This window comes from Micromonospora chokoriensis (assembly GCF_000718555.1).
Classification (GTDB): domain Bacteria; phylum Actinomycetota; class Actinomycetes; order Mycobacteriales; family Micromonosporaceae; genus Micromonospora; species Micromonospora chokoriensis_B.
Window position 1 is genome coordinate 226,238 of the sequence record NZ_JOAN01000011.1, and the last position, 57,055, is coordinate 283,292.

Sequence of the window (57,055 nt, forward strand, 5' to 3'; positions counted from 1 at the left end):
GGTGGGAGTTCTGGGCGTACCTGAACGGACCGGTCGAGCAGAAGCCGTGCAGCGACGCCGACCTGGCCACCGCCGCGCAGCTCAGCGCCGCGACCGCGGAGACCACCGCGGCCGTACGCCAGATCCTGACCACCCTCGACCAGGTGGACGCGGACGGGCAGCACCGGGTGGTGTTCCAGGACTACACGAACCCGCTGCCGCTGGACCTGAACCAGCAGTTCCACGAGGAGGACAGCCGCGACGACACCCGGGACAAGTTCCGTGACCTGGGCGCCGAGCGTTACGCCGCTGGTTGCCCGATCCACCGGGCGAGCCTGGCGCCGGGGCACCGCTTCTCCCAGGGCCTCGGCGGCATCGTGAAGTCCACCCGGGACACTCTGGCCGCCGAGTTCCCCGCTGACGACCTGGTCTACCTGAACGTGCAGCAGGCGTTCAACGGGGCCCGGCTCTGTGAGCAGACGAGCAGCCCGAGCGGCGCGCTGGCCACGCCGATCCGGCTCCAGGACGGCGCGACCGGCACCTTCGTCACCAGCCTCTCCGGCAAGGACAAGATCGCCATCCAGCGGATCGCCAACACCTGCGTGAGCTACTTCCAGACCTGCCAGGAGTCGTGGCACCCGAACGCCACCGGGCACCAGGTGCTCGGTGCGTGCCTGAGCGGCGCGGCCTCCACCAGCGCCCGATCAGTGGCCTGCGTCCGCGCCGGCAACGGGACGATCTCGGTCTCCTGACCGCCGCGTCCTTCGGAGGCCCCGCCACTCGGCGGGGCCTCCGTCGCGAACCGACCGCCGGCCGCTACCCGCCGGTCGGCTCACTCGTCCTGGTCCAGCGGCACCAGCTCGCCGTCGCGCTCCACCTGGATCTCCGCGTGATCCTTACGGGGTGCGACCTCGGCCGTGTTCCGATGTGGGTCGTTGTCGGGGTGCATGAGCACCGCGTCTGTTTTGGGGGTCTTCTCCCGGCTCTCGTCCGGCTGCGACATCGCGTTCCCCTCTCGTCGGCGTTGCTTGCGGATCTACCCGCCACCGGGCGAACGACTCCTGCCGAGGCGATGCCGGCCCACCGGCACCACTGATGTCAGGTAGCTCCCCGGCACAGCACGTAGCTCCCCACCCCGGCGCGGGTCGGCCCGTCCGGGGCGGGGTTAGCCGCCCGACCGGCGGGTAAGCCGCAGCGCCCGACACGGCGGAAGGGGATCACATGTCCGAACGGCATACCGCACTGCGCTCGATGCACGACCTGGGCCTGGCGGCCTGGTTTGGCGGCTCCCTCATGGGTGCCTTCGGCGTCAACGGCGCAGCGGCGAAAATCAGCGACTCGACCCAGCGGCTTCCGGTCGCCTCGGCCGGGTGGTCCAAGTGGACCCCGGTCAACGCGGCCGCGATCGGCGCCCATCTGGCCGGCGCTGTCGGCGAGTTGGTGACCGAGAGCCCACGGGTGGCGGCCCAGTCCGGCGTCGGCCGGGCCAGCGCCATCAAGACCGCGTTGACGATCGGCGCGCTGGCGGTGACCGGCTACAGCCGGTTGATCGGCATGCGGTTGGAGAAGGCGGGCGGCCCATCGGTGAGCGGTGCCACCGAGCCGAACCACCAGACCCCAGCCAGCGTGGCCGCGTCGCAACGGCAGATGAAGCTGCTCCAGTGGGCCATTCCGGCGCTGACCGGGACCCTTGTCGTGGTCACCGCGTACATGGGTGAGCAGCAGAAGCCCGGCCAGGTCTTCCGAGGAATACTCGGGCGAGCCGGCGGGGCGAAGGGCGCCTCGAAGGGCGTGATCAAGATGGCGGGAATGAGCAACGGCAAGCGGCCGATGGCGATGGCCGGACGCTGAACGTCGGGCCGGCCGGCGCCCCGCCGCCACCTCGACGGCGGGGCGCCGGTCGGCCACGGACGGCACATCGTCCGCCGGTAGCGGCGGACCGACGAGCGGGGTGGCCATGACGGCGCACAAGGGACGCAGCGGCGACAACGACCGGCTGGAGCCGGAGGCGGTGAAGCCGTGGGGCACCGGTGACGGCTTCGACGCCGACGCGCCCTGGGGCACGGATGAGGACTCACCGATGGACGAGGGCAGCGAGGAGACCGCGGTGCCCCAGGGACAGCGTGGAGATCGGCGCGCGGGCGCCCCCGCGGGCCCGTCGAACCCGGCCGGACGCCACGGCTTCGGCTCGGTCGAGCCGACCCGTACGACGATGGCCGGACCGGGTGCCCCACCCGACCCCGCCCCGAGCGGCCGGACCTTCCCCGACGACGCGGACATCGGCGAATCGACCCAGGACGCATTGCGCAGCCGGGGACGGCGTTCCTGAGCCGGCCGCACAGGCGCGACGATCAGCCGGTCGATCCGACGGCGTGATCGGCGAGCATCGTCTCGGCGAGCAACTGCGCCAGCCGGTTGGCGTCGCGTTGCGCCTGCCCGGCGCAGCAGTTGTTGAACAGCACATGCAGATCGTCGGTGCGACCGGCGAAGTCGGCCAGCAGGCCGGCCCAGTGTCGAAGCTCGTCCTCGGCGTACGCGTACCGGAACTTGTCCTGCTTGTCTCCGTCGCCCCAGGCGTCGCTGTGGCCATGGAACCGGATGATCGCCGGCTCTGCCGTGCTGGTCAGGATCGGTGGCACCGACGACGGATGCCCCTGCGGCATGTCGACGCAGACCAGGGACAAATCGTGGGCGCGCAGCAGATCCTGAGTGTCCGCCGCGGCGGCGTCGTCGAACCAGGAGCGGTGTCGCACCTCCACGGCGACCCGCCACGGCCGGCCGCGCTGCGCCAGCTCGACGATCCGGTGTTCGGCTGCGGGGCTGCGCACCAGCCAGGGCGGGAACTGCAGCAGCACCACACCCAGCTTGCCGGCCGCCGCGATCGGGTCGAGCGCCGCGCGGAACCGGGCCCACAGCTCGTCGTACGCCCGCTCGGGCAGGTCGCGGCGGCGGATCCGGCTCGGGCCGGTGGCCGGACGCAGGTCCCGGGGTAGCGCGGCGACCGGCGTCGGATGGCCGGTGAAGAGGCTGAACGCCTTGACGTCGAAGGTGAAGTCGTCAGGTGTGGCGTCCACCCAGCCCTGCGTGATCTCTGGTGTCGGAATGGCGTAGTAGGACGTGTCCACCTCGACCAGCGGGAACCGGCTGGCGTAGAAGCCCAGTCGACGGGCCGGGGTGCTGGCCGAGCGCGGGTACCACCCGGCGCGCAGCAGCGACTGGTCCGCCCAGGACGACGTGCCCACCTTCATCACACCCATGTCATTCAGTGGACCGCCACGGGCCCGGATCGGCAACCGCTGGCGGGCTTCCACGGCCCCCGTGTCGAGCCGCGATTGTGTCGGTGGCTGGTCCTAGGTTGGCAGGTGGACATCTACGAAGGGCTTCCAAATGACCAGCACCGAGCAGCTCACCGGCGAGCGGGCCGACCTGTTGCAGACACTTACCAAGCACCGTGGCTTCCTGCTGCACACGGTCGACGGCCTCACCGACGAGCAGGCGGCCACCCGCTCCACCGCCAGCGAGCTCTGCCTCGGCGGCCTCATCAAGCACGTGACCGGCGTCGAGCACCGCTGGATGCTCTTCGCCGTGGGCGGCGCCGAGGCGATGGAGCGCGAGGAGGTCGACTGGGTCGGTCAGTTCCGGATGGCGCCGGACGAGACCCTAGCCGGGCTGGTCGAGCGCTTCCAGGAGGTGGCCGCCCAGACCGACGAGCTGATCGCCACCCTCGACCTGGACTCGGCGCACCCGCTGCCGCAGGCGCCCTGGTTCGAGCCGGGGGCGAGTTGGACGGTCCGTCGGGTGCTGCTGCACCTGATCGCCGAGACGTCCCAGCACGCCGGGCACGCCGACATCCTGCGGGAGTCGATCGACGGCGCCAAGACCATGGGCTGACCCCGGCGGTCCGCATCGCCGACCCCGCCGCCGCGGATCTCAGCGGAGGCGGGGTCGGTGCTGGCCTTCGGTGCTCCGGTCCCTCGCGTAGGCGTCGGAGTGGCCCCACCGGCCCGGGATGTCCAGCAGTTCCAACCGACCGAACCCCTCGGGCACGGCCGGGTTCACCAGCAGGTTGTCGCCGATGGGTCGCAGCCCCAGCGTGGTGCCCAGCAGCATCAGCAGCGCTCCCGACGACCACGACTGCGGGCGGCCGCCCGATGCCAACTTGACGGGATACTTCGTGAGGCTGCGCTCGTAGCCGGCGATCACCTCGGGCACCGCCCCACCGAGCGTCTGCGCCATGTCGAAGATGCCGCCGGCGATCCGTGCCGCTGGCACGTCGAGGCGATAGTGGCGCAGCCCGGCGGCGATCAGCGCGTTGTCCGAGGGCCACACCGCGCCCAGGTGCAGGCCCACCGGGTTGTACGTGCGCTGCCCGGTGGCGAAGGTGCGTACCCCCCAACCGTTGAACAGTCGCGGCCCGACCAGGTGCTCGGCGACCGCCTCCGCGCGGTCGTCCGTGACGATCCCGCTCCACAGCAGGTGCCCGATGTTGGAGGAGAGCGCATCGACCGGCTCGCCGTACGGGTCGAGCGCCAACGCGTAGTAGTCCTGCTGCGGCAGCCAGAAGTCCCGGTTGAAGCGGTCCTTCAGCGCTGCGGCTTCCCGCTCCAACCGGTCGGCGTACGCGGGGTCGCCCCAGAACTCCCGGGCCAGCCGCGCGCCGCGCCGCTTCGCGTCGTACGCGTAGCCCTGCAACTCGCAGGTCGCGCGGGGGAAGGCGGGTTGTCGGCCGTGGGCGTTGACGATGCCGTCCGGAGAGTCCTTCCAACCCTGGTTGATCGTGCCGTCGCGCTCGTTGCGCCGCTGGTAGCGCAGGTAGCCGTCCCCGGTCAGGTCGCCGTAGTCGTCGATCCAGTCCAACGCCATCCGGGCCGGGTGGCGCAGCTCGCGGACCAGGTCGGCGTCACCGGACCAGCGTTCGTACTCGTCGAGCAGGACGACGAAGAGCGGGGTGGTGTCCGCTGCCCCGTAGTACAGCGCGCTCGACCGGTCGCCGAACGCCCCCGTCTCGCCGTAGCGCAGCTGAGCGAGGATCTTGCCCGGCTCCTCGTCCAGCGCGTCGTCGAGCTGGCCGCCCTGCATGAGCGCGAGCATCCGCAGCGTCGCGGGGGTCAGCTCGGGCGTGAACGCCATCGTCTGGAGGCAGGTGATGATGCCGTTGCGGCCGCACAGCCCCATCGCCCACGGCAGACCACCGATCGGCACCCGCTCGCGGTACGACAACGGCTTGTACCGCAGTGCCGCCAGGTCGGCGAGGCTGCCCCGGTAGGTCTCCTCCAGCCCGTTGCGTTCGGCCACCAACCGCGGCGCCCGGTCCAGCCACTCCGACAGGTCCTCACGCATCCCCGTCCGCACGGCCTGCTGGTGCGACTGAAGGTCCTCGCGCAGGTCCCGGCCCTCCTCGCCACCGATGGTCAGGCTGACGTGCAGGTCGGTCTCCCACTTGCCCTCGGGTGCGATCCGGATCCGGAACGTCATTCCCCCCTCGTCGACCTCGGCGGGGACGGTGCTGCGCACGGTGGTCTCGCGGATGAACCGCTCCCGCTGGTAGCGCAGCACGAGCCGCTGGCTCGCCGAGTCGGCGGAGATCTGGACGGCCCGCTGCCGGAGGTGCCCGACCTCGATGATGTCGGTGAAGTCGCTGGCCATCTCCATGCGGACGGTGAACTCGGCATGCTGCGACGAGTGGTTGAGCACGGTGATCTTCTCGTGGAAGCAGTCGTGCACCGAGCGGTGCCTGATGATCGACACATCGGCGTCGACGTAGTGGCTCGCGGCGCCGGGCACCAGGAAGAACCGGGTCTCGAAGTACGTCATGTCGTCGCGGGAGAGCGCGTTGATCCGTTCACCGTCGATCCTGAGCACCCAGTGGGACAGAAACCGGGTGTCGTACGCGAAGAGGCCGACCGGTGTCTGCGGATCGACCTCGATGTCGCCCTGGGCGTCGCTGATCGCGAACACGTTGCCCGCGATGACGTGCACCAGTTCCTGCCTCACGGCTGCTCATCACGCAGCGGCGTCGCGGCCCGGCCGACCAGCGCGGCCCGGCCCAGCTCACGCGGATGACGTGCGCCGCGCGGCCCGGAGAAGATCCGCCGCAGCAGCATCAGCAGTTGCATGTTGCCCTGCACGGTCAGCTCGTTGCGCAGCAGGCCGGCGCCCGGATGCAACTCACCACGGGCCATCCGGTCGAAGACCGCCCGATCGGCCCGCACCACCAGCTCGGCGTCGTCGGCCGAGCGGGTCACCCGGACGTGTTGGTCGGCGATGGTCAGGTACCAGTGCTCGGTGCAGCCGTCGCTGCGGACATCCAGCCGCAGTGTGCCCGCGGTGGTCTCCGGCAGGTCGGGACGCCGGCCGGCGTCCAGCTGTTGCAGGTGCTGCTCGACCGTCGTGCCCATCAGGTCCCCTCCCCACGTCTGGGCAGGATCGCCCATGTCGGGGTGAGCGCGGTTCACCCGAAGCAGGTGAGGTGCCAGATCCGCCCTGACATCGGCCCTGTTTGCTCTGAGATGTGGTGGGCACGCCAGTGGTTCGGCCGAGACGGACGGGAGCACCGCTATGCGCGCGCTGCGGTTACGAGAGTGGAAGTCGGAACCGGAGTTGGTCGAGGTTCCCGACCCGACGCCCGGGCCGGGTCAGGTGGTGGTCCGGATCGGCGGTGCCGGCGCCTGCCATTCCGACCTGCACCTGATGGACGAGTTCGAGCCGGGCACGATGCCCTGGAACCCGCCGTTCACCCTCGGGCACGAGAACGCCGGTTGGGTGCACGCCCTCGGTAACGGGGTGACCGGGCTGTCCGTCGGCCAACCTGTCGCCGTCTTCGGCGCGTGGGGCTGCGGCACCTGCGCCCGTTGCCGGGTCGGCGTGGACCCGTACTGTGAGAACCCATCCGGCGCGCCGGTGCCGAGCGGGGGTGGCGGGCTCGGGTTGGACGGCGGCATGGCCGAGTTCGAGCTGGTCCCGGACGCGCGGCACGTCGTACCCCTGCCGGAAGGGCTGGATCCGGCGGAAGCCGCCCCGCTGACCGACGCGGGACTCACCCCGTACCACGCCATCCGACGCTCCTGGCCGAAGCTGCCACCGGGCAGCACGGCCGTGGTGATCGGGGTCGGCGGGCTGGGGCATGTGGGTGTGCAGATCCTCAAGGCCACCACGGCCGCGCGCGTGATCGCCGTGGACACTAGAGCTGAGGCGCTGCGGCTTGCCGAGGAGTGCGGCGCCGAGCGCACCGTGACCTCCGGGCCGACCGCCGCCGAGGAGGTCCGGGACGCCACCGGAGGGCGCGGCGCCGACGTGGTGCTGGACTTCGTCGGCACGGACAGCACCCTGGCGCTCGGCGTGGCGGCAGCCCGCACCGTGGGCGACCTGACCATCGTGGGGATCGGCGGCGGCACCGTGGGGGTGTCGTTCTTCTCCGTGCCCTACGAGGTGAATATCGCCACCACCTACTGGGGCAGCCGCCCCGAACTGGTGGAGGTGCTCGACCTGGGTGCCCGAGGCCTGGTCCGCCCGAAGACCACGACCTTCGCGCTGGGAGACGCCCTGGACGCGTACCGCCAATTGCGCGACGGGACCCTGGAGGGTCGCGCGGTGATCGTGCCGTGAGTCCGACGTTCAGTCGGCCTGGATGAGGCCGCGGACAAAGGCGGCCTGGCCCACGTGTTGCAGGTCGTCCTCGGCGACGCTGATCAACCGGACGCCGAGGGTCACCGGCGGATCCCACGCCTCGTCGACCACCCGGTCCAGGTCCGCAGGGCGCAGGCCGGTCAAGAACGATCCGGTACGCGCCGCGACCGCCTCGTAGTAGTCGATCAACGCCGGCGCGCTCTCCGGCCGCACCGCCGCGACCTGCGCGGCCGAGTGCCCGTAGCCGGTGTCGTCCGGGTCGGCAGCGAGCCCGAACCGCCCGGCCCAGTCGCCGTTCACCCAGATCTGGTCGGTGTCGAGCAGCTGCGCGACGTGGTGGTCCTGCACCCGGGTCAGGTGCCAGACCAGCCAGCCGATCGAGTTGGCACCCGGCCCGGGCTGCTGGCGCAGTTGCTCCGGGCTGAGGCCGTCGACCGCCGCGCGGACGAGGTCGGGCAGCCGGTCGTACGCCTCGGTCAGCAGCTCACTCACATCCACAGGTGTTCAGGTACCGCCGAATCCGGGCGCGCAAACCTCGGCCGCTACGGTGATCGAATGGTCGCCGCGTTGGAGTTGTACCTGGACCCGGACGCCACTCGGCGGATCCGGGTGCTCTGGGACGCGCTGGAGGCCGAGGGCGTGCAGAGCATGCGCTCGCTGCTGGAGCAGCGCCACCGCCCGCACGTCTCGCTCACGGTGGCGCCCCGCTTCGACCCGGATCAGGTCGCCGAGGCGCTACAGGGGACGGTGGTGGCCGCCCCGCTGCGGCTCGACTTCCAGCACGCGGGCCAGTTCGTCGGTCGGGTGCTCTGGCTCGGCCCGGCACCCACACCGGAGTTGCTGGCGCACCACCGGCTGGTGCACGACCGGCTCGCGGCCGCCGGCATCCCCCTCGCCGAGCACTACCAACCAGGGCGCTGGGTGCCGCACTGCACGCTCTCCATGCGGGTGCCGAACACGCTGATGGCCGCCGCGGTGCGCCGCTGTCTGGAGGTGTTGCCGCTGGCCGCGACCGTGGTCGGCGCGGCGATCACCGACCACGCGCGCGGCATCGCCCATCCACTGCCCTGACCGTCGATGGCGTAATGTCCGGTTTGGCGGGCGGCAGTCGGAAACCCGAAAACAAGCGGTGCGGATGCGGCCGGGCGTGGGATGGTTCGAGTGGCTTCGACGAGGAGAGGCAGGGCCCCATGCAGGCTCAGCGCAGGCCACCGCGCACGGAGCGGAGCAAGACCGGGGACGACCGGACCGGCGGCGGGATGACCGGGGCGGCCACGCCACTGACGATCTGGGCGGCCGCCGTCCTGCTCGGCCGGATCAGTGCTGGCGACGACGACGTCGAGGACGAACGACACATCCTGCGCGGCATCGAGTGAATCCCGGCAGCGCGGCTCAGAGCCAGCCGCGCCGCTTGAAGATCACATAGAGGGTGCCGCAGACCAGCAGCATCAACAGCAGCGCGAACAGGTAGCCGAAACGCCAGTTCAGCTCCGGCATGTGGACGAAGTTCATCCCGTACACGGTGCCGATGAGCGTGGGAGCGAAGAGGATCGCCGCCCAGGAGGAGACCTTCTTCAGCTCCTCGTTCTGGGCGTAGCTGGCCGCCGTGAGGCTGCGCATCTCCTCGTTCTGCTGCTGCGAGACGAGGGTGGCGTTGACGGTGAGGATGTTCTGCAACAGGTGCCGGAAACCGTCCACCCGCTCCACCACCTGGGTCAGGTGGTCGGTCACGTCACGCAGGTAACGGCGCAGTTCCTCGTCCGCGCTGGCGCTGCCGGCGCCGTCGGCCAGCGCGTCGAGCACGCTGAGCAGGGGGCGGGCGGCCCGCTGGAACTGGATGACCTCGCGGCTGAGGCCATAGATGCGCCGGCTGGCGTTCGGGTCGCCGCCGAACACCTGGGTTTCGATCTCGTCGATGTCGTTCTCCAGCCCGGCCACCACCGGCGCGTACCCGTCGACGACCTGGTCGAGGATCGCGTACAGGACCGCCTGCGGGCCCCGGGCGAGCATCTGCGCCTCGGTCTCCATCCGCCGCCGCACGGCGGCCAGATCCGGTGCCTCGCCGTGTCGGACGGTGACCACGAAGCCCGGCCCGATGAACAGGTGCAACTCGGAGAACTCGACCTCCTCCCGCAGGTCGTCGTAGCTGGCGGCGCGCAGCACCACGAACAGGGTGTGCCCGTACCGTTCCAGCTTGGGCCGCTGGTGGGCGTTGATCGCGTCCTCGACCGCCAGGTCGTGCAGCCGAAACTCCCGGGCCAGCGAGGTGATCTGGTCGATGTCGGGCCGGTACAGCCCGATCCAGGCCATCGCGCCGTCCTGCTCCTGGAGGCAGCGGTACGTCTCGGCGAGGCCGGACGGCGAGGCGAACCGGTGCCCCCGGATGTAGACCGCGCTGTCCACCAGGCCGCCGTGGACCACGGCGGGCGACTCCGTGGACGCGGCCGTCACGCCGACCCTCGTCTCGTACTCGTCGAGTTGGCGACCGAAGCCGTCACCCGGGCGGAAGCGACGGCCGCCGACCATGCCCTGTCCCCTCCCCCGGTGCCGCCCGGTTCGGCGCACGCCCGCCAACCCGGGGGCGCTGCTTCCCCCCTGTCCTGGGCCCGAAACCCGCCGTGGCGTCGGCTGGGTTCCGCGCACCGGCGGACGGGAGCGGCCCGACGGGCGGATACTCACGGTGACCGTGAGCGGGATGACGGGGGACGCGCCGGTGACTGTCGACAGACGCGCCGGCCGGTTGCGGAGGTGGCTGCTCGACGCCGGCTCGGACCAGGCCGTGCAGCACCCAGGGCCGCACGGGCGCCCGCCGGAGCACCGGCACCACCCGTGGTGGAAGGTGATGTGCCTGACCGGTGTCGACTACTTCTCCACGCTGGGTTATCAGCCGGGCATCGCGGCGTTGGCCGCCGGGGCGCTCTCGCCGGTGGCGACCCTGGTGCTGGTCCTGGTGACCCTGCTGGGCGCGCTGCCGGTCTACCGGCGGGTGGCGGTGGAGAGCCCGCACGGTGAGGGCTCGATCGCGATGCTGGTACGCCTGCTGAGCTACTGGCCGGGCAAGTTGTTGGTGCTGGTGCTGCTCGGTTTCGCGGCCACCGACTTCATCATCACCATCACCCTCTCCGCCGCCGACGCGACGGCGCACATCGACGAGAACCCGTTCTTGCCGAGCGGGTTCAAGGGTCACGAGGTGCTGGTCACGCTGTTGCTCGTGTCGCTGCTGGGCGCGGTCTTCCTCAAGGGATTCACCGAGGCCATCGGGATCGCCGTCGTCCTGGTCGCGGTCTACCTGACCTTGAACGCGGTGGTGGTGGCCGACTCGCTGTGGCGGGTGGTGACGCACCCGAGCGCGGTCGGAGACTGGACCACCGCGCTGACCACCGGGCACGGCGATCCCTGGCTGGTGGTCGGGCTGTCGCTGCTGGTCTTTCCGAAGCTGGCGTTGGGCCTGTCCGGCTTCGAGACCGGGGTCGCGGTCATGCCGAGCGTACGGGGTGACCCGCAGGACTCGGAGGCACGACCGCTGGGCCGGATCCGTGGCGCGCGCCGGCTGCTCACCACCGCCGCAGTGATCATGAGCGTCTTTCTGATCACCAGCAGCGTGACGACCACCGTGCTGACCCCGCCGGAGGCATTCAAACCGGGCGGGCCGGCGAACGGGCGGGCGCTGTCCTACCTGGCGCACGCGCACCTCGGAGAGGTGTTCGGCACCATCTACGACCTGTCCACCATCGCGATCCTCTGGTTCGCGGGGGCGTCGGCGATGGCCGGTCTGCTCAACCTGGTGCCGCGCTACCTGCCCCGCTACGGCATGGCACCGACCTGGGCTCGGGCCGTCCGACCACTGGTGCTGGTCTTCACCGCCGTGGCGTTCCTGATCACGATCGTCTTCAAGGCCAGCGTGGACGCGCAGGGCGGCGCGTACGCCACAGGTGTCCTGGTGTTGATCACCTCGGCCGCGACGGCGGTGACGCTCGCGGCGGCGCGGCGTCGTCAGCGTGGCCGCACCATCGCGTTCGGAGTCATCGCGGTGGTCTTCGTCTACACGACGCTGGCGAACGTGGTGGAACGCCCGGACGGCGTCAAGATCGCCGCTTGTTTCATCGGCGGCATCATCGTCGTCTCGCTGCTCTCCCGGCTGTCCCGGGCCTTCGAGCTGCGGGTCGACCACGTCGAGTTGGACCCGGTCGCGACCCGCATGATCGACGAGCGCGCGGGGCGGCGGATCCGCCTCATCGCGCACGAGCCCGACCGGTGCGACGTGGCGGAGTACCGCGCCAAGCTGGCGCAGACCATGGCGGACAACGACTTCCCCGACGACAGCGACGTCATCTTCGTCGAGGTCCAGGTCACCGACCCGTCCGACTTCGAGACCGAGCTGCTGGTCCGTGGCGGTGTCGCGGGCGACCGCTTCTCGGTGCTCAGCCTGGCCAGCTCGTCGGTGCCCAATGCGCTCGCCGCCCTGCTGCTGGAGATTCGCGACCGCAGCGGCCGACGCCCGCACATCTACTTCGAGTGGGCCGAGGGCGGCCCGGGCCGCAACCTGCTGCGCTACCTGGCGTTCGGGCAGGGCGCGATCGCCACGGTCACCCGGGAGATCCTGCGTCGCCAGGAGCCCGACCAGCGACGCCGGCCGCACGTGCACGCCGGCTGACCTGCGGCCGGCGCCCGGTCGGGCACGGTGAGCGTGGTCATAACGACTGGACGACCTACCCGTCGCTGCTGCTAGCCTCGGCGCAGGTCATGAGTGCCAGCGCGAAGCCCCGGCTCGCTGGCCGGCAACCCTCCTCCGCGGTGGGGTGCCCCGGGTGAAGACCAGGCACCGGCACGACGTCGGCGCAAGCGTGGCCTGGCACCCAGGTCAGCACAGACCCGGGAGAACCATGCGCATCCTCAGCACCCTCGCACCGATCGACGACGCGGACGTCCGCGCCGGTTGGCCCTCGCCGGCACTGACCCGGCGACGGCACGTGGACATGATGCGTTTGTGCAGCGCCGCCTGTCGCGGCACCACGCACTAAGCGCAGCGCTTCTCCCGAACCCTCTCCCTCACCGGTACGCCCATCGGGCGCACCGTCGGCGACGCACACCCGTGCGCGCCGGGACACCACCCTTCGGAGACACCCGTGCGACTTCTTCCTGCCCTGACCCGTGCCGCCGCCCTCGGCGCGGCCACCATCCTGGCCGCCACCGCGCTCACCGCGTGCGGCGACGACAGCTCGTCCGACGCCACCACCAACCCGTACGGCCTGGCCCAGCCGGGCGTGCTGCGGGCCGGCACGCTCACCGACGCCCCGCCGAACGTCTACCTCGAGGACGGCAAGTTCACCGGCTTCGACAACGACCTGCTGACCGCCGTGGCCGGCAAGCTCGGCCTGAAGGTGGAGTTCGTCGGCACCGACTTCTCCGCGCTGCTCTCCCAGGTCAACAACCACAAGTTCGACGTCGGCAGCTCCTCGATCACGATCACCGAGGCGCGGAAGAAGACCGTCGACTTCGGCAACGGCTACGACTTCGGCTACTTCGGCCTGGACGTCCCGGCCGGCTCGCCGATCACCAGCTTCGACCAGCTCACCGGCAAGCGGGTCGTGGTGGTGCAGGGCACCGTCCAGGACGACTACGCCACCGGCAAGCAGCTCAACCCGGTGCGGGTGCCGGACTACAACGGCGCGATCAACCAGCTGAAGGCGGGCACCGCCGACGCGTGGATCGCTCCGGCGGAGATCGGCGAGAAGTCGGCCGCCGACAGCAAGGGCAAGATCACCGTGGCGGCCAAGCAGCTCAGCCCGGCACCGACCGCGTACGCGGTGGCCAAGGGCAGCGACGAGCTGCGCAAGGCGCTGAACCGGGGCCTCGACGAGGTCATCGCCGATGGCACCTGGAGCCGGTTGCAGGCGCAGTACTACCCGGGTCGGCCGATCCCGGCGGACTTCAAGCCGGGCAGCGCAACGGCTTCGGCCACGCCGTCGGCGTCCGCGTCGGCCGCGTCCTGACCTGGTGACGAGCGAGCGGGGCGGTAGGAGAGGCGACCGATGGATCCGTTGAGCACTCTGTGGGAGACGTTCTTCGACGTCGACGCGATGCGCGAGGCGCTGCCCGAGATGTTGACCGTCGGGCTGCCCAACACGCTGATCCTCGCGGTCTCCGCCGCCCTGCTCGGCTCGGTGCTGGGTCTGCTGCTGGCCGTCGCCGGGATCTCCCGCAGCCGCTGGTTGCGCTGGCCCGCGCGGGTCTACACCGACGTGTTCCGGGGGCTGCCGGCCGCGGCGACGATCCTGCTCATCGGCGTCGGGCTGGCTCCGCTGGGCATGCAGGTGTGGGGGCCGGATCCCTACCCGTTGGGCATCCTGGCGCTGTCGCTCATCGCTGCCGCGTACATCGGGGAGATCTTCCGCTCGGGCATCCAGTCGGTGGAGGCCGCCCAGTTGGAGGGTGCCCGGGCGCTCGGCTTCTCCTGGACCGAGGCGATGCGGCTGGTGATCATCCCGCAGGGCATCCGGCGGGTGCTGCCCGCCTGGGTGAACCAGCTCATCGCGCTGATCAAGGATTCCAGCCTGGTCTACTTCCTCGGCCTGGTGGCCAGCCAGCGGGAGCTGTTCCGGATCGGGCAGGACTACGCGGCCACCACCGGCAACGAGTCGGCGCTGCTGCTGGCGGGGCTGTTCTACCTGGCCCTGACCGTCCCGCTGACGCATTTCGTCAACTGGATCGACGGGCGGCTGCGCAACGGTCGGCCGGCCACCGCGTCGGCGGACGAGGACGACGACACCGCGACGGCGCCGTACGCCGCGACGAAAGGAGACCGGCGATGACCACTGACACGACAACCTCGGTCAGCCTCGACGTACGCGACGTGCACCTCGCCTTCGGGCCCAACCGGGTGCTGCGCGGCGTCGACCTCACGGTGCCCCGTGGCGCGACGGCCTGCGTCATCGGCCCATCCGGGTCGGGCAAGTCCACCCTGCTGCGCACCATCAACCGGCTGATCGAGCCGGACCGTGGCGACGTGCTGCTGGACGGGCGCAGTGTGCTCGGCGACGACCCGGACGCGTTGCGCCAGCGGGTGGGCATGGTGTTCCAGCAGTTCAACCTCTTCCCGCACATGAGCGTGCTGCGCAACGTCACTCTCGCGCTGCGCCGGCTGCGCAAGCTCGGTGAGGACGAGGCGGAGATGGTGGCCCGCGCCCAGTTGGAGCTGGTGGGGCTGGCCGGCAAGGCGAATTCCCGGCCGGCGCAGCTCTCCGGTGGTCAGCAGCAGCGGGTGGCGATCGCCCGGGCGTTGGCGCTGCGGCCCGAGGTGATGCTCTTCGACGAGGCGACCTCGGCGCTCGACCCGGAGCTGGTCAAGGGTGTCCTCGGGGTGATGGCCGACCTGTCCGCCGCGGGCATGACCATGGTGGTGGTGACTCACGAGATGGGCTTCGCCCGACAGGTCGCCGACACCGTCGCGTTCATGGACCGGGGCGTGGTGCTGGAGGCCGGGCCGCCCGAGGCGATCTTCGAGCGGGCCGAGCATCCGCGGCTGCGCCGCTTCCTCGACCAGGTGCTCTGAGCCGCGCAGGCCGGCGGCGTTCAATCGTTGGGCTCGCGTCCCAGCAGCCGGATCTCCTCGTTGTCCAGCGCCGATTGCAGCTCCTGGAGCACCAGGTCGTCGATCTCCCGGTTGTCCCGCAGTCGGGTGACCTCCCGCCGCTTGTGGGCGAGAACCCCGAGGCGTAGTCGGCGTTCCAGCCGGCGCTCCTCGGCGGTGCTCCCGCCAATCTCCTTGAAGTCCTCCAGGTGCCGTTGGTACTCGGCTCGCAGCCGACGTACTGAGTCCGCCTGCGCGCCGACCTCGGCGGCGACCTGGGGTAGGGCGGCCAGGCCGACCTCGGTGGCCCGCCGCCGGGCGTTGCGGGCCTCGTCGACGCGTTCCGGGTCGCCGACCAGCCCGGCCCAGTGCACCACCAGCGGCAGGGTGGTGCCCTGGACCAACATGATCAGCACGATCACCAGCGCGGTGACGAAGATGATCAGGTCGCGTTCGACCACCGGTTGGCCAGCGACCGTCACCGTCGGAACGGCCAGCGCGGCGGCGAGCGACACGGCGCCCCGGAAACCGGACCAGCCCGCGACGGTCCCCACCCGCCAGCCGGAGGGACCACGGCCGTCGTCCACCATCCGGCGACGCCGCAGGCGCGCCGACTGCGCGGTCAGGTAGATGAAGAGCAGTCGGGTGGCCACGACGACCAGGGTGACCACCAGCACGATCACCAGAGCCCGTTGGGGCGAGGTGCTGGTGATGCCGCGCACCGCCTGGGGAATCTGCGTGCCGAGCAGCACGAACAGCCCACCGTTGATCAGGAACGTGGACAGGTCCCAGAACGCCAACGCCAGCACCCGGGACCGGGCGCGGATCACCCGTGGGCCGGCGTAGGACAACACCAGACCGGCGACCACCACGGCCAGCACACCGCTGGCGTGCACCGAGTCGGCGAGCAGGAAGGCGCCGAACGGGGTCAGCACGCTCAGCGCGCCCTCGCGCAGCGGGTCGTCGAGCCGCTTGCGGATCAGCACCACGGCGACCCCCACCAGCAGACCAGCGAGCACACCACCGACGCTGGCGCCGACGAACTCCTCACCGATGCCGAGCACGCCCGGCTTGGCGCTCTGGCTGAGCAGGCCCACGGCCACCGCGAAGACCACAAGCGCGGTGCCGTCGTTGATCAAACTCTCCGCGTGCAGGGTGGTGAGGAGCTTGCGGGGCAGCCGCTTGGCCAGCCCGGTTACCGCCGCGGCATCGGTCGGCGCGAGGACCGCGCCGAGCACCCAGGCGGCGGCGGGGTTCACCCCGAGTGCCTGCGCGGCGAACGACACCGTGACCATGGTGAGCACCACCAGCACCACGGCGAGCAGCCCGATCACCGGCAGGTTGGCCCGGATCTCGCGCAGGCTGATGGTGAGGCTCTCCCGGTACAGGATCGCCGGCAGGAAGATCAGCAGGACCAGGTCCGGTTCCAGGCTGACCTCGGACAGCGGCGGCGTGAGCCCGAGCAGCACGCCCAGCCCGATGAGCAGGACCGGCGGGGCGACCCGGTATCGACCGCCGAGAGTGGTGCCGACGAGGACGGTGAGGCCGAGCGCCACGATCAGGACGAGCGCCTCCACGCGTACCTCCCCTCGGGCCATGGCCGACGGTGGACGCGCCGGTGGTTCCATCTGACCGCACCCGCCGGCTGGTTCCGGCCCAAACCGGCAAGTCGCGGTGACGGCGGAGGACGCTCAGGGCCCGGAGGCGGCGGCACGGGCGCGGGCGGTGACCGCGCGGGCCGTACGCCGGTGCCCGGCCGCTTCCTCGTCCCGGCCCAGCGCGGCGGCCAGGTCGGCCAGATGCCCGGCCACCGGGCCGACGGTGAGCACCCCACTGCCGGCGGCCAGTTCGTCGGCGGCCGGCAGCAGTTCGGCGTAGACCCGGGTCATCGTGGCCCGGTCATCGAGGGCGCACGCCGCCCGGCCGACGAGGCAGAGTCGCACCTCGCGCAGCAGATCGTGCGGCCCCTCCGGAACAGCCCGCAGCGCGGCCGCGGCCGCGTCCCGGTCATCGGCGGCCAGCAGCAACGGCCGGACCCACGGCTCGTGCGGACCCCAGTCCAGAGCCGCCCAGTCCTGCGCGCCGGACCCGGGGGTCGGCCCGGCGGCAGCACCGGGCCCGGCGGTCGGCTGGTCGTCGCCGATGGTGTCGGCCAGCCGCAGGCCGAGCAGGGCGAGCGGAAGCAGCCCCCGGGTCAACCCCGGCATGTCGTCGGCGCTCACCTGGTCGGCAGCCAGCCGGTACGCGTCCGCCGCCGCGGCCGACCGGCCCATCAGCGCCAGGCGCAGTGCGGCGTACCACCGGGTGAAGACGCCGACCAGCGGCAGCTCGTACCGCTCGGCGAGGCGGTCGGCGGCGCGCGCGTGCGCGTCGGCGCCGGGCCCGTCGGCCAGCGCGCAGTTGGCCTGGACCAGGATGAGGTGGCCGAGCACCTCGAAGGTCACCAGGTGGTGCCGGGCGGCCAGGTCGACAAGCTCGCCGCCGATCCGAGCCCGCGCACCGGCCAGACCGACGCGGTGGAAGGCGTGCATGAAGCGGGCGTTGAGCGCAAAGGCCAGCAGCCCGGAATCGCCGACGGCCCGGGCGATCGTCTCGGCCTCGTCCGCAGCACGACGGCCACGGTCGGTGGTGGTGCCGCGCAGCTCCAACGCGAGGGTGCTCAGCAGCCGGCTGCGCTGCGCCGAGCCGGTCGACCCAAGCGCGGTCAGGGCGTGTTCGGCAGCTCGAACGATGTGCACGGAGAGCAGGTCGTCATCGTTGCGCGTCCAGATGGCGGGCACGTCGAAACCCGCCAGCACCTCCTGGATCAGCAGAGGATCACCGACGGACTCGGCAGCGCTGATCGCCTCGGCTCGCCGCCGCCGCGCCTCGACCAGCCGACCCGTCACCGCCAGCGAGCGGCCCAGGCCGAGCAGCGCGGTCAACCGTTCACGCGGCTCGACTCCACCGGCGCGGTCGTACGCGTCGATCGCCTGCCCCCACAGGCGGGCCGCCTCGTGGGGGTTGCCACCCCGTTCGGCCCGCTCGGCCGCCGTGCGGGCGTACGCCGACGCGCGAGCGGCGGCAACCGGCCCACCCGCGCGCAGCAGGTGGTACGCGAGAGCTGCGGGTTCGGTGGGTTCCCGCCGTCGCAGCACCTCGGCGACGGCCGCGTGCCAGGCGGCGCGGCGCGACGCGGACAGGTCGGCGTAGAGCGTGTCGCGGACCAGGATGTGGGTGAAGCGCAGCAGGCCGTCGGATTCCCGTTCGGTGAGGAACCCGGCCTGTAGTGCGTGGTCCACGGCGTCCAGCGCTGCCGTCGGGTCACCGGTCAACGCGCTCAGCACGTCCGGGTCGAGGTCCCGGCCGAGCACGGCTGCCTGCCGCAGCACGGTACGGGTCGAGTCGGGCAGCTGTGCCAGGCGGTGCCGGATCACGTCGCGTACCCCGGGCGGCACGGCGGCCAGCGCCGCCTCTCCCTCGCCCGCGTAGAGCTGGGCCAGTTCGCGGACGAAGAACGGGTTGCCGCCGCTGCGGTGATGGATCAACCGGGCGATGGCCGGGCTCAGTTCCGTCCCGACGATGGCCCGGACCAACTCGCCGGTCGCTGGCGCGGACAGGCCGGCCAGATATTCCCGGGTCGGCTCCAGTCCGGCGACGCGGGCGAGAGTGGCGGTCAACTCCGGGCTGATCTCGGTGGCCCGGTAGGTGCCGAGGATCAGCACCGGCCCGCTGGCCGGCTGCGGGCCGGTGAGCAGCGCGGTCAACAGGTCCAGGGTGTCACCGTCGGCGCGGTGCAGGTCGTCGAGGACCAGGAGAACCGGCCCTCGCTCGGCGACCGCCGAGATCAGCGACGCCACCGCCCGGCGTCGACGAAACCGTGCCCCGGTCGGGTCGGCCGGGCCGGTGGCCGCGGCGGTGTCAGCCGGCTCGGCGAACGTGTCGACGATCTGCGTCCACGGCCAGGCCGGTGGGGCGCCCTCATACTCCGGGCTGCGTCCCCACGCAGTGGTCCAGCCCTCGGCGACGAGTTGCTGGGTCAACGTCTCGGCCAGCGCGGTCTTGCCGGCGCCCGGGCCGCCGCTGAGCAGGGCGAGGGTCGGCTGGTGGCGTCGGGACGCGGCCTCGGCGGCTCGCCGCAGCCGTCGCAGCTCCGCGTCGCGGCCGACGAACGGCCGCTGTCCCGCCTCGACGGGGGGAACGAGTTCTGCGGGGCTGGACGTGACGATTCGGTCGAGGGGCGGGGTGAGGTGCGGCGCCTGAGCCAGGATGTCGGCTTCCAACCGCCGCAGCTCGGGACCGGGGTCCACACCAAGCTCGGCCACCAGGACGTTGCGGGCATCCCGCAGCGCGGCCAGCGCGTCGCCCTGCCGGCCGGCGCGGTACCGGGCCACCGCCAGCAGCCGCCAGGCGTCCTCCCGCAGCGGGTAACTGGCCAGGTGCGCCGGTAGGTCCGCCGCGGCCTCGTCTGGCCGGCCCAACGCCAGGAGCGCCTCGGCCCGCCGCTCGACGGCGAGCATCCGCAGCTCGTTCAGTCGGTTGATCTCGGCGACCGCCCAGGTCTCGTTCGCGCAGTCGGCGTACGCCGGCCCGCGCCAGAGCCCGAGTGCCCGGTCCAGCGCGGCCAGGGCCGGCGCGGGACGTCCGGCCGCCAGTAGCGGGGCTGTCTCCCCGACGGCCGCTTCGAACTGTCCGGCGTCCACCGCGTCCGGGGCGGCCTTCAGCACGTACCCCGGTGGCTCGGTGACCAGGATCCGGGGCGGCTGTCGGGGTGGCCGGTCGGGCTCCAGGGCCCGGCGCAGGTCGGCGACGAACGTTCGGATGGCGCCTACCGCGCCGTCCGGTGCGACCTCCCACAGGTCGTCGACGAGACGATCCACCGGCACCACCCGGCCGTGTGCGATCAACAGCCGGGCCAGCACCAGGCGCTGCCGGTGCCCCCGCAGCGCGACCGGGCCGCGCTCGGTCGCGGCGAGCACCGGCCCGAGCACGCCGAAGGTCACCGCGACGGGCACCGTCAGCTGCCTGGTCATGGCACCAATCTAGGCGCGACGGCCGGCCGGCACTGATTCGACGCTGACCGTCTGCTGATCACCGCCGGGCAGGCTCGACGAGGTACGGCGGCGACGGGCCACCGCACTGCTCACCAGGAAGGTTCCCCATGGACTCCAGGATCATCGGATTCGACTACCGGCGCGTCACTGTCGCCGATGGTGTGACGCTGAACGCCGCCGTGGGCGGTTCCGGCCCAGCGATCGTGCTGTTGCACGGCTTTCCGCAGACCCACCTCATGTGGCGGCACGTCGCGGCCGACCTGGCCGCCGACCACACCGTCATCTGCCCCGACCTGCGCGGCTACGGCGACAGCGACAAACCCGTCGACACCGACGGCACCGGGTACGCCAAGCGCACCATGGCCGCCGACATCGTGGCGCTGGCGGGCACGCTCGGCCACGAACGGTTCGCGTTGGTCGGGCACGACCGGGGTGCCCTCGTCGCGTTCCGGGCCGGTCTCGACCATCCGGCGGCGATCAGCCAGCTCGCCCTGCTCGACGTGCTGCCCACCCTGGACATGTGGGACGTGCTGCACGGCACCAGCGCCGCGGTCGGTTTCCACCTGTACCTGATGGCCCAGCCGCCTGGCCTGCCCGAACAGCTGATCGCCGGCAGCCCGGACGCCTTCTTCGGTCATTTCCTGGACGTCTGGACGCGTGATCGGGAGGCCCTGCCGGCGGACGTGCGGGCCGCGTACCTGCGCGCCTCCCGGAACGCGGTTCCCTCGATCGTCGCCGACTATCGGGCATCGGCCGGGGTCGACGTGGACCACGACGCCGCTGATCGGGCGGTCGGCAACCGGCTGCGGATGCCGGTGACCGTGCTCCAGCAGGACTGGGGTGCGGCACTGGGCTACGACGCGGCCGCGGTGTGGCGGGCCTGGGCTCCTGATCTGGAGCACCGGACCGTCACCTGCGGGCACTTCATGGCGGAGGAAGCGCCGGCTGAGGTGCTGCGGGCGGTGCGGGCCCTGCTCGGCCGCTGACCGCTCGGCGGCCCGGTCACGCCACCATCGCCTTAAGTAATATATGCGACACGTTACGTAATGGGCGAAGCGGCGCGGCCGGGCTGCCCGCACTCGATTGGACCAAACCGTTCGACACGGCTCTGACCTGCTTATATGCGACGTAACACCAGGTGGACGCTAACCACTCAACGGTGATACACAGGCAGATATCGGCAGCCAACGACGGCGCGTCGCCTCATCTCCTCAACCAATCGATTCTTCGCACGCGCCGCCAGCACGGGCTCAACCGCAGACCGGCCTCCACGCTCGGGAACCTCGACGCGGCCCCGGCCCACGAGCCGCTGGCGGTCGAATGCCGGTTCTCGACCAGGGAGTTGCCGTGAGAAATTTACGAGTACGGGCCAAGCACCAACCGTTCGAGGTGGCCGCGCTGGTCATGACGCCCATCTGCGGTGTGCTGCTGCTCGTGCTGGACGTCCGGCCGCCGTCGGTCCAGTTGTCCATGCCGGAGCCCCTCCAGGCCGGCTGGGAGATCGCCCTGATCGTCGTCGGCCTGGGCGGCCTACTGGGCATTCTGTGGCCTGGCCAGCTCTCCACCGGCCTCGGTGTCGAGCTCGCGGCCGTCCTGGTGCTCGGCACCATCACCGGCATGTACGCGGTGGCGCTGGTGGCGGTCGCGGGTCAACAGGGCATCGTCGCCGCGTCGTTGATCGCCGCGGTGCCTGCCGGGTCCTTCTGGCGTGCCGCCCAGATCACCATCGACCTGCGCTGCATGGCCAAGGGCCACCAGTGCTCGACGCATCGACGGGTAATAGGAGGTGTGACGTGATATCCGCTCCGGCGCCCGAAGCGCCGCACTGGGTCCAGGTGCTGCTCAGCCTGCTTGGCGTGCTGGGTGGCACCACTGGCCTGGCTGCCATCGCCACCGTGGTGTCACAGCGCGGCAAGTTCAAGGCCGACGCTGCCGACACCCTCACCGAGGCCGCCCTCACCCTGGTCCAACCGCTCCAGATGCGGATCACCGAGTTGGAGGGCGAGGCGTTGAGCTCTCGATCCGAGCTGGGGCTGCTGCGCGAGCAGGTCAACCAGTTGCAGTTCGTCGTCCGGGTGCTCAGCCGCACGCTCGACCGGTGGCGTACGGCGGTGCACGCCCCCGACGCCACGTTGCGCAAGATCCGCACCGTTGTCTCGGAGTCGGAACGGATGGCCGAGGACCGCTGAGCGGCTTCGACGACTCAGCCCCGACCACGCAGGCGTCCGGCGAGTTCGCGCACGGCCGCCCGGAACTCGGGATCGGTCTCGCCCGGATGGTGCCCCCGCAGCGGCGGCGCAGACCGCTCCCCCGGTGCCGGCAGCAGGTCCCGAGGATCGCGCAACCGCCGGTCGACCTGACCCGCCGGGTCGGCGGGGTCCGGGGGCGGATCGCCAGGCCGGCGTGCGGCGAAGACCCAGCCGCCAACCGGGTCGGTGTCCCGCCAGAGGTTGAGCCACCGCCACTCGACCCGCTCTCCCACCTCGCGCAGCACCTTCTCGTTGAGGTAGGCCGGGAACAGCCGGGCGTACAGGCGGTCCAACGGTGACCCGTAGGTGAGCAGCGCGACCCGCTGGCGTACGCGCGGAGGCAGCCGCAGCACCGCGAGGACGAGCAGCGCGGACCCGTGGCTGTGCCCGCAGAGCAGCACCCCGCTGTGCCGCTCGGCCAGTCGACTGATCCGGTCGGCCAACTCCGGCACCGCACGGTCGGCGTAGCTCGGGGGTGCGAACGGGTGTGCGGCCCGGGGCCAGAAGGTGCCCAGGTCCCACAGGATGCCGACGTGCCGGCGGAACCACGTGCTCCGGTAGGCGAAGACGCCACTCGCGAACAGGGTGAGAAGCACCGCGGCAACGAGGTAGGCACCTCCCGTGAGCCCCATCTGGACAGCTCCGGCCGGCAGCCCGAGCAGTTGCCGCGCCAACTCCTCCGGCTCACGCCCGGCACCCCCCAGCAGACTCGTGGCCAGTCCGATCACCGCGAGGACCGCGTACGTGGCGGCCAGCAGCCCCAGCCACTCGGTGAACCGTGCCCGCGCGACGGCCCGCGTCACCAACCGCAGCCGCCCGGCCGCCTCCGGCGGCACGACCGGGAAGTCGCGACGGCTGATCGCCGCCGCCGCACGACGCCGTCGACGTCGCGACAGGAGGGTCAGGGCACCACACAGCAGCGCCGCCGCGACCACATGCAGGAAGAAGGCCAGCAGCGTCCAGCGGTACGCCGCTGGCGGCCCACCGTCGGCGCGGTACCCGCCAAACAGTTCCCCCGCCTGGTAGACGAGGCCGGCGGCGAGCGCGCCGGCCAGGCCGACGGCGAGGGCGGCGATGACCGCCGCACCCAGCCCACGCCGCAGCGCGGCCCGGCCGCCCGTACGACCCCGGTGCCACAGCACCAACCCGCTGAGCAGCACCAGCAGGACCATCTGACCGAGCAGCGCCCCACCCGCGATCCCGCCATAGCCGGGGAGCCCTGCCGACGACGACCAGTCACGCTCGGCGCGCGCGACGATGACGAGGGTCGCCACGCTCAGGCCGACCGCCACGACGCCAGTGGTGCGAGCGGTCAGTTCGGCCGCTCGCGCGGTCGCGGCCCGGTCGATCAGCCCCGGGGTGGCGAGCAGAATGACGCAGGCCAGCAGCACCGCCGCGCTGAGTGTCAGCAGCAGCGTCGTCACCAACGTCGCGCCACCGGCGCGGCGGGCCGTGAGCAGCACGAGATCGAGTACGGCGAGCGCGGCGGCGACGTGGATCGCTCGCAGCCGCCGCACCAGCGGCTCCACTGCCCACAGCGGGTTGCCGGCCGGGCGGGACCGGCGGGTGCCGAGAAGTCGGAGGAACCCGATGGCGGCGATCGGCAGGAGCGCCAGCAAGGCCAGCCGCTGCCCGACGTGCCGGCCGTCGAGCCCGGCCGTCGTGTCGAACGGGGCACGGCAGCGGGCCGCACCAAGACACTGCCAGGCGAGCAGGTCGAGGGCCACCCCGGCGATGGACACCACGTACAGCACGGTGAGGTTGAGCGCGAGGAGCCGGCACAGCACGGTCACCCCGGCGGCGCTGCGGCCCGTGGGCCGCATCCACACCGCCACGTTGCTGAACATGAACGGCAGCAGGAAGACCAGGGCGAGGGTCCGGGCCACGGTGCCCGACGGCAGGTCACCCCAGCGGTACGCCTCAAGCGTCACCCCGGCCGGGTCGGTGCCGTCCGCCCGGTCGGCGCGGTGGAAGCCCCCACTGTCGTCGCCGGCGACCTGGTGGACCGGTGCCCGGTCGAGGATGACCGCGGGGTTCGCCCCGGACACTCCGTGCACCCGCAATTCCACGATGTCGTGCCTTCGCGGTTTGTCGCCGCGCTCGCCCGCCATCGCCATCCTTCCCCGGCCCGCGGCTGCCACCGCCGCCCCAGTCGTACCACCCGGACGGCCGGGCCCGAGTCGGTTCCGCCGAGCCCAGCGGCCGGCGGCGAGCGGTGCGGTCGGCTAGCGGTTGGCCGCCCGCTCGGCGACCACCACCGAGATCCCGTCGAGGACGCGTTGCAGACCGAACTCGAAGGCGTACTCCGGGCCGTACGCGGCGCCGTGCTGCTCGCCGGCCGCGGTGCCGACCCGGGCGGCGGTCGGGTACGCGCCGGCCGTCATGAACGTCTCCAGCCAGGGCGCGTGCGACTGCCACCACTGGCCGTCGGTCATGCCGGTCTCGCGCTCCAGGTCGACCACCTCGGAGGCGGCCCGCGCGGCGCTCTTCACATGGCCCAGCACGAGGGTGAGCACCGCGTCGATCTCGACGTCGGTGAGCCCGATGTCGACGATCGCGCCGAGCTCGTAGTCGTACTTCGCCATCAGGTGTGGGCCGAGCACCGGCCGGGTCGTCTCGGCCCGCAGCATCCAGGGATGCCGCTGGTAGAGCGCCAGATTGTCGCGGGCGATCCGCTCCAGCCGGGCCCGCCAGTCTCCCTCGACGGTGGGGCGTGGCATCTCGCCGTACACGGTGTCGATCATGACGGCGACGAGTTCGGCCTTGCCCGGCACGTAGGTGTAGACCGACATCGTGCCGACACCCAGCGCCGCACCGACCCGGCGCATGGTCAACGCGTCGAGGCCCTCGACGTCGGCGATGTCGATCGCGGCGCGGACGACCCGGTCGACGCTGAGCCCCGGGCCGGCGCTGCGGCTGGTCGGCTCCCGGGTGCGCCAGAGAATAGCCAGGCTGCGAGCCGGGTCCGCGGTCGCCTTGCGCTCACTCGCCATGGTGCGGCCATCCTAACAACGCGGCCGTACGCGGTACGTCTGCGCGGCCGGCGTTGCCCGAGCGTGCGCGCCGAGGCGTGCGTCAGGTTGCCTCGCGGTCGTCGGAGAACGTCGGGCCGGCGGCGGCGGGCAGCAGGTGTCGCACCACCGGTTCTCCGTCGGTCAGCTCCTGGGCCCGTAGCTCGGCCGCGCGGTCCTCGCCGGTCAACCGGCCGCCGTGCTGGCGCAGGTGCTCGTCCCAGGACGGCACCAGATACACCTCGACGAAGCGGTCCGTCGTCTCGGCCGGCCGGAACAGCCCCCAGCGCATCGCGCCGGTCCGCTGCCGCGCGCCACGCACCAGGTCCATCGCCGCAAGGAACCCCTGGGACCGCTCCGGCCGGACGGTGTACTGCACCGTCACCAGCACCGGCCCCACCCCCGGGTCTGGCTCGTGCGCCAGGTGCAGTTGTGGCCAGTAGGCCGCCGGTTCACGGTTCGCCATCGTCCGCAGGTCCGGCAACGGCCAGAGCCGACTCGTCGCGGTGCCGATGAGCATCACCACCGCCGCCGCGACATAGGCGGCGACCAGCCCGGCCATGTCGGCCACCAACCCCCAGAGCAGCGCGCCGGCCGCCTGTCCACCGGCGAAGCACACCTGGTAGACGGCCAGCCCGCGGGCCCGCACCCAACCGGGCAGGAAGAGTTGCATCTCGGCGTTGACGTTGGCCAGCACCGTCACCCAGGCCATCCCGGCGGGCAACAGGACGATGAGCACCAGCGGCACCACCCGCACCGTGCCGACCACGACCAGCGCGGCGGTGAAGACCGCTCCGGCGATCAGCAGGAGTTGGTTGGCCGACAACCGGGTGCGAATCACGGCCAGCAGCAGCCCACCCACGATGGCCCCGATCCCGAGGGCGGCCAGCAGCAACCCGTACCCGCCGGAGCCCAGCCCCAGCCGACGGTTGGCCACCAGCGGCAGCAACGCCCAGAGCGCGTTGGCCGGGATGACGAAGACCAGGGCACGACGCAACAGCCGGCGTACGGTCGGCGAGTGCCGAACGTAGCGGCTACCGGCGCGCAGCGCGGCGGTGAACCGCTCGGGCACCTCGACCGCGCTCGCGTTGCGGGGTCGCCAGCGCCACAACGCGTACGCGAAGATCAGAAACGCGACGGCGTTGAGCCCGAAGACCGAGGCGACGTTGGTCCGGGCGATCAGCACGCCGGCCACCGCCGGCCCGACCGCCCGCGCCATGTTGACGCTTATCGAACCGAGCGCGGACGCCGATCGCAGCTGGTCCTGCGGCACCAGCTCCGGGATCACCGCCGCCCAGGCCGGCAGGGTCAATGCCTGCCCGACCCCGAACGCGAAGGTGAGGGTGAGCAGCAGCGCTGGCGGCATCCGGTTGGTCAGGGTGAGCAGCGTCAACGCCACCGCCACCGCCACCAGGAACAGCTGCACGGCGATCAGCAGGTGCCGGCGGTCGAAGCTGTCGGCCAGCACCCCGGCGGGCAACGCCAGCAGCAGCACCGGCAGCAGACTGGCCGTCTGCACCAGCGCGACCAGGGTGGAGGCGTTGGAGTGGTGGATCAACAGCCACTGCGCGCCGACGGTCTGCATCCAGGTGCCGATGTTGGCGGCGAGCAGGGCCAGCCACAGGTTGCGGTAGACCGCGGTACGCAGCGGCGCCCACGCCGAGGCCGGACGGTCGGCGGGTCCGGCTGCGGCCGTCACCACCGCCCGTCCGCGCGCAGCACGCGCTCCCCGGAGACGTAGAGGTCGTCGGGTTCGAGCAGCAGCAACCGGACGACCTCGCTGGCGACCTGTTCGGGCATGGCGTACACCTCGTCCAGGAACTCGGCCCCCACCCGTTCCTGTAGCCGCGTCGGCATCGGCCCGGGATGCAGCTGCATCACCTTGACCCGGTTGCTGTGCTGGGCCTCGGCCAGCGAGTCGACAAGGCTGTTGCCGTAACTCTTGGTGGCCCGGTAGACGGGGATGCCGGGCCGGGGTGCCGCCAGCGCCAGCGCGCCGATGTACACGACGTTCCCGTGCCCCTGCCGGTGCAGGTGCTGCACCGCCTCCCGCAGCAGGTAGGTGATGCCCAAGACGTTGATCTCCACGGCCCGGCGGATGTGCTCCACCGACAGGTCCCCCAGCTCGCCGCCCGCCCACATCGAGGCGCAGGCCGCCACCCCGTCGATCGTGCCGTAGCGCTGCACCACCTCGGCGAAACCGTCGCGGACCTGCTCGTAGGAGGAGATGTCGCAGACCACCCCATCGCAACCCAGCCCGTCGGTCGCCGCGGCGACCTCGGCCGGCACGTCGCCGAACACCACGACCTGATGTTCATCGACAAGCAGTCGGGCCACCGCGAGGCCGAGACCGCTGGTCCCGCCGACCACCACGAAGGTTTTGGCACCCATGTCTCTCCAGCCGCCGCCAGCACGCCGTCACGCGGGCCGCGTGACGGCGCGTTCTTCCCGTTTCCGGACCGCGCACACCCGTTCGACGGGTAGTGCTGGGCATACCTGGAAAAGTGGATCTGGACGGCTGGGGTCGGCCCTCGCCCCCGATTAGCGTCTGTCGCATGACCCCGGAACACCCCTCGCACCTGGCCGAGGCGCTGCGCCGCCGCCGCTGGCTGCTCTCCGCCTGGCCCTGGCGGGCGCTGGCCTACCTGGTTACCACCGTGCCGATCGCCGGTGTGCTCGGCGTCGGGCTGCTCATCATCGGCGGACCCATGCTGCCCGTCATCAGCACGCTCCGGCAGCACGGCCGACCGCCGAGCATCGCGCTGATGCTGTTCCTGATCACCGGCAGCATCATCCTGCTGGCGTTGGCCCCGCTCCTGAGCTTCGCGGTGGCCGCCGTCGAGCGGTGGCGGGTCCGGCTCGTCGACGACCGACCGCTGCCCTCGTCGCCGTGGCCGGGCCTGGTCGCCCGCTACCGCGGCGCCGCGACCTGGCGGGAGGTGGCGTACCTGTTCTGGCTGGGCGGGTTCACGCCGATCGCGTACTGGGTGTTCCTGATCCTGGTCCTGCTCGACCTCGGGATGGTCACCAGCCCCTGGCTGGCCGGCGACGCCAACGAGCCGGTGGTGATCTGGCAGCCGATCGACAGCACCGGCGAGGCGATTCCGTACGCGATCGTAGGGGTGTTGCTGATCCCGGTGCTCTGGTACGCCCTCGGTCTGCTCGCCGCCGTCCAGGCAGCCGTGGCCCGGTGGCTGCTGGCCCACCCGGTGGACGCGGCTGCTCTGCGCGAGGTCACCCGCTCGCGCACTCGACTGGTCGGCGCGTACGAGGCCGAGCGACGCCGCATCGAGCGTGACCTGCACGACGGCGCCCAGCCCCGACTCACCAGCCTCACCCTCCAACTGGGCCTGGCCCGACTGGACGTGCCGGCGGACTCCCCCGCCTCCCGACCCCTAGCCGTGGCGCACGACCAGGCCCGGGGCCTGATGGTGATGCTGCGGCAGTTGGTGCACGGCATCCGCCCGCAGAGCCTCACCGACCTCGGCCTGGCCGGCGCCGTACGCGAGCTGGCCGACGCCGCCACCATCCCGGTCACCGTGCACGTCGACCCGCACGCCGACCCGCACGTCGACCCGCACGCCGACCCGCACGCCGACCCGCACGTCGACCCGCACGTCGACCCGCACGTCGAGCTGCCCGAGATCGTGGAGACCACCGCCTACTTCGTGGTCTCCGAAGCGCTGGGCAACGTCGCCCGGCACGCCCAGGCGACCCGCGCCGACGTACGCCTCACCCGGGCCGGCGGTGACCTCGTCGTCGAGGTGTCCGACGACGGCCACGGCGGCGCCGACCCGGCCCGGGGCACCGGCCTGACCGGGCTCGCCGACCGGGTCGCCGCCGTGGACGGTCGGCTGCTGCTGTCCAGCCCGCCCGGCGGTCCTACCCTGGTCCGGGTGGAGCTGCCATGTCGTCGCTGACCCGGGTGGTGCTCGCCGAGGACGAGGTGCTGCTGCGGGAGGGCCTTGTCGCGCTGCTGACCCGCTTCGACTTCACGGTGTGCGCGGCCGTCGGCTCCGCCCCCGAGTTGCTGGCGGCGGCCCGCGAACACCAACCGGACCTGGTGCTGACCGACATCCGGATGCCGCCGGGCCGCCGCGACGACGGGTTGCGCGCGGCCGTCGCGCTGCGCGCCGAGCGTCCCCACCTCCCGGTCGTGGTGCTCAGCCAGTACGTGCAGACCGGGTACGCGGCGGCGCTGCTGGACAGCGGCGACGGTCAACGGGTCGGCTACCTGCTCAAGGACCGGGTCGCCGAGGTCACCGAGTTCGTCGACACGCTGCGCCGGGTCGCCGCTGGCGGCACCGCCATCGACCCGGACGTGGTCCGGCAACTCCTGCACCGCCCGCGCGACCCGCTCGCCGCGCTGTCCGCCCGGGAACGCGAGGTGTTGGCCCTGCTCGCCGAGGGGCGGTCCAACGCCTCGATCGCCGGCCGGTTACACGTCAGCGAAGCGGCGGTCGGCAAGCACGTCGGCAACATCCTGCTGAAGCTCGACCTGCCGCCCAGCGACGACACCAACCGTCGGGTGCTCGCGGTCCTCACCTACCTGCGCGCCGACCCAGTGGGCTGACGGGCCGAGATCACCTCCGATCATCCCGGGCGTAGATTCTGCACAGCGGTACCAGCGCCAGATCGAGGCGCGGACCAGGGGAGATGGGGGCACGGCATGGCGGAGGCGCTGCGGGTTGGTCTGCTGGGGTATGGGCTGGCGGGGCGGGTGTTCCACGCGCCGCTGATCGCCGCCACCCCCGGGCTGCGGCTCGACGCCATCGTGACCCGCGATCCGCAGCGACGCGAACAGGCCCGACAGCACTTCCCGGACGCCCGCCTGGTCGACGACGCCGACGAACTGTGGCGTACGCCGGACGCTCTGGACCTGGTCGTGGTGGCGACGCCGAACCGGCAGCACGTGCCGATGGCGCGCGCGTCGCTCGCCGCCGGCCTGCCGGTCGTCGTCGACAAGCCCCTCGCCCCGACCGCCGCGGAAGGCCGCGCGCTGATCGACGAGGCGACCGAGCGTGGAGTGCCGCTGACGGTCTTTCAGAACCGGCGCTGGGACGGTGACTTCCTGACCGCCCGCCGCCTCGTCGAGAAGGGCGAGTTGGGGCAGGTGCTGCGCTTCGAGTCCCGGTTCGAGCGCTTCCGTCCGACGATCAAGCCGGGCTGGCGGGAGCTTGCCGCTCCGGAGGAGGCCGGCGGCGCTCTCTTCGACCTCGGCGCCCACCTCGTCGACCAGGCGGTGCAGCTCTTCGGCCGGGTCGATCGGGTCTACGCGGAGGTGGACCGTCGCCGCGCGGGCGCGGTTGCCGATGACGACGCCTTCGTGGCGTTGACCCACGCCAACGGGGTGCACTCGCACCTGTGGATGGGCGCAGTCACCGCTCAACTCGGGCCGCGACTGCGGGTGCTGGGCGACCGGGCCGGCTACACCAGCTACGGGCTGGACGTGCAGGAGGCGGCGCTGCACGCCGGCGGCCGACCGGGCCAGCCGGGCTGGGGCGAGGTCCCGCCGGAGCGTTACGGCCTGCTCGGCGTCGACGGTGACCTGCGGCCGGTGCCGACCGAGCCCGGCGCGTACCAGAGCTTCTACGCGCAGGTGGCGGCGGCGCTGCGCGACGGCGCGCCGATGCCGGTGGACCCGCGGGGCTCGGTCGAAACTGTCGAGCTGATCGAGCTGGCGCACCGTTCGGCGGCCGAGGGCGTGGTGCTGCCGGTCCCGACCGCCTGACCGGAGCCTGACCGGAGCCTGGGCGGCGCGTTGCGCCACCCGGGCTCTTGGGGTGCGCGCGAAAACCAGTGGAACGGCGCTCTTGTGCGCCGCTACGGTGCTGCGCAACCAGGTCGTCTAGGCAAGGACGTGCCGTTGTACACCCTGTGAGACCTCCCGAGAGCTGATCTGTCGCGCGTCGCGCACGAGCGCCGCGCTCCTTTTTGCTGCGGACTTCTCACTGAAACCGGTGTACTTCTGTGCTCAAAAATTGGGCCGTCGTGCCCACCTGCCTGCCCATCATCAACCGTCGTTGCCACGCGTGCGCATCCCTACGCCTTCGGGCGAACGGCAAGTTCCGCGTCAACGCCAACCAGAAGCTCCTCGACGTCTGGCTTCTCGCGCTCTGCACCGAGTGCGGGGACACGGCGAAGCTCACCGTCCTGGATCGGATGACCGTGCGCTCCATCCCACCCGAGTTGCTGGACCGGCTTCATGCCAACGATCTTGGCCTGGCCGCCGAGCTGCTTCAGGATCCGGCCGTTCAGCGCCGTAACCGATTCGTCCTGGACTGGACCGGCGCCTGGCGTCTCGACACCGGCCGATCGGATCACCTGGACCACGACGTGATCGACGTCGCGGTCCGCAACGCGGCGCGGATCCCGGTTCGGCCGACCCGACTGATCGCAGCGGGTTTCGGCCTCTCCCGGGCCGAGGTCGATCGACTGATCACGGAGGGGAAGGTCGTTTCGGCACTCCGGTTGAGCGGCAAGCTCTCCGGGGACTTCACCTTCACGCTCAAGCGCTGAGCCCTTCTAGGGCCTGTCCGGCCGGGCAGGCCCTAGTCGGCGCTCTCCTCGGAGGGAGCGTCGTCCGGCACCCGGGCGTCGTCGTCGGTCAGCGCGTCGTCCGACGAGGTGGCGAGGTTGGCGAGCCGACGCTCGGCCTCCCGGACCTCTGCGTCGAGCCTGGGGTTCTCCTCGTCCGGGCCCTGCGACATGAGCGACCTCCATCGGGCGCGACCGGCAACTCTCCGTGTACCCGGGCTGACGGCGGAGACACGAGCGTCCGCCGCCGCCCCTTGATCAAGTGATGAAAAGTAGCTGAATCCGCTCACCAGGACCTATTTTTCATCACCTGATCACTCGATGCTGAGTAGTCGAATCGGTCCACCAGGAACTACTCCTCATCAAGTGATCAAGGAGACCGGATGTCCTCGGCGACCCACAGGCCGCGGCCCTGAAGCCCCACCACCAAGCCGCGTGTCTGAAGAACAATGATCGCCCGTTGGACCGTGGTCACACTGACGTCGTAGAGGTCTGAGAGTTCGTTATAGGTGGGCAAACGCTCCCCTGCCGCGTACTCGCCGCTCTTGCTACGAGCGGCGAGGTCCTCGGCCACCTCGCGGTATCCGCCGGTAGGTATGGGGCATGTGAAGGTTCCTTCGTTCGGCACCTTCCATCGGATCACGCTGCGGCGGTGACCGCGGAGCTTGACGTGATCTGCGAGCTGAGCGCTTTCGGCGACCCGGTGTACCGAGCGCCGGGCCGGTCGGCGGAGCGCGCCGGGCTGAAGCCCGGGAGCGTTGCCGACCCGGCCCGGTGCCGGATCAGCGCTGCTTTAGCTCGCGCCAGGATGGGTGGGTGCCGCGCCAGGCGTCGGCGAGGATGGCCGCCGAGGCCCGGCTGGGGCACTGCTGCACCCGCTCACGGCCCGACGCCCCACCAATCTGGGCGCGAACCTCCCAACCCTGCCCGTCAGTACGGATGTACACGTCCCTGCGCCCGCGCGGGGTCGTGTCTCCGTTCCACCAGTGCTCCTCCACCTTCATTCGCCGACCGTATAGCAATTCCCGCGCCGAGGGTATGGCGCAGGTATGCCCAGACCAGGGTAAGGCCGACAATTCAGGCGTATTTCGGGTCAACCGTTGGGAGTTCGAAACCACAACGGGCAGTTATCCCGCCCCTGACTTGCAAATCAGGAACTCCCACCCCTCAGCCCCTGTTGATCAAGAGGTTTGCGTCATCGGGGTACGCGATCCGTGACGCAAACCTCTTGATCAACGCACGCAGGCCGGGGTCAGGGCTGGGTTTTCAGGAGGTAGTCGTCGGCTTCGGGGCTCCAGCGCAGGTCTAGCACGCCGGCGGTGGCGGCGGCCTTGCAGAACTGGAGGAAGCTGCGGTAGCCGAGCTTCTTCTCGCTGAAGTCGGGGCGGGCCCGGCGTACCTGGTTCTTCAACCCGGACAACGCCACCGGGTTGCCGCCGCTGCCCAGGTCCGCCACGACGCCTCGGAGCAGGCCGAACGCCACCTCACGGTCGCCGTGTTCGGGCAGCGAGACCTCGGGGTCACCCTTCGCCGGACCCTCGGCCAGCTCGATCACGTTGCGCTCGGCGAGGTGGCGCAGCAGTTCGCCGAACGTGCGGAAGCCGTAGTCGGACTCGCTGAACGTCGGGTCCTTGCGCAGCAGGGTGCGCTTGAGCCGGGAGGCGGTGACGTCACCGTTGGCGCTGCCCTGCAACCCGGCGACCGACTGGGCGACCAGCACGGCGAGGGCGTCCACGTCCCGTTCGGGTTCGTCACCCTCCGGGCGACGGTCCACCTCCCGCTCCGGCTCGGCTGGGCGCTGCTCCGCGCCGGTCTGCCGGGTGGCGGGACGAGCACGCCGACCCCGGGCCGGCGGGATGTCCACGCCCTCCAGCCGGTCGTAGTAGAGGAACTCGTCGCACGCCGGGGGGAGCAACCCCGACGTGGACCCCTCGACCCCGACGCCGATCACCCGCTTGTTCAGCTCGCGCAGCTTGTGCACCAGCGGGGTGAAGTCGCTGTCCCCACTACAGATCACGAACGTGGAGATGTAGTCGCGCTCGAACGCCAACTCGATCGCGTCGACGGCCATCTTGATGTCCGCGGCGTTCTTCCGGGATGCCCCCATCCGCTGCGGGATCTCGATCAGCTCGACGTGGGACCGGGTGAGCATCCGGCGGTCCTCGTCGAAGAAGGACCAGTCGGCGTACGCCCGGCGGACCACCACCCGGCCTCGTTCGGCCAGCGCGTCGGCGATGGGCCGGAAGTCGAAGGCCGCGCCACCGCGATGGTCGCGCGCGCCCAACGCCAGGTTTTCGTAGTCGAGGAACAGGGCGATCCGGTCTTCTTGATCCACGCGGATCAGCCTACGCCGGGCATGAGCTGGTCGGGGCGGACGACGCGCGACACCTCAACTCGACGACCGTCCATTTCTTGCGGCCTGATAGTCGTTTATTTTCGTTGTTCGATAGGCGTCTTGCAGCGCCATGCCCGGTGCTGCATCATGACGATCAATGTCGGGCGTCGGGGGAGCGCCGGACGGACCTCCACCACCACCCACCCAGGAGGGTCACCGATGTTTCGCAGCCTCATGCCGGCGCGGGGACGCCCCGGCCGGCCCAGCGGCACCGCCGCCGCGCTCGCGGCCGGGCTAGCCGTGCTCGTCGCCGGGCCCACCATGGCCGCCGCCAGTCCACCCGTGTCCGCTGGCGCGCAGCCGGTGGTCACCCGGGCCGCCCTCGATCCGGCGCTGGTCGCCGGACGCGGCGCAGACGTCGACTTCCTCGAGCAGGAGGCGGAGAACGCCCGCACCAACGGCGAGATCATCGGGCCCGACCGGAGCGCCTACACGCTGCCCGCCGAGGCCTCCGGCCGCCGGGCGGTCCGGCTCACCCCCGGGGAGTACGTAGAGTTCGTCCTGCCCAGCGCGGCGAACGGGATCACCGTGCGGTACAGCATCCCGGACGCCCCACAGGGTGGTGGGATCACCGCACCGCTGCGGGTCGCGGTCAACGGCAAGCACGTGCGCACCATGACGCTCACGTCGCAGTACTCGTGGCTCTACAACCAGTATCCGTTCACAAACGACCCGCAGGCCGGGCTGCTGCACCCGGACTGGTGGATCACCGAGTGCCAGTGCGTGCCGTCGGCCACCACGCCGTACCCGAGCATCAACAAGCCGTTCCGGCCCACCCACTTCTACGACGAGCAGCGGCTGCTGCTCGGGCGTACCTACCGGGCCGGTGACAAGATCCGGCTCACCGCGCCGCCCGGTAGCGCTGCCGCCTGGACCGTCATCGACCTGCTCGACTCCGAGTTGGTCGCGCCGCCGCACGTCCGGCTGCTCGCGGCGAACGTGCTCGCCTTCGGCGCCGACCCCACCGGCCGACGAGACTCCGCAGACGCGCTGGACCGGGCCATCGCCTTCGCCCGGCGCACCCACCTCAAGGTGTACGTCCCGCCGGGCACCTACCAGGTCAACCGACACATCATCGTCGACGACGTGACCATCGAGGGCGCCGGCAACTGGTACACGATCATCAAGGGCCGTGAGGTCGCCCTGCCGACCCCCGCCCCGGACGGCTCGGTGCACACCGGAGTCGGGTTCTACGGGCGGGACGCCGCCGACGGCGGCAGCCGTAACGTGCACCTCTCCGGCTTCGCCATCGAGGGTGACGTGCGGGAGCGCATCGACACCGACCAGGTCAACGGGGTCGGCGGGGCGATGAGCGACTCCACCATCGACGGGCTCTACCTGCACCACACCAAGGCGGGCCTGTGGTTCGACGGGCCGATGCGCAACGTCCGCGTCACCAACAACATCATCGTCGACCAGATCGCCGACGCGCTCAACTTCCACACCGGCGTGACCGACTCCCTGGTGGCGCACAACTTCGTCCGCAACACCGGCGACGACGGCCTGGCCATGTGGTCGGAGAAGACGGCAAACGCGCGGAACACGTTCGACCACAACACCGTGCAGTCACCAACTCTGGCCAACGGCATCGCCATCTACGGCGGCACCGACACCACCGTCTCGCACAACCTCGTCGCCGATCCGGTACGCGAGGGCAGCGGTCTGCACGCCGGGGCCCGCTTCGGCGCGGAGCCGTTCACCGGGCACCTGCGGTTCACCAACAACACCACCGCCCGCGCCGGCACCTACGAGCTGAATTGGAACATCGGGCTGGGCGCGATCTGGGTCTTCGCCCTGGACCGGAGCATCGAGACGCCCATCGAGGTGACCGGCGACGCGTACCTGGACAACACGTACAACGCGATCATGCTGGTCAGCGACTGGCCGGTGAAGGATCTCTACTCGATCGACAACGTGCGCTTCCGGGACGTCCGGGTCGACGGCACCGGCACCTCGGTCGTCAGCGCCCGCGCGGAGGGGTCCGCCTCGTTCGCCAACGTGGACGCCCGCAACGTTGGCGCGGTCGGCGTCAACAACTGCGGATCGTTCCACTTCAGCCCGGCCGGTTCTGAGTTCACCCTGACCGACCTCGGCGGTAACGACGGCGGGTGGCTCGCGCCGTGGCTGCTGCCCAACACCATCACCTGCGACGACCGGCCAGCCGTGTCGCCGCCCCCTCCTCCGGCGCAGTGGTGAACGCGGTGGGCGGCCCGATGCTCGGGCCGCCCACCGCACCCACAGATCAGCGCGTCCTGGCGTACGCCAGCGGCACGGTCGTCGACTGACCGTCCCAGCTGCCGCTGAGCATGGCCCCGGCTGACCCGGTCGCCCCGGTGCCCGGCCGGCGCACGACGACCAGCTCGACGGTGTCGGTGGCGATGAGCGTGCGGTCCTCGTCGACCACCCGTCGCAACGCGCCAACGGCCGGCTGCTGGGCGTCGGTGGCGCCGTCGACGACGACCGTCACCGTCGGCTCACGCACCTCGCGCCGGCCATCGACCTCGACGTACTGCTCCGCCTGGCCGGCGCCGCTGAGGATCGCGTGGGCGAGCGCGGCGGCGTACACCGGGTCGGCGCAGCCGTCGTACACCCAGCGCCGGCCGAGCACCGAGTGCTCGGTGGTGCCGACCAACCAGGAGTCCGCACCGTCGAAAGGCGCGGCGCGGTAGGTGAGCGGAACATGGTGGACCGGCCCGTCGGCGACGCCGACCAGCATCGTCTCGATGCCGACCTCGCCGGCCGGGTCGTCGAAGCGGTAGGCGCCTCGGCTCATCACCTCGACGCCGGTCGGCCCGGCGAACCAGGGTCGGCCGGGCAGCCAGGTCGCCAGCAGGTCGAGCTTCGTGGGGCGCAGGGTCGCCTTGTGCAGCAGTGCCATGCCGGCAGCCTAGTCAGAGGCCCGCGCAGGGGTTTCCCTCGAACGTACAGCTCTCCGGCTCCCGAGCCTTCGGCCGGCTGTCGCGGACGTCGAAGCTGATCCGCTGGGACCCCCGGGCCACCACGGAGATCCCGAAGAAGGTGATCGTCCGCCCGTTCTGTCGCCAGTTCGCCCCGTCGACGTCATCGACCGTGGTGCCCTCGGCGAGGGTGATCACCACGGACCGATCCGCTATCGGTGCGCCGCTCGGGTTGTCGACCACGATCTCCCCGGTGTAGCCGAAAAGTCGAGTGGATTCGGTCTCGTAGCGAGCGACTGTGCCAGCTGACGCCGAGGGTGGCGCCGCCGACGTCGGGGTGGGCGTGGGCTTCAACGACGGGGTACGACTCGGGCGGGTGGTCGCCGAGGCGGTGGTGGTCCGCGAGGGACGCGCCGAGGTGGTCGCGGTGGGCACGACCGTGGCCTTGCCGACCGTCGCGGTCGGAGACTCGCCAGCCGTCGTCGGTATCAGCGCGGCGGACGTCGGCGTCGACTCGTCGGGCGGCAACGTTACCCATGCCGCCGTCCCCGCCACCAGCACGGCCCCGGCCACCACGGCGATCAGTGTGCGACGCCGACGGGGGTTGCGGCCGGCCCTGCCACGAAGGCCGATCAACGGCAGCTCCGCGGTCAACCCACCGTCGCCGCGCCGCAGGTCGACCTGCTGGAAGGCGAGCCAGTCGAGGATGGCCGGCAGCCGCACGGTAAGCGCCTGCCGAAGCTGCTGCTCGCGTGGCCCGTGCTGCTCGGCGGACCACGCGCCGTGCGTGCTGACCTCCCGTAGCTCCAGCCGGCAACCCTGGTTCGTGGCCGTGACCGTGCAGGTCAGCTCGCTGAGCCGGCCGGCCTGGTCGCAGGCCAGCACGAGGAGTTCCGGCTCCTCGCGCTCGGTCACCTCGACCTCGACGTTGGCCTCGAAGCCGGGCAGGCCGGCCGTGCGCAGCACCATCCGGTCCGGTACGCCCTCGACCGTCTCGGCCTCGGCGAACCACCGGCCGAGCAACTCCCGATCGGTCAGCGCGAGCCAGACCCGGCCGGGTGGGTGGGACAGGTCGACCTGGGCACCGATCTCGATCACGGCGAGACTCTAACGGGTTGCCCGAGCGGTCTGTCCCGCCCGCCCTGGCCGGTTGTCGGTGCCCCTGGTCAGCCCCAGCGTCGCGACCGATCGGCCACTGTGGACAGCGCGGCCCGGGCGTCGGCGCTCACCTCGGCGACCACCTCCGCCGCCGGCAGCTCCCGGGCCAGCGGATGCGCCTGCCCGGCCCACAGGTTGGCGACCGATGCGTCCCCGTCGCTGCGGGCAGCAGCGAGCAGCGGACGCGTCAGGTGCAACACCTGGGGGTAACCGCGCGGTGCCACCGCGTCGTGCTGGCGCAGGAAGTCGTTGGCCACGCCACGAGCCCGCTTGCCGGTGAACGACCGGGTCAACGCGGTCGGCGCGGCACCGGCCACCGCCGCCCGGTGCATCGGCGAGCTACCCGCCTCCGGGCAGCGCAGGAAAGCCGTGCCGAGCTGCGCGGCGGCGGCGCCGGCGGCCAGCACGGCGGCCACCGCGGGGCCGTCGACGAGGCCACCCGCGGCCACCAGTGGGCGATCGCAGCGAGCGGCGGCGAGCCGGAGCAGCGGCAGCAGCGCGTAGTCGTCATCGTCCGGCAGACCGCCACGATGCCCACCGGCCTCGGTGCCCTGCACCACCACCGCGTCCACGCCCAGGTCGGCGGCGGCGGTCGCGGCGTCCGGGCGGGTGACCGTGGCCCACACCTCGGTGCCCCGCTCGCGCAGGGCGGCCACTGCCGCCCGGTCGGGCAGCCCGAACACGAAGGACACGACCGGGACCGGGTCCGCGAGAAGCACGGCCAACTTCTCCGGGTACGCGTCGTCGCCGCCCACCGGCTCGCCCAGGCGCACCCCGCGCCGCGCGGCCTGCGGGGCGAGCAGCTCGGCGTACGCCTGGATGGCGGCCTCGTCGACGCCGCCAGAGTCGGGCAGGAAGAGGTTGACGCCGAACGGCCGATCGGTGCGCGCGCGGACCTCGGCGACGTCGGCGACCAGCCGGCCGGTGTCGATCATCCCGGCGGCGAGGAAGCCCAGCCCTCCGGCTGCGGATACGGCCGCCACGAGCGCTGGCGTGGACGGCCCGCCAGCCATCGGGGCGGCGATGATCGGGTGGCGCAACGTGGACAGGACGGACATCCTCCCATCCTGCCGCACGGCCCAGTCCCGCTCACCGACGCGCGGTGTACCTCCACCGCAGCACACCGGCCAGCCCGAGCAGGACCAGCAGCGTCCCGGCGCCCACCGCCAGTAGCCAGGTCCGTCCATCCCCGCCGCCGGCCTCAGCGGCGGCCGGCCGGACCGCCGTGGGCGCCACCGGGGCAACGGACTCCGTCGGAGGTGTGGCGGTGGCCGCGCTGGCCGTGGCGGGGTAGCGCAGGATCGTCGGGCGGGTGGCCGGTTGACCGGCGGATTCGGAGACGGTGAGCAACGACCCGCCGTCGCGGCTGTAGGTGATCGACTCGCCCTGGGGCTCGTCCGGCAGCGGGGTGATCCGGGGGGTGCCGGCGGTCAACGCGCGGACCACATCGCCGTCGGGCACGTCGTACTCGAAGGCGTCGGCGTAGCTGCGCAGCACCACCCGCCGGCCGTCCGGCGCGCTCGCCGCACCGGTGATCACCGCACGCCCCAGGAACGAGAACGGGTTGCTGGTCGTGGTCGTCGGCAGGGTCACCTGGCCGAGCGCGGCCAGTGGCGTCTGGGCGTCCGGCCGCAGCGCGGTGGTCGGCGCGTAGAGGAAGACGGCGCCACTGCCGCCCTTGGTGATGATCAGCGGCCGCCCGGACGCGTCGAGCAGCAGCGCCTCCGCGTCGTGCGGACGGTCCGGGTAGGTCATCCGGTGCAGCACCGGCTGCTTCGCCCCCGGCGCGAGCCGCCACACCCCGACCGTCGGCCGGGAGCGGTCGTTGTCGCCGATGTCGGCGACCCAGATGGTGCCGTCCCGGCCGATGGCCAGGTCCTCGGTGTCGCGGGGCTGGGACGGGAAGGAGACCGTCCGGACCACCGCGCAGCGCTGGTCGAGGAAGAAGATCCGGCGGCGGGCCTCGTCGTCGGCCCCGTCGTTGATCACCACGTACCCGTCGTCGGTGGCGACCATCCCGGAGATCTCGCGGAGCCGGTCGTCGCGTACCTGGCAGACAGGTGTCCCGGCCGACGCCGCACCCGCCACCGCGGCGGCCGGCGTCAGCACGACGGCCGGCGGTACCGCGCCAGCGAGCAGCGCGGTCAGCGCCGCCCCCGCACGAGCGCGCCGCCCCCAGGTCAACCGTCCACGTACCCGCATCGCCCACCCTCCTCGTCGCGGCCGTGACCGGCCACCCGCCCATCCTGGTCGATCCCGGCTACCGGTGGCGGTCATCGGGGTGACGCGCCGGGACGCACCGCCCCCGGATCTGTCGTACCCGTGGTCCATGATCGTGTCGTCGCAGCGGTGCCGGCAGGGGCCGACGTGCGCATCACCCTGGGCATTTTCGATGGTGGGAGGGCGTGACGTGACGGAGGCCGACGGAGCCGGATGGCGACGGCGCAGCGTGCTGGCGGTGGTGCCGCCCGCCCGGCCCCGCAAGCTGACCAAGGTGCCCTTTGTCGAGCTGGCCGACGGGCGGTTGCAGGGCGTTGTCTCCAGTGGGTCGGACGTCGAGCGGGTCTACGTCTCGTCGGTCGCCGCCGGCACCCACGCCTACCAGTGCAGCACCAACAACAACCGGCCCTGCGGTGGTCTGCGCAGCGACCCGTGCAAGCACCTGCAAGCGCTCGTCGACGAGGCCCTGCTGCAGTACGGCGTCGACCGGGTCGCCCGTTACCTTCGGGTCGACGTCGGCGACGGAGTGTCCGGTGGCACCGAGCTGCTGGCCCGGCTGAACGGCCAGCCCGAGCCGGCCTCAGCGGCGGTGGTGTTCAGCCGCTTCCTACGTCACCTGTCCTACCTGGAGCTTGCGGGCAGCACGGTCACACTGCCCGAGCTGCACTGGTTCCCGGCGACCGGGGCGGGCCGCTAATGCGCGGCGTCCAGGTCGCGCAGCTGCGCGAGGTGCCGACCGGGTTGATCGACACACTCGAAGTGGTCGCCGGCTTCGACGACGCCCTCGCGGGCGGCTTCGGCCGGATCGGCGAGCAGGGCGCCACGGCGCTGGCCGCGTTCGCCGACGCACTGGCCGGCACGCCGCTCGCCGACCCGGTGGCCGCCGCAGTCGACGCGGTCATCGCCGGATCGATCACCCCGGAGCACCTCGCCGCCCTCGCCGGGGCGCGTTCGGCGCTGTTCGGCGCGGCACACGACGCCCTGCTCGGGCAGCTCGACACGGCGCTGGGCCGGGCCCGGTCACCGTGGACGGCGCCGGGCATCCGGCCCGCCGAGACGCCGTCCGCCCTGGCCGGGGCACTCGCGTGGTGGCACGAGGTGGCGGTCACCGGCTGGCGCGGCGTCGACGACGAGCTGCTCTCCGCCGCCGCCACGGTGGTCGAGGCCACCCTGGCCATTCCGGAGCTTCGCCGCCTCGCGGTCCTTCTCGACGGTTTCGCCGCGGAGCTGCGGGCCTGCCTGCCGGTCGCCACAATGACCGAGGTGCCGGCTCGCCGGTGGGCCGATCTCTGGGCCCGGGGCGTGCTACTCACCGAGGGCGTGCCGCCGCCCGACGAAGCGCCACGAGTCTCCGGTCGGCTGCTGCCGCTTGGCGTAGACGTGCACACCCACGACACCGTCGTGCAGGTCCAGTTGCACGCCATCCTGGAACCGGCAGGTGGCGACGCGGCACGTCTGGTGCGCGCCGCGGTCGCCGCCGCGAAGGTGGACACCATCGTCGGGCCGGCGATCTGGCGACTGTTGTCGGGGCACCCGTCGCTCCTCACCGCGTTGGCCGAGCGGCGGGCACTGAGCGTTACCGACCTGCCGCTGCGCGGCGGCGACCTGGGCTGGGTCGAGGATCGGGTCCGCCTCGACGAGCCTGCCGACCCGTTCGCCACCGCCCGGGTGCTGTTGCCCGCGGCGAGCGCGGCAGCGACCGCACCGCTGGACCGGCACCCGGCGGGCATCGCCGAGCCGGTACTCATCGAGGGCACCCCGGTGCGCGACGACAATGGCCGGCTCACCGTCGAGGTGGACGGCGAACGGGTTCCGCTGGCCGTCGACCGGTTGCCAGCCGCCGGTCCGCTCACCGTCGACCTGCTCGCTGCCGCGTCGGCCCTGCTGGGTCTGCTCCGCTGGGACGACGGTCAGTGGCAGCTCCAGCCGTTGGCGGTGTGCGCCACCGTGAAACGGCGAGCGGTGCAGGCGCACAACGGCGACTGGGCGTGTGGCGTCACGGATCCGAAGATCGCCAAGGAGGAGGCCCGGGCGGGCGACGCCGTGGCCGTGCTGCGCGAGCGCGCGGGACGGTTGCTGCGCCGATGAACGCGCCCATCCCCACCAGCGGGCTCGCTGACGCCAACCGTCGCCAGGTCCTCTACTGGCGACTGCTGTCCCGCCTGTTCGACCGCGACGAGCAACCCGGCCTGGAGTCGGCGAGCATGGCCGTGGTCGACGACCTCGACCTGCCGGCCGCGCTGCTGGACCCGGCGGTCTCGGTGGACACCATCGTGCAACGCTTCCCGGCACTCAGCGCCGAGCTGCGCGGGCTGCTCACTGCCGACGAGGCCCGACCGGACGACCACGGGCCGGACGACGACGGGCCAGACGACGACGGCACCGCCTACCGGCCCGGTGCGGCCGAGGTGCGCCGGGCCGCCCTGGTGTCGAAGGTGCTGCTCAACGTGTTCGCCACCGGCTCCGGCCCGGTCAGCGCCACCCAACTGGCCCGCTGGCAGTCCGACGCCGGCTGGTTCGAGCAGGCCCTCGGGTGCGAGCCCGGCGAGCTGCGCCGCCAGGGCGGCGAGCTGGCTGCCACCCTCGCAGGGCTGGAGGGCGACCTGGTACGGCGGATGCACCTGCGAGAGGTGTTGGCGGACCCGGCGCTGGCCAGCAGGCTGACCCCGAGCATGTCACTGATCGAGCAACTGCTGCGCGACAAGGCCAACCTCTCCGGGGTGGCCCTGGCCAACGCCAAGGCGCTGATCCGACGCTTCGTCGACGAGGTCGCCGAAGCGCTCCGGACGCAGGTGCAGCAGACCAGCGTGGGCGCCCTGGACCGCTCGGTGCCGCCCAAGCGCGTGTTCCGCAACCTGGACCTCGACCGGACCATCTGGCAGAACCTGACCAACTGGAGCCCGGAGGACGAGCGACTCTACGTCGACCGGCTCTACTACCGGCACACCGCCCGGCGCACCACCCCGGCTCGGCTCATCGTCGTGGTCGACCAGTCCGGCTCCATGGTCGACTCGATGGTCAACTGCACGATCCTCGCGTCGATCTTCGCCGGTCTGCCGAAGGTGGACGTGCATCTGGTGGCCTACGACACCCGGGCACTGGACCTCACCCCGTGGGTGCAGGACCCGTTCGAGGTGTTGCTGCGTACCCGGTTGGGGGGCGGCACCGACGGCACGGCAGCGCTGGCGCTAGCGCGGCCGAAGATCGCCGAGCCGAAGAACACCGTGCTGGTGTGGATCTCCGACTTCTACGAGGCCAACCACCAGGCGGTCTTCGACGGTCTGCAGGCCGTCCACCGCTCCGGTGCCCGGGTCATCCCGGTCGGCTCGGTCAGCAGTTCCGGGCAGCAGAGCGTCAACCCCTGGTTCCGGCAGCGCCTCAAGGACCAGGGCACCCCGGTCATCTCCGGCCACATCCGCAAGCTCGTCGTCGAGCTGAAGAACTTCCTCACCTAGGAGAGCCAACCCTCATGTCCGAGATGCTGCGCGCCCCCGCCGAGGTCACGTACGCCGACGAGCTTGATTTCCTCGAGTCGGTCGACACCGGCCCGAAGCCGTTCTCGTGGCGCCTGAGCCCGCGCATGGTCCGGCTGTTCATCCTCGGCTCGGAACGGGCCGACAGCCTGTCCCGGGAGATCCCGCAGAAGTGGTTCGGCGACCGCAGTTTCGTCGAACGCGCCATCGTCACCCTCGCATCGGACCGTGGCCTGCTGCTGATCGGTGATCCCGGTACCGGCAAGAGTTGGCTGGCCGAGCTGCTGGCCGCCGCGATCTGCCGCAACTCGACCCTCGTGGTGCAGGGCACCGCCGGCACGACCGAGGACCACATCAAGTACTCCTGGAACGTGTCCATGGTGATCGCCAAGGGGCAGTCCCGGGAGTCGATGATCCCGTCACCGATCATGACGGCGATGGAGCGCGGCGTGGTCGGCCGCTTCGAGGAGTTGACCCGCTCCACCAGCGACGTCCAGGACGCGCTGATCTCGATCCTGTCCGAAAAGTACGTCGCCATCCCCGAGCTGGACCAGGACAACATCGTCTTCGCCCAGCCCGGCTTCTCGATCATCGCGACGGCGAACAGCCGCGACCGGGGCGTCAACGACCTCTCCTCGGCGCTCAAACGACGGTTCAACTTCGTCCGCATCCCGGTGGTGACCAACAAGCGCAGCGAGGCCGAGATCGTCCGTTTCCGCACCGAGGAGCTGCTGCGCCGGCACCGCATCGAGCTGGACGTGCCGCCCACCCTGCTGGACATCCTGTTGCAGAGCTTCGCCGACCTGCGGGCCGGCGCCGCCGCGGCGACAAGTGACGACGAGAAGCTGGAATCGGCGCTGTCCACCGCCGAGCAGATTGGTGTCCTGGAGGACGCCATCCTGCACAGCCAGTTCTTCGGCGACCGTACCCTGCGTTCCTCGACCCTCGCCGGGTCGCTGGTCGGGTCGCTGGCCCGCCGTAGCCCGGAGGACCTGGCGATCCTCAACAAGTACCTGCACGGCGTGGTGGAGCCACGGGCGCGCAAGGACGACGACGGGTGGGCGGGCTTCCTCGACGGCGGTCGCCAGTCGATCGCGTCCCTGTCGTGACCGCACCCACCGTCGCCAACGCATTCGGGGCACTACGCGAGCAGCTCACCAGCGCGGCCGCCGCGTTCGCGGGCAGCCCCGACGCGCTCGGCGCGATCCTCGCCGGGATGGTCGACGATGTCGACCGCGCACTCGGCGAGCGACTGGAGATCTTCCCGGTCTGCCACCACTCGCCAGCCTCCGGGCTCGCGATGGTGCGTCGGCTGCGGGCCAAGCAGCCCCGGGTGATCTACCTGGAGTTGTGCGAAGATCTCCAGCCGCTGCTCGGGGAGCTGCGCAACTGCCGCCTCCCGGTAGCGGTGCAGGCGTTCGCCTCGGAGCTGTCCGGCTTCCCCGCCGACGCCGGGCCGCTCAGCGTCGTCGCGCCGGTAACCGAGGCGTCGGCGGAATACCAGGCCATCGCGTACGCGCTGGAGACCCCGGGCGTGGAGCTGGTGCTGGTGGACCGCTCCACCGACCATGTCTTCCAGTGGTCCCCGAGGGACCAGCCGCCCCCCGCCGACGCTGGCCCGGCAGCCGAGGGCGGGGACGTCGGGGCGGCCCCGGACACCGGCGACGACTCCGCCCTGCACGGCGACGCCGTCGGGGTGGAGATCGGTGACCTACGACCCCGGTTCGCGGAGCTCGAGGCATACCTGCTGCACCACGGCAAGGTGCGGCACTGGTCGGAGTGGTGGGACCAGTACATCGAACGCCCGCTGGCAGACGCCGACCACGACACCTACCGGCAGGTGATGGTGCTGGTCGGCAGCCTGTTCCGGCGACTCCGCCCGGCCGACTCCGACCGGCTGGACCGGGACGAGGACCGCGAGCGGTACATGTGGACGCGGATGCGTCAGCACCTGGCCACCTCCGGCGTCGATCCGGCCGACTGCCTCTACGTCTGCGGCGCGTTCCATGCCGCCAGCCGGGTCGAACAGTTCGGGCTGGGCTCCACGGCCGACGACTTCGAGATCACCCCGCGCACCGGGACCCGATGGCGCTACGGGCTGATCCCGTCCAGCCACTCCGCGATCGAGACCCAGTTCGGCCTGGCGCCCGGCTCGGTGTCGATAGCGGCGGCGACCTGGACAAAGGCGGTGAGCCGGCACGGGCTATCCCCGTACCGGCTGGACGGCCAGCGCACCTCGGCCGCCCAGAGGCGGCGGGGCCAGGCCACGGCGGCGCCCTCCCCCGCCGCCGGGCCGGTCAGCGACCGGCTCACCGGCTTCCTCGCCGCGCCGCCCGACCTGTTCGACCTGGACGAGGCGGAGCTGCGCGGCTGGTGCGTCGACATCGTCCGGTTGGCCCGGCGCAACGGGTACCTGGCCAGCACCGCCGACGCGATCGCGGTCTTCGAGACCTCGGTCCTGCTGGCCGGTCTGCGCAACCGGGCCCGACCCACCCCCTACGACTTCGCCGACGCGGCGGTCACCTGCATCGAGAAGGACGTGGTGCCCGGCCGGCGGGACGTCCGGCGGCTCTGCGAGATCCTGCTGGGCGGCGACCGGCTCGGTCAGGTCGGCTACGACGCCCTTCCGCCGTTGGCCCGCGACGTGCTCGACCGACTGCAGCCGCTCGGCCTGGCCCTGGAGAAGCGAACCGTCCAGCGGGCGCTGCTGGATCTGGCCGGCCAGCCGGAGCTGGCCCGCTGCTCGGACCTGCTGTGGATCCTTCGGCACCTGCTGCCACCGGACGCGGTCCGCCCGATCATGGGCGAGCGTCGGCTCGGGCACCGCTCGATCCAGGAGAGCTGGGACCTGGCGCTCGGCCGCAATCAGCGCGCGCTGATCGAGCTGGGCTACGAGGGGGTGACAGTCGAGCAGGTCCTGGAACAACGGCTGCGCCGGGCGGTACGCGGCCCCGATGCCACCGCCGCCGGTGCGCTCGCCGCCGTCGAGGACGCCATCCGGCTGCTCGACAGCCCGCGGCTGGTCGACGAGTTGGGCGCCCGGGCTGTCGACCTGCTCGCCGCCGAGCGCACCGTCGACGACGCCCCGGACGTGCTGCGCCGCATCCGCCGCCTGCTGGCCCACTACCGGGCCACCGCGCCGACCCTGCCGCCCTGGTGCGAGGCGTTCGTGACCACCGGGTACGCGCACTACTGCACCCTGCTGCCGACGGCCATCGCTGCGGAGGAGACGGAGGTCCGGCAGGTCGGTGCGATGCTCGGCTTCCTGTTCTCCATGGAGGGCCTCGCCCTGTCGCTGGGTTGCGACCGATCCCAGTTGGAGCTGGCGGTGGCGCAGGCGCACCCGACGGCGCCGGCGAAGGTCGCCCTGCTCTGGGCGGGCCAGCACCAGCTCGGCCTGCTGCCGCTGGCCGAGCTGCGGGCCCGATGTGCCGAACTGCTGGCCAATCCGCTCGTGGTGCCGGCCTTCCCGCAGTACCTAGCCGGGCTCGTGCACGCGCTGGAGCCGGTGCCCGGGCTGGCGCCGTTCGTCGTCGAGACGATGTCCAACGCCTTCGCCCGGCTGCCCGACCCGGTCCTGCTGCCCTGGCTGCCCACCCTGATCTCGACCCTGCGGGATCAGGGGCCGGAGCTGGTCCCGCTGCTGATCCGCGAGGCGGGGCGCACCTTTCCGACCGCGCTACCCGAGCTGGATTCCTGGGTGCCGCCGTGGGTGGCGCCCTCCTCACCCACCCGGGCGGTCACCGTCGCCGCGCCGCAGCGGCGGGTGGGCGTACTGCTCGCCGCCCACCCGGAGGCCGTCGACGCTGTCGCCGCGCTGCTCGGCTGCCCGGCTGGATGGCAACCGTTGCCCGACCCGCCCGCCGACCGGTCCGCGATGTCCGCCCTGCTGGCCGGGCACCCCGACACCGCCGCAGCGGTGGCCGCGCTCCTGGGGGTGTGACCGACCACGACGTCCATTGAGGGTTACCTGTCGGCCCATCGGCCGGTACGGTCCGAAGTGACCACGGTCATGGCACACCCGGACGACGGCGCCCCAGCCGGGCCCGGCGCCCGGCGTTGCCGGGACCGGCCGGCACACGGGAGGGGCACAGGGTGCGGATCAGAGCGGGGTTGTGCGTGGCGGCGCTTGTCGCGGCGGGGCTGACGGTCGCCACACCGGCCGCCGCCACACCGGCCGCCACCTCGGTGGACAGCGCCACCGTGGTGCCGATCCAGGTCACCGGCGACCCGGCGACGCGGTTCAACCTGGTGCTGCTGGGCGACGGTTACACCGAGGCGGACCTGCCCACCTTCCGCGCACACGTGGACCGGCACCTCAACACCCTCTGGACGATCGAGCCGTTCAAGTCCTACCGCAGCTACTTCAACGTCTACGCCGTCGAGATCGTCTCGGCGGAGTCCGGGGTGGACTGCGACCCCGGCCTGTCCGCGCCGCAACGCGACACCGCGTTGGGCATGGGTTTCTGGGGTGGTTGCAACCCGGCGAGCGTGCAACGCCTGCTCACCGTCGACGGCGCCACCGCGAACGCGTACGCCGATCTGGCCATCGGCACCAACCCGGGCAACCGGCAGCTGATCGCGCTGGCCAACAGCGACACCTACGGTGGGGCCGGTGGCAGCAACGCCACCGCCTCCGGCGGCAACGCGCTCTCCGCGCTGATCAGCCCGCACGAGCTGGGGCATTCGCTCGGTGGCTTGCAGGACGAGTACGACTACTACGGTCGCGGGGTGCCCGGCGACACCTACAGCGGGCCGGAACCGGATTCGGCGCATCACACAGTGCTGACCGAGCGGCAGATGCGCGACACCCGGTCCAAGTGGTGGCGCTGGCTGGGTGAGCCGAGCGAGTCGGGCGGGACGATCGGCCGTTACGAGGGCGGCCTGTACCTCCAGCGCGGAGTGTGGCGGCCGAGCCGGCACTCGATGATGAAGTCGCTGGGCTTCTACTTCGACCAGGTCGGCCGGGAGCGGATGACCGAACGGGTCGCCGGCCGGGTCGGCATTCTGGAGGGCGGCACGGCCACCGACCAGGCCGTCGGCACGGACCGACTGCTCTGGGTGGACACTCTGCACCCGGTGAGCCACGCGTTGACCGTGACGTGGTCGGTGGACGGCCACGCGGTGCCGCGCACCGGTAACGCCCGCCACCTGGATCTGCGGGCACTGCGGCTCTCCCCCGGTCGGCACACGGTGACCGCCACGGTGACCGACCCGACGGAGTTCGTCCGCGACCCGGCGGTCCGCAATTCACCCGCGCTGACCCAGACCCGCACGTGGACCGTGGACACTGCGGTGCGTACCCCGGCGGTGTCGCCGCCGCTCGCGATCACCGCGTCCACCGCGACCGATCGGCCGGTCGGGGCACGCGACGTGGTGTACGTACGGACCAGCCAGCCCACCGATCGGGCGCCGCGCGTGCGCTGGTCACTCGACGGACGACCGGTGGCCGACACCGGCACCGACCGGGACGTGGATCTGGGGGCGCTGCGCCTGTCGCGGGGCACCCACCGGTTGACCGCCCGGGTCAGCGACCCGGCAACCGGCAAGGCGGTGACCCGCACCTGGACGGTCGACGCGACGCGGCCCGACGTGACGTACGCGCTCTCCGAGCCGCTGCTCACCACGACCCGACCCGGCCGAGCGCCCGAGTACGTGTACAACGGCCCGTTCACCATGGGGTTGACCGGCACGGACGACGGCACCGGGCAGGTCACCTCGGAGTTCCGGCTCGACGGCGACGGGTGGCACAACTACTACGGCTGGCCCACCGACGCCCGATCGCCGTTTCTGTTCACCGCCACCGGCACCGACGTGGACGGCCTGGTCTACGGCAATCTCGGCTCGGGTGGCCTGTCGGTGTCCCCGTTCGCCGAGCGGTCCCCCGGGTACGGTCGGCACACCGTCGAATACCGGGGCATCGACGCGGTCGGCAACATCGGCACGGCGCGCGCGTTCGTGGCCACGCTGATCCCGCCACCCCCGGCCTGCACCACCGTGCTCAGCGGCCGACAGGCCGGCCCGCTGACGGTCACCGCAGGTGTCACCTGCCTGCGCGCGGCCACCGTGACCGGCCCGGTCACCGTCGCGCCCGGCGCCGCGCTGGTCGCCGAAGGCTCCTCCATCGCCGGAAATCTGGCGGCGTCTCGCGCCACCGCCGTCGAGTTGCTGAACACCGAGGTACGCGGCGCGGTGGCGCTGACCGGCACCACCGACCACGTCACGCTGGTGGGGGCGCGCGTGGCCGGTCGACTGGCGCTGACCGGTACGGCATCGGCGCCCATCCTCGCCGGCGGCCAGGTGGGCGCGCTGGCCTGCTCGGGCGGCCCGGCCCCGGTCGACCTGGGGGCGCCGACCACGGTGCGGGGGCCGACCGGGGGGCCCTGCCGCACATCTTGACCGGCGTGGGCGGCCTGAGTGCGGCGGTGGCGGGTAGGCAGCGGCCCGGCGGCATGTCGACACCCGCCGGGCAGGAGGCACCGATGAGCACGTACCGGGACGATCAGGGCGACACGTTTCCCCCTCCGGAGGCGGATGCCCTGGAGCAACGACAGGACGCGTTCGACGTCGGGCCGCCGGACCGGATGTCGGGTGACGTGGACCCGGAGGCGGCCGAGGCCGACCTGGCCGAACAGGGCGCCTTCCCGGCGGGCACGCTTGAGGAGGCGACGTCGCTGCCCGCCGACGCCAACCCGGCGGACGCTCTCGAACAGCGTCAGGAGATCCCGGCCCGGGACGAGGGCCGTCGCACCTGAGCACGCCCGCTCCCGCCGGCCCGACACGGTCGCGCCACGAGCGTGATGCCTGTGAGTCATCGTGATGACTCACAGGCATCACGCTCGTGGGAGTGAGCGGCCCCAGGCAGCCAGCCGGCTCACCCGGTGACTACCTGCCAGAGCAGGAACGCGTTGAGCGCGACCACCAACACGGCCACCAGGGACGCGGCGGCGGTGGTGAGGGGGTGGTTGACCAGGTTGCCCATCAGGTCGCGCCGGCGGGTGAAGGCCACCACCGGAATCAGCGCGAACGGGATGCCGAAGCTGAGGATGACCTGGGACAGCACGAGCGCCCGGGTCGGATCGAGGCCGATGGCGAGCACCGCCAGAGCGGGCAGCAGGGTGACCAGCCGACGCAGCAGCAGCGGCACCCGCCGCCGCAGGAAGCCCTGCATGATCACCTCTCCGGCGTAGGTGCCGACGCTCGTCGAGGCGAGCCCCGAGACCAGCAACGCGACGGCGAACCCGAACGCCGCGACGGTGCCGATGCTCTGACCGAGCCCGGCGTGCACTCCCTCCAGGCTGTCCGCGCCACCCGGGCCGCCACCCCGGAAGCTGGCGGCGGCGATCAGCAGCATGGCGAGGTTGACCGCGCCGGCCGCGCTCAGGGCGAGCAGCACGTCGGTGCGCTGGCCGCGGAAGAGGATCCGGCGCTCAGTGTCGTCGGCGGCGGGAATGCGGTCGCGGGTGAGCGCGGAGTGCACGTAGATGACGTGCGGCATGACGGTCGCGCCGAGGATGCCGGCGGCGAGCAGCACGCTGTCCGTGCCCTGCAGGCGCGGCACCAGGCCGGCCATGGCGGAGCCGGGATCGGAGCCGGAGGCGAGCAGGTTGGCGGCGAAGGCCAGGACGATCACACCGAGCAGGATGGCGATGGCGATCTCGAAGGCGCGGTACCCGCGCGAGCGCAGCGCGAGCACGGCGAACGCGGCCGTGCCGATGATGATCCCGCCGGGCAGCAGGGGGATGCCGAAGAGCAGGTACAGGGCGACCGCGCCACCGATCACCTCGGCCAGGTCGGTGGCCATTGCCACCAGCTCGGCCTGCACCCACATCACCCGGTTCACCGGCCGGGGCAGGCGCTCCCGGCACAGCTCGGGCAGGCTGCGCCCGGTGGCCAGACCCAGCTTCGCGGTGAGCGTCTGCACCAGCATCGCCATCAGGTTGGCCACCACCACGACCCAGACCAACAGATAGCCGTAGCGGGCACCAGCGGCGGAGTTGGTGGCGAAGTTGCCAGGGTCGACGTAGGCGACGGCCGCGACGAACGCCGGGCCGAGCAGGATCAACCGCCCGCGTACGCGACCACGGGCACGAGCGGCCTGTAGTGGAGTCGCCCTCGACGTCGTCAGTTCGTTGGTGACCATCGAACACCTCCCCGTCCACACGGATTGCCAGCGCGTTCTTCCCATCGGGCTGACCCGTCGGTGCCAACCTCTGGCCTGCCGGTGCCACCACGGTCGGCACGACGGCACGGACGAATCGCGCCGCGCCGCGCCGCGCTGGCCTTGACAGCCGCCCGCCTGCCGGTGAAGCTGTCTATTAGTCCTACTGTCGTAGGACAACAGGAAGGATCCTCGGGAGTGATCGAGTTCGTACTGGACAGCCGGTCGAAGGTGAACACCTACATGCAGCTCGTGCAGCAGGTGAAACAGGCGCTGCGGGTCGGCCTGCTGACACCGGGCGACCAGTTGCCGAAGGTTCGGGACGTCGCGCAATCCCTGGCGATCAACCCGAACACGGTGCTGAAGGCGTACCGGGAGTTGGAGATCGAGGGTCTGGTCGGCGGCCGACCCGGGGTGGGCACGTTCGTCCAGCGCACCCTGGCCGGCGCCTCCCTGCCCAACCAGGCCGAGCTGCGCGACGACCTGGTCGCCTGGCTGCACCGGGCGCAGACGGCCGGCCTCACGGCCGAGGACGTCATCGCCCTGGTGGAGACGACGCTGCGCGCCACCCTCGCCGACGACGCCCCAGAGAAGGAGCCCGCATGAGCGCAACGAGAGGACAACGGATGGACGTGGTCTTGGAAGCAGACCGGCTCGGCAAGCGGTACGGCAGCACCTGGGCGCTGCGGGACTGCTCGCTGCACCTGCCGGCTGGCCGGATCGCCGCACTGGTCGGGCCGAACGGTGCGGGCAAGAGCACGCTGCTGCACCTGGCTGTCGGCCTGCTGAAGCCGGACGCGGGCACGGTCCGGGTGTTCGGCCGATCGCCGTACGGCGACACCGAGGGCCTGGCCGACATCGGATTCGTGGCCCAGGACACCCCGCTGTACCGGGACTTCACCGCCGCCGAGCTGGTCATCGCGGGCGGCAAGCTGAACAAACGCTGGGACGCCGCGCTGGCCCGCACCCGGCTGGCGCAGCTCGGCATTCCACCGGACAAGCCGGTCGGCAAGCTCTCCGGCGGTCAACGGGCCCAGGTCGCGCTCGCCCTGGCGCTGGCCAAGCAGCCCCGGCTGCTGCTGCTCGACGAACCGGTCGCCAGCCTCGATCCGCTGGCTCGACGGGAGTTCCTCCAGTCGCTGATGGGCAGCGTCGCGGAGTCGGGCACCACCGTGCTGCTCTCCTCGCACCTACTGGCCGACCTGGAACGGGTCTGCGACTACCTGATCGTGCTCAACGCCTCCCAGGTGCAGCTCACCGGCGCGGTCGACGACCTGGTCGCCGAGCACCGTCAACTGGTCGGCCCCCGGCACGACGGCGGCGCTATCGGGGGCGTCACCGCAGTGGTCCGGGCCAGCCACACCGACCGGCAGTCCACGCTGCTGGTCCGCACCGACGGGCCGGTCACCGATCCGGCCTGGACGGTGCGCGAGGTCAGCCTGGAGGACGTCGTGCTGGCCCACCTGGCCGACGGCACCACGCAGACCAGTCACAGCGAGTGGGGAGTAGCGGCATGATCTGGTTGACCTGGCGGCAACACCGCAAGCAGGCGTTCTACACCCTGCTGGGGTTCGCGGTGCTCGCCGCCGTCATGGTGCCGATCGGCCTGTCGATGCGGCACACCTTCGCCGACCTGGGTCTGGCGGACTGCGTCAAGCCGGTCGCCTTGAGCGAGGCAGCCACGGAGGCCTGCAACGCGGGCTTCCACCGCTTCACCAACCAGTACGGCAGCCTGAACCTGGTGGCCGTACTGTTGATCACTCTGCCGGTGCTGGTCGGCCTCTTCTGGGGCGCTCCGCTCGTCGCCCGGGAGGTGGAGCAGGGCACGCACCGGTTCGTCTGGACGCAGGGTGTCGGCCGGACCCGCTGGGCTCTGGTGAAGTTCGGGCTGGTCGGCGCGTCCGTGCTGCTCCTCGCGGTCGGCTACGGGCTGGGCATGTCCTGGTGGGCCGAGCCGCTCACCCAGAGCGCGCACGAGGGCCGATTCGGTCTGATCGTCTTCGACCTGCAGGGCGTCGTCCCGATCGGTTACACCCTGTTCGCGGTGGCGCTCGGCGTCTTCGCTGGCACCGTGTGGAAGCGGATGCTGCCCGCCATGGGCATCACCCTCGCCGGTTTCATCGGCGTACGGGCGGCGATCGCGATCCTGGCCCGACCGCACTACCAGCCGGCCCGCACCCAGACCTTCCCGATCGAGGGTGGCGGGATACCCGAGGGAGACCGGGGTGACTGGGTCCTCTCCGTGGGCATCCGCAACGCCGACGGGACGATGGTCGCGGAGGACACCCGGATCCAGTGCCCGCCGGGCGGCAAGGGCCCGGACGGCCGTGCCTGCGGCGCCGAGCTGGGCCTCAAGCCGGGCGCGTACAACTGGGAGCTGTACCAGCCGGCGGACCGGTTCTGGCTGTTCCAGGGCATCGAGACGGGCATCTTCGTCGCCCTGGCCGTGCTCTTGCTCTACCTCGCGGTGCGCCGGGTTCGCCGGATCGCCTAGCTGGGCGACGGGTGCTCGTCGGGGAGCGAGGGCCTCGGCGAGCACCCGTCCGCGCAGTCGGATTCCGGCCCGTCGCCAACACGACTGAAAGCGCCCACCTGGTCACGCTGAGTGCTCCGATGTGGACCGCAGGGTCCGCGTTCGGCGGGCCGCAGCGATGGGAGCGCGCGTGTGAAATCCACAATTCTCCGTCGGGTCGCCACGTCCGCCGTGGCGCTCGCCTGCGCCGTACTGGGTGCGGTGGCACTGCCAGCCGCCCCAGCGGCGGCCAGCCCGATCCGCAACGCGACCCCGTGGTCGGTGCTGCTCTGCAAGTTCAGCGACAAGCCGGCGGAGCCGCAGCCGCCGTCGCACTTCGCCAACTTCCTCACGGCGGCCGGCGTCGGAACCGGCGGGGTGGCGGACTACCTGGCCGACCAGTCCGGCGGCCGGGTGTCGCTGGCCGGCTCGGTGGTTCGGGGCTGGTACACGATGCCGTACACACTGGCGCAGTTCCAGACGACCGACCGGTGGACCCGTACCCAGCGCTGCGTGGACACCGCGGCGGCCGCCGGCTACGCGGTGCCCGCTGGGAACCGGATCGCGGTCATGCTCAACGACTGGGTGGACTCCGGCGCGGCCGGCGGTCGGGTGCTGCTCGACCCCGGTGCCTGGAACGTCGGCTTCGCCGCGCACGAGATGCTGCACGGCTACAACCTGGGCCACTCGTTCTCCAACGACACCACGTACCAGAACGCGCCCTGGTCACAGCCGGGCGAGTACGACGACCCGTGGGACGAGATGAGCGCCATGCACATCTACGCCTTCGGCACCGCGAACTACGGCACCAGCGCGGTCGGGCTCAACGCTCCCAACCGCGACGAGTTGGGCTGGCTGCCGAAGAACCGGATCTTCACCATGGCCGCCGACGGGGTCGGCTCACGCTCGCTCACCCTGGCGCCGCTGGAGGTGCCCGCCGCGAGCGGCCCACAGCTGGTCCGCATCCCGTTCGACCCGGCCGACCTGTTCCGCTACTACACGGTGGAGTTCCGCAGGAAGACCGGCTGGAGCGCCGGCATCCCCGCCGACACCGTGCTGCTGCACGAGGTCCGCAACGGCACCCCGACCCTGCTGCGTACCGGGCCGGGCGGCGGCCCGGCGCAGTCGCTGAACGCCAACGGCGTGCAGATCAGCGTCAACTGGATCTCCGGCAACGCCGCGTCGGTAAGCGTGAGCACCGACGTGGTCAACCGCTGCCTACAGGGGTACGTCTGGCGGGAGGCCCGCGCCGGCGACCTGGTCTGTGTCACCGGGGCGACCCGCAGCCAGGTGTGGGCGGACAACGCCGCCGCGCCGAGCCGCTGGGTGAACGGCCCGTACGGCCCGCACACCTGCGTCTCCGGCTACGTGTGGCGCGAGGCGTACGCCGGCGACGATGTCTGCGTCACCGGAACGCAGCGCAGCCAGGCCGCCGCGGACAACGCCGCCGCCGCGTCCCGGCGCAATCCGGCCCGGCTGGTGTACGGCCCGAACAGCTGCGTCAGCGGGTACGTCTGGCGCGACGGCGACCAGTCCGACTACGTCTGCGTGACCGGCGCGACGCGATCCCAGGTGCTCGCGGACAACGCGGTCGCCGCGAGCCGCTGGGTCATGTGGCCCGTACGGGCCACACACCTGCGTCTCCGGCTACGTGTGGCGCGAGGCGTTCCTCGGCGACGATGTCTGCGTCACCGGAACGCAGCGCAGTCAGGCCGCGGCGGACAATGCAGCCGGCCCGAGCCGGGTGCTGCGTCCCGGCGGCTGAGCCGACGACGACCGACTGGGCGGGGAGATCCCGCCCGGTCGGTCGCCCATCGTCCCGTGCAGAGGAAGGGCCGACCGGGCGCGCAGCGGCAAGCAGTCGCGGCTATCCGGGCTCGGCGGCCCCGACCTGGCCCGCCACGCCGACGTTCAGCGGGTCGGCCAGGAGTTTGTCGAAGGCCAGCTCGGCGGCGCCGATCAGGACGGCGTCGCGACCGAGCGCCGCCGCGCGCAACCGCAGGTGCTCGCGGGAGGCGGGCAGTGGCATGGTGTCCAACCGTTCGCGGACCACGTCCGCCCCGGCGGTGAAGATGTCGCGCAGTGAGCCGCCGAAGACCACAGCGTCCGGGTTGACCACGTTGACCAGGTTCGCCACGCCGAAGCCGAGCCAGTCCGCCACCTGCTCGACCGCCGCGCGGGCGGTCGGGTCGCCTTCCGCCGCCGCGCGCAGCACCTCGGCCACCGCCGCGCGG

General features: G+C 71.9%; 52 protein-coding genes and 1 riboswitch (2 of these 53 cut by a window edge). Of the genes, 30 read left to right on the forward strand and 22 right to left on the reverse strand.

Annotated elements, in window-relative coordinates; translation table 11 throughout:
- A protein-coding gene (locus IF46_RS0116785; RefSeq protein ID WP_030489294.1) for a hypothetical protein crosses the window boundary here: on the forward strand, positions 1-731 show its 3' portion. 526 nt of this gene lie to the left of the window's left edge; the window shows 731 of its 1,257 coding nt (coding positions 527-1,257); its start codon lies beyond the left edge, outside the window; its stop codon occupies positions 729-731.
- An 80-nt stretch (positions 732-811) separates the two neighbouring features.
- Here IF46_RS0116785 and IF46_RS34415 read toward each other — a convergent pair whose 3' ends face one another.
- Positions 812-982, reverse strand: a complete 171-nt coding sequence (locus IF46_RS34415; protein WP_157563104.1) for a hypothetical protein — start codon at positions 980-982, stop codon at positions 812-814.
- A 218-nt stretch (positions 983-1,200) separates the two neighbouring features.
- On the opposite strand from IF46_RS34415, the gene IF46_RS0116795 reads away from it, so the two are divergent.
- Both IF46_RS0116795 and IF46_RS0116800 read left to right on the forward strand, forming a co-directional pair.
- Entirely contained in the window at positions 1,201-1,830 is a 630-nt protein-coding gene (locus IF46_RS0116795; protein WP_036392289.1) for a hypothetical protein, read from the forward strand.
- 106 nt (positions 1,831-1,936) lie between these two features.
- Positions 1,937-2,308 (forward strand): hypothetical protein, encoded by a 372-nt coding sequence (locus IF46_RS0116800; protein WP_030489296.1) that lies wholly within the window; start codon positions 1,937-1,939, stop codon positions 2,306-2,308.
- A gap of 22 nt (positions 2,309-2,330) precedes the next feature.
- On the opposite strand, the gene IF46_RS0116805 is transcribed toward IF46_RS0116800, so the two are convergent.
- Positions 2,331-3,236, reverse strand: coding sequence for a DUF72 domain-containing protein (locus tag IF46_RS0116805; protein ID WP_051723961.1), 906 nt, complete (start codon positions 3,234-3,236; stop codon positions 2,331-2,333).
- A 130-nt stretch (positions 3,237-3,366) separates the two neighbouring features.
- Here IF46_RS0116805 and IF46_RS0116810 point away from each other — a divergent pair, with 130 nt between their 5' ends.
- Positions 3,367-3,870 carry a DinB family protein gene (locus IF46_RS0116810; RefSeq protein WP_030489298.1) on the forward strand — a complete coding sequence of 168 codons (504 nt, stop codon included), beginning with the start codon at positions 3,367-3,369 and terminating at the stop codon, positions 3,868-3,870.
- A 39-nt stretch (positions 3,871-3,909) separates the two neighbouring features.
- Here IF46_RS0116810 and IF46_RS0116815 read toward each other — a convergent pair whose 3' ends face one another.
- A complete protein-coding gene (locus IF46_RS0116815; RefSeq protein ID WP_030489299.1) occupies positions 3,910-5,973 on the reverse strand; it encodes a glycogen debranching N-terminal domain-containing protein in 2,064 nt (687 codons plus the stop codon).
- Complete coding sequence (locus tag IF46_RS0116820) at positions 5,970-6,377, reverse strand: SCP2 sterol-binding domain-containing protein (RefSeq protein ID WP_051723962.1); 408 nt, start codon at positions 6,375-6,377, stop codon at positions 5,970-5,972. Before IF46_RS0116820 ends, IF46_RS0116815 begins: the two co-directional genes overlap by 4 nt.
- A 160-nt stretch (positions 6,378-6,537) precedes the next feature.
- On the opposite strand from IF46_RS0116820, the gene IF46_RS0116825 reads away from it, so the two are divergent.
- Complete coding sequence (locus tag IF46_RS0116825) at positions 6,538-7,584, forward strand: NAD(P)-dependent alcohol dehydrogenase (RefSeq protein ID WP_030489301.1); 1,047 nt, start codon at positions 6,538-6,540, stop codon at positions 7,582-7,584.
- A gap of 9 nt (positions 7,585-7,593) precedes the next feature.
- Here the strand turns inward: IF46_RS0116825 and IF46_RS0116830 are convergent, their stop codons facing one another.
- Complete coding sequence (locus tag IF46_RS0116830; protein ID WP_030489302.1) at positions 7,594-8,103, reverse strand: mycothiol transferase; 510 nt, start codon at positions 8,101-8,103, stop codon at positions 7,594-7,596.
- 57 nt (positions 8,104-8,160) lie between these two features.
- On the opposite strand from IF46_RS0116830, the gene IF46_RS0116835 reads away from it, so the two are divergent.
- On the forward strand, positions 8,161-8,676 hold the full coding sequence (locus IF46_RS0116835) for a 2'-5' RNA ligase family protein (RefSeq protein ID WP_030489303.1): 516 nt from the start codon (positions 8,161-8,163) through the stop codon (positions 8,674-8,676).
- Positions 8,677-8,795: 119 nt separating this feature from the next.
- Positions 8,796-8,981: a hypothetical protein gene (locus IF46_RS0116840; RefSeq protein WP_030489304.1), complete on the forward strand. Its 186-nt coding sequence runs from the start codon at positions 8,796-8,798 to the stop codon at positions 8,979-8,981.
- 16 nt (positions 8,982-8,997) lie between these two features.
- On the opposite strand, the gene corA is transcribed toward IF46_RS0116840, so the two are convergent.
- Complete coding sequence (gene corA / locus IF46_RS0116845) at positions 8,998-10,131, reverse strand: magnesium/cobalt transporter CorA (protein ID WP_030489305.1); 1,134 nt, start codon at positions 10,129-10,131, stop codon at positions 8,998-9,000.
- Between the two features lie 169 nt (positions 10,132-10,300).
- On the opposite strand from corA, the gene IF46_RS0116850 reads away from it, so the two are divergent.
- The 5 genes from IF46_RS0116850 (at position 10,301) to IF46_RS0116870 (ending at position 15,157) form a co-directional block, all read left to right on the forward strand.
- The gene (locus IF46_RS0116850) at positions 10,301-12,259 is read left to right on the forward strand and encodes a hypothetical protein (protein ID WP_051723963.1); all 1,959 of its coding nucleotides are present in this window, start codon (positions 10,301-10,303) and stop codon (positions 12,257-12,259) included.
- Between the two features lie 85 nt (positions 12,260-12,344).
- Positions 12,345-12,456, forward strand: a riboswitch (SAM riboswitch).
- A 32-nt stretch (positions 12,457-12,488) separates the two neighbouring features.
- A complete protein-coding gene (locus IF46_RS34805; RefSeq protein ID WP_198041458.1) occupies positions 12,489-12,626 on the forward strand; it encodes a hypothetical protein in 138 nt (45 codons plus the stop codon).
- A gap of 105 nt (positions 12,627-12,731) precedes the next feature.
- Complete coding sequence (locus IF46_RS0116860) at positions 12,732-13,598, forward strand: ABC transporter substrate-binding protein (RefSeq protein ID WP_030489307.1); 867 nt, start codon at positions 12,732-12,734, stop codon at positions 13,596-13,598.
- 39 nt (positions 13,599-13,637) lie between these two features.
- A complete protein-coding gene (locus IF46_RS0116865; RefSeq protein WP_030489308.1) occupies positions 13,638-14,417 on the forward strand; it encodes an amino acid ABC transporter permease in 780 nt (259 codons plus the stop codon).
- The gene (locus tag IF46_RS0116870; RefSeq protein ID WP_030489309.1) at positions 14,414-15,157 is read left to right on the forward strand and encodes an amino acid ABC transporter ATP-binding protein; all 744 of its coding nucleotides are present in this window, start codon (positions 14,414-14,416) and stop codon (positions 15,155-15,157) included. Before IF46_RS0116865 ends, IF46_RS0116870 begins: the two co-directional genes overlap by 4 nt.
- 20 nt (positions 15,158-15,177) lie before the next feature.
- On the opposite strand, the gene IF46_RS0116875 is transcribed toward IF46_RS0116870, so the two are convergent.
- On the reverse strand, positions 15,178-16,752 hold the full coding sequence (locus IF46_RS0116875) for a Na+/H+ antiporter (protein ID WP_198041459.1): 1,575 nt from the start codon (positions 16,750-16,752) through the stop codon (positions 15,178-15,180).
- A gap of 114 nt (positions 16,753-16,866) precedes the next feature.
- Complete coding sequence (locus tag IF46_RS0116880; protein ID WP_030489311.1) at positions 16,867-20,187, reverse strand: BTAD domain-containing putative transcriptional regulator; 3,321 nt, start codon at positions 20,185-20,187, stop codon at positions 16,867-16,869.
- A 128-nt stretch (positions 20,188-20,315) separates the two neighbouring features.
- Between IF46_RS0116880 and IF46_RS0116885 the strand changes: the two genes are divergently transcribed.
- The 3 genes from IF46_RS0116885 to IF46_RS0116895 all read left to right on the forward strand — a co-directional run bounded on the left by IF46_RS0116885 (position 20,316) and on the right by IF46_RS0116895 (position 22,397).
- Positions 20,316-21,194 carry an alpha/beta fold hydrolase gene (locus IF46_RS0116885; RefSeq protein WP_030489312.1) on the forward strand — a complete coding sequence of 293 codons (879 nt, stop codon included), beginning with the start codon at positions 20,316-20,318 and terminating at the stop codon, positions 21,192-21,194.
- 361 nt (positions 21,195-21,555) lie between these two features.
- Positions 21,556-22,005, forward strand: a complete 450-nt coding sequence (locus IF46_RS0116890) for a hypothetical protein (protein ID WP_030489313.1) — start codon at positions 21,556-21,558, stop codon at positions 22,003-22,005.
- Complete coding sequence (locus IF46_RS0116895; protein ID WP_030489314.1) at positions 22,002-22,397, forward strand: hypothetical protein; 396 nt, start codon at positions 22,002-22,004, stop codon at positions 22,395-22,397. Before IF46_RS0116890 ends, IF46_RS0116895 begins: the two co-directional genes overlap by 4 nt.
- 14 nt (positions 22,398-22,411) lie before the next feature.
- Here the strand turns inward: IF46_RS0116895 and IF46_RS0116900 are convergent, their stop codons facing one another.
- The 4 genes from IF46_RS0116900 to IF46_RS0116915 form a co-directional block, all read right to left on the reverse strand.
- Positions 22,412-24,568, reverse strand: coding sequence for a hypothetical protein (locus tag IF46_RS0116900; RefSeq protein WP_030489315.1), 2,157 nt, complete (start codon positions 24,566-24,568; stop codon positions 22,412-22,414).
- 114 nt (positions 24,569-24,682) lie between these two features.
- Positions 24,683-25,450 carry a TetR/AcrR family transcriptional regulator gene (locus IF46_RS0116905; RefSeq protein WP_030489316.1) on the reverse strand — a complete coding sequence of 256 codons (768 nt, stop codon included), beginning with the start codon at positions 25,448-25,450 and terminating at the stop codon, positions 24,683-24,685.
- A gap of 82 nt (positions 25,451-25,532) precedes the next feature.
- Positions 25,533-27,170: an MFS transporter gene (locus tag IF46_RS0116910; RefSeq protein WP_030489317.1), complete on the reverse strand. Its 1,638-nt coding sequence runs from the start codon at positions 27,168-27,170 to the stop codon at positions 25,533-25,535.
- Positions 27,164-27,859, reverse strand: coding sequence for an SDR family NAD(P)-dependent oxidoreductase (locus IF46_RS0116915; RefSeq protein WP_030489318.1), 696 nt, complete (start codon positions 27,857-27,859; stop codon positions 27,164-27,166). Before IF46_RS0116915 ends, IF46_RS0116910 begins: the two co-directional genes overlap by 7 nt.
- A 164-nt stretch (positions 27,860-28,023) precedes the next feature.
- Between IF46_RS0116915 and IF46_RS0116920 the strand changes: the two genes are divergently transcribed.
- The 4 genes from IF46_RS0116920 (at position 28,024) to IF46_RS0116935 (ending at position 31,987) form a co-directional block, all read left to right on the forward strand.
- Positions 28,024-29,388, forward strand: coding sequence for a sensor histidine kinase (locus IF46_RS0116920; RefSeq protein ID WP_030489319.1), 1,365 nt, complete (start codon positions 28,024-28,026; stop codon positions 29,386-29,388).
- Complete coding sequence (locus IF46_RS0116925; protein WP_030489320.1) at positions 29,376-30,041, forward strand: response regulator transcription factor; 666 nt, start codon at positions 29,376-29,378, stop codon at positions 30,039-30,041. Before IF46_RS0116920 ends, IF46_RS0116925 begins: the two co-directional genes overlap by 13 nt.
- A 96-nt stretch (positions 30,042-30,137) precedes the next feature.
- On the forward strand, positions 30,138-31,199 hold the full coding sequence (locus IF46_RS0116930; RefSeq protein WP_030489321.1) for a Gfo/Idh/MocA family oxidoreductase: 1,062 nt from the start codon (positions 30,138-30,140) through the stop codon (positions 31,197-31,199).
- 239 nt (positions 31,200-31,438) lie between these two features.
- Positions 31,439-31,987, forward strand: a complete 549-nt coding sequence (locus IF46_RS0116935) for a DUF1062 domain-containing protein (RefSeq protein ID WP_030489322.1) — start codon at positions 31,439-31,441, stop codon at positions 31,985-31,987.
- Positions 31,988-32,019: 32 nt separating this feature from the next.
- Here IF46_RS0116935 and IF46_RS34420 read toward each other — a convergent pair whose 3' ends face one another.
- The 4 genes from IF46_RS34420 to IF46_RS0116955 all read right to left on the reverse strand — a co-directional run bounded on the left by IF46_RS34420 (position 32,020) and on the right by IF46_RS0116955 (position 34,340).
- On the reverse strand, positions 32,020-32,178 hold the full coding sequence (locus IF46_RS34420; protein ID WP_157563107.1) for a hypothetical protein: 159 nt from the start codon (positions 32,176-32,178) through the stop codon (positions 32,020-32,022).
- 197 nt (positions 32,179-32,375) lie between these two features.
- Positions 32,376-32,579, reverse strand: a complete 204-nt coding sequence (locus IF46_RS0116945; RefSeq protein WP_232234066.1) for a winged helix-turn-helix domain-containing protein — start codon at positions 32,577-32,579, stop codon at positions 32,376-32,378.
- Positions 32,580-32,787: 208 nt separating this feature from the next.
- On the reverse strand, positions 32,788-33,009 hold the full coding sequence (locus tag IF46_RS0116950; RefSeq protein WP_030335934.1) for a hypothetical protein: 222 nt from the start codon (positions 33,007-33,009) through the stop codon (positions 32,788-32,790).
- A gap of 248 nt (positions 33,010-33,257) precedes the next feature.
- Positions 33,258-34,340, reverse strand: a complete 1,083-nt coding sequence (locus tag IF46_RS0116955) for a PIN domain-containing protein (RefSeq protein WP_030489324.1) — start codon at positions 34,338-34,340, stop codon at positions 33,258-33,260.
- Positions 34,341-34,559: 219 nt separating this feature from the next.
- On the opposite strand from IF46_RS0116955, the gene IF46_RS0116960 reads away from it, so the two are divergent.
- Positions 34,560-36,596: a glycosyl hydrolase family 28-related protein gene (locus IF46_RS0116960; protein WP_030489325.1), complete on the forward strand. Its 2,037-nt coding sequence runs from the start codon at positions 34,560-34,562 to the stop codon at positions 36,594-36,596.
- A gap of 46 nt (positions 36,597-36,642) precedes the next feature.
- On the opposite strand, the gene IF46_RS0116965 is transcribed toward IF46_RS0116960, so the two are convergent.
- From IF46_RS0116965 to IF46_RS0116980, 4 genes are all read right to left on the reverse strand, one after another.
- Positions 36,643-37,278 carry a CG0192-related protein gene (locus tag IF46_RS0116965; RefSeq protein ID WP_030489326.1) on the reverse strand — a complete coding sequence of 212 codons (636 nt, stop codon included), beginning with the start codon at positions 37,276-37,278 and terminating at the stop codon, positions 36,643-36,645.
- Positions 37,279-37,291: 13 nt separating this feature from the next.
- On the reverse strand, positions 37,292-38,395 hold the full coding sequence (locus IF46_RS0116970; protein WP_030489327.1) for an SRPBCC domain-containing protein: 1,104 nt from the start codon (positions 38,393-38,395) through the stop codon (positions 37,292-37,294).
- 68 nt (positions 38,396-38,463) lie between these two features.
- Positions 38,464-39,513 (reverse strand): NAD(P)H-dependent flavin oxidoreductase, encoded by a 1,050-nt coding sequence (locus IF46_RS0116975; RefSeq protein ID WP_030489328.1) that lies wholly within the window; start codon positions 39,511-39,513, stop codon positions 38,464-38,466.
- Positions 39,514-39,544: 31 nt separating this feature from the next.
- A complete protein-coding gene (locus IF46_RS0116980) occupies positions 39,545-40,657 on the reverse strand; it encodes an esterase-like activity of phytase family protein (RefSeq protein WP_232234067.1) in 1,113 nt (370 codons plus the stop codon).
- Between the two features lie 247 nt (positions 40,658-40,904).
- On the opposite strand from IF46_RS0116980, the gene IF46_RS0116985 reads away from it, so the two are divergent.
- The 7 genes from IF46_RS0116985 to IF46_RS0117015 all read left to right on the forward strand — a co-directional run bounded on the left by IF46_RS0116985 (position 40,905) and on the right by IF46_RS0117015 (position 50,903).
- Positions 40,905-41,372, forward strand: coding sequence for a hypothetical protein (locus tag IF46_RS0116985; protein WP_030489330.1), 468 nt, complete (start codon positions 40,905-40,907; stop codon positions 41,370-41,372).
- A complete protein-coding gene (locus IF46_RS0116990; RefSeq protein ID WP_030489331.1) occupies positions 41,372-42,763 on the forward strand; it encodes a hypothetical protein in 1,392 nt (463 codons plus the stop codon). Before IF46_RS0116985 ends, IF46_RS0116990 begins: the two co-directional genes overlap by 1 nt.
- Positions 42,760-44,130, forward strand: coding sequence for a VWA domain-containing protein (locus IF46_RS0116995; protein ID WP_030489332.1), 1,371 nt, complete (start codon positions 42,760-42,762; stop codon positions 44,128-44,130). Before IF46_RS0116990 ends, IF46_RS0116995 begins: the two co-directional genes overlap by 4 nt.
- A gap of 14 nt (positions 44,131-44,144) precedes the next feature.
- A complete protein-coding gene (locus tag IF46_RS0117000) occupies positions 44,145-45,257 on the forward strand; it encodes an ATP-binding protein (RefSeq protein WP_030489333.1) in 1,113 nt (370 codons plus the stop codon).
- Positions 45,254-48,091, forward strand: coding sequence for a DUF5682 family protein (locus tag IF46_RS0117005; RefSeq protein ID WP_030489334.1), 2,838 nt, complete (start codon positions 45,254-45,256; stop codon positions 48,089-48,091). Before IF46_RS0117000 ends, IF46_RS0117005 begins: the two co-directional genes overlap by 4 nt.
- A 152-nt stretch (positions 48,092-48,243) precedes the next feature.
- Complete coding sequence (locus IF46_RS0117010; RefSeq protein WP_030489335.1) at positions 48,244-50,547, forward strand: M64 family metallopeptidase; 2,304 nt, start codon at positions 48,244-48,246, stop codon at positions 50,545-50,547.
- Positions 50,548-50,552: 5 nt separating this feature from the next.
- Positions 50,553-50,903 (forward strand): hypothetical protein, encoded by a 351-nt coding sequence (locus tag IF46_RS0117015; protein WP_232234068.1) that lies wholly within the window; start codon positions 50,553-50,555, stop codon positions 50,901-50,903.
- A 119-nt stretch (positions 50,904-51,022) separates the two neighbouring features.
- Here IF46_RS0117015 and IF46_RS0117020 read toward each other — a convergent pair whose 3' ends face one another.
- Complete coding sequence (locus IF46_RS0117020) at positions 51,023-52,291, reverse strand: Nramp family divalent metal transporter (RefSeq protein ID WP_030489337.1); 1,269 nt, start codon at positions 52,289-52,291, stop codon at positions 51,023-51,025.
- 216 nt (positions 52,292-52,507) lie between these two features.
- Between IF46_RS0117020 and IF46_RS0117025 the strand changes: the two genes are divergently transcribed.
- From IF46_RS0117025 to IF46_RS0117035, 3 genes are read left to right on the forward strand one after another with little or no spacing between them, the layout of a single operon-like run.
- Positions 52,508-52,915 (forward strand): GntR family transcriptional regulator, encoded by a 408-nt coding sequence (locus tag IF46_RS0117025; RefSeq protein ID WP_030489338.1) that lies wholly within the window; start codon positions 52,508-52,510, stop codon positions 52,913-52,915.
- Positions 52,916-52,935: 20 nt separating this feature from the next.
- On the forward strand, positions 52,936-53,826 hold the full coding sequence (locus IF46_RS0117030) for an ABC transporter ATP-binding protein (RefSeq protein WP_030489339.1): 891 nt from the start codon (positions 52,936-52,938) through the stop codon (positions 53,824-53,826).
- Complete coding sequence (locus IF46_RS0117035; protein WP_030489340.1) at positions 53,823-54,803, forward strand: ABC transporter permease; 981 nt, start codon at positions 53,823-53,825, stop codon at positions 54,801-54,803. The genes IF46_RS0117030 and IF46_RS0117035 overlap by 4 nt, the downstream gene beginning before the upstream one ends.
- A 1,885-nt stretch (positions 54,804-56,688) precedes the next feature.
- Here the strand turns inward: IF46_RS0117035 and IF46_RS0117045 are convergent.
- Positions 56,689-57,055, reverse strand: the 3' end of a protein-coding gene (locus tag IF46_RS0117045) for an ROK family transcriptional regulator (RefSeq protein WP_030489342.1). 896 nt of this gene lie beyond the right edge of the window; 367 of the gene's 1,263 nt are visible here — the last part of the coding sequence; its start codon lies beyond the right edge, outside the window — the gene reads right to left on this strand; the stop codon is at positions 56,689-56,691.

Coding starts and splice junctions, on each gene's coding strand:
- IF46_RS0116925 (WP_030489320.1), top strand. CDS start 29,376: ATGTCGTCGCTGACCCGGGTGGTGCTCGCCGAGGACGAGGTGCTGCTG.
- IF46_RS0116825 (WP_030489301.1), top strand. CDS start 6,538: ATGCGCGCGCTGCGGTTACGAGAGTGGAAGTCGGAACCGGAGTTGGTC.
- IF46_RS0116900 (WP_030489315.1), bottom strand. CDS start 24,568: ATGGCGGGCGAGCGCGGCGACAAACCGCGAAGGCACGACATCGTGGAA.
- IF46_RS0116920 (WP_030489319.1), top strand. CDS start 28,024: ATGACCCCGGAACACCCCTCGCACCTGGCCGAGGCGCTGCGCCGCCGC.
- IF46_RS0116840 (WP_030489304.1), top strand. CDS start 8,796: ATGCAGGCTCAGCGCAGGCCACCGCGCACGGAGCGGAGCAAGACCGGG.
- IF46_RS0116995 (WP_030489332.1), top strand. CDS start 42,760: ATGAACGCGCCCATCCCCACCAGCGGGCTCGCTGACGCCAACCGTCGC.
- IF46_RS0117000 (WP_030489333.1), top strand. CDS start 44,145: ATGTCCGAGATGCTGCGCGCCCCCGCCGAGGTCACGTACGCCGACGAG.
- IF46_RS0116915 (WP_030489318.1), bottom strand. CDS start 27,859: ATGGGTGCCAAAACCTTCGTGGTGGTCGGCGGGACCAGCGGTCTCGGC.
- corA (WP_030489305.1), bottom strand. CDS start 10,131: ATGGTCGGCGGCCGTCGCTTCCGCCCGGGTGACGGCTTCGGTCGCCAA.
- IF46_RS34420 (WP_157563107.1), bottom strand. CDS start 32,178: ATGTCGCAGGGCCCGGACGAGGAGAACCCCAGGCTCGACGCAGAGGTC.
- IF46_RS0116975 (WP_030489328.1), bottom strand. CDS start 39,513: ATGTCCGTCCTGTCCACGTTGCGCCACCCGATCATCGCCGCCCCGATG.
- IF46_RS0116965 (WP_030489326.1), bottom strand. CDS start 37,278: ATGGCACTGCTGCACAAGGCGACCCTGCGCCCCACGAAGCTCGACCTG.
- IF46_RS0116880 (WP_030489311.1), bottom strand. CDS start 20,187: ATGACCAGGCAGCTGACGGTGCCCGTCGCGGTGACCTTCGGCGTGCTC.
- IF46_RS0116905 (WP_030489316.1), bottom strand. CDS start 25,450: ATGGCGAGTGAGCGCAAGGCGACCGCGGACCCGGCTCGCAGCCTGGCT.
- IF46_RS0116950 (WP_030335934.1), bottom strand. CDS start 33,009: ATGAAGGTGGAGGAGCACTGGTGGAACGGAGACACGACCCCGCGCGGG.
- IF46_RS0116810 (WP_030489298.1), top strand. CDS start 3,367: ATGACCAGCACCGAGCAGCTCACCGGCGAGCGGGCCGACCTGTTGCAG.
- IF46_RS0116870 (WP_030489309.1), top strand. CDS start 14,414: ATGACCACTGACACGACAACCTCGGTCAGCCTCGACGTACGCGACGTG.
- IF46_RS0116800 (WP_030489296.1), top strand. CDS start 1,937: ATGACGGCGCACAAGGGACGCAGCGGCGACAACGACCGGCTGGAGCCG.
- IF46_RS0116795 (WP_036392289.1), top strand. CDS start 1,201: ATGTCCGAACGGCATACCGCACTGCGCTCGATGCACGACCTGGGCCTG.
- IF46_RS0116820 (WP_051723962.1), bottom strand. CDS start 6,377: ATGGGCACGACGGTCGAGCAGCACCTGCAACAGCTGGACGCCGGCCGG.
- IF46_RS0116835 (WP_030489303.1), top strand. CDS start 8,161: ATGGTCGCCGCGTTGGAGTTGTACCTGGACCCGGACGCCACTCGGCGG.
- IF46_RS34415 (WP_157563104.1), bottom strand. CDS start 982: ATGTCGCAGCCGGACGAGAGCCGGGAGAAGACCCCCAAAACAGACGCG.
- IF46_RS0116960 (WP_030489325.1), top strand. CDS start 34,560: ATGTTTCGCAGCCTCATGCCGGCGCGGGGACGCCCCGGCCGGCCCAGC.
- IF46_RS0117035 (WP_030489340.1), top strand. CDS start 53,823: ATGATCTGGTTGACCTGGCGGCAACACCGCAAGCAGGCGTTCTACACC.
- IF46_RS0116850 (WP_051723963.1), top strand. CDS start 10,301: ATGACGGGGGACGCGCCGGTGACTGTCGACAGACGCGCCGGCCGGTTG.
- IF46_RS34805 (WP_198041458.1), top strand. CDS start 12,489: ATGCGCATCCTCAGCACCCTCGCACCGATCGACGACGCGGACGTCCGC.
- IF46_RS0117020 (WP_030489337.1), bottom strand. CDS start 52,291: ATGGTCACCAACGAACTGACGACGTCGAGGGCGACTCCACTACAGGCC.
- IF46_RS0116885 (WP_030489312.1), top strand. CDS start 20,316: ATGGACTCCAGGATCATCGGATTCGACTACCGGCGCGTCACTGTCGCC.
- IF46_RS0116980 (WP_232234067.1), bottom strand. CDS start 40,657: ATGCGGGTACGTGGACGGTTGACCTGGGGGCGGCGCGCTCGTGCGGGG.
- IF46_RS0116990 (WP_030489331.1), top strand. CDS start 41,372: ATGCGCGGCGTCCAGGTCGCGCAGCTGCGCGAGGTGCCGACCGGGTTG.
- IF46_RS0117030 (WP_030489339.1), top strand. CDS start 52,936: ATGGACGTGGTCTTGGAAGCAGACCGGCTCGGCAAGCGGTACGGCAGC.
- IF46_RS0116805 (WP_051723961.1), bottom strand. CDS start 3,236: ATGGGTGTGATGAAGGTGGGCACGTCGTCCTGGGCGGACCAGTCGCTG.
- IF46_RS0116930 (WP_030489321.1), top strand. CDS start 30,138: ATGGCGGAGGCGCTGCGGGTTGGTCTGCTGGGGTATGGGCTGGCGGGG.
- IF46_RS0116865 (WP_030489308.1), top strand. CDS start 13,638: ATGGATCCGTTGAGCACTCTGTGGGAGACGTTCTTCGACGTCGACGCG.